This window comes from Bacillus songklensis, from assembly GCF_042649685.1.
GTDB lineage: Bacteria > Bacillota > Bacilli > Bacillales > Bacillaceae_H > Bacillus_BA > Bacillus_BA songklensis.
In genome coordinates this window covers 50,413-106,997 of the sequence record NZ_JBHRZT010000072.1, presented here as the reverse complement: position 1 = coordinate 106,997, position 56,585 = coordinate 50,413, and the positions used below count along the sequence as shown (strand labels likewise).

Sequence of the window (56,585 nt, the reverse complement as noted above, 5' to 3'; positions counted from 1 at the left end):
CACCTTGGCAGAGGAATACAGACATGCGCGCGATGGACTTTAATGGATATTCTTCTTTTACAAACGATGGTATATAGCCATTCATTGGGACGATTCCTTTGATTGTATCACCCAATATCAACGCAAGAGTCATGCTTAGAATGGCTCCTTGACTAAAACCAATCAAATATTTCCTTTCAGGATCAATAGGATATTGATTGGATACGTAATCGATAAAATTTTTCAATTTTTCTACACTGTCATCGAACAATTCACGTTCCGGGTTGCCATATCCTTTTAAATAGTAATAAGCATAACCGTTTTCATGGGTGAGATGGCCGCGAATGCCGATTAAGATAAAGTCTTCTTTTAAATCTTCTACTAAAGCAAGCATATGCTGTTCGTTATACCCTATGCCGTGCAGCGCAAACACAACTGGATATTTCTTTCCTGAACCTATATTAGACGGGAGATGAATATCATATACAAAGGGACTAGTCATGAAGAAAAACCTCCTTTTAAAAGTAAAATTCCATTAATAAACGGCTATTCTAACTCTATTCTTTTACCGTTAACGAGACATCTCCCAGCTGATCTAGCTGTCCGCTGACTGTATCTCCTACTGAAAGCATAATCGCTTCAGTGATCCCTCCGGTTAAAATGATGTCTCCTGCTTTTAACTTTTCTCCTTTGCGGGCCAACATATTGGCTAAGACAGCGACAGAATTCGCCGGATGATCCAACACCGCTGCCCCGGCTCCGCAAGCCTTTACCTCACCATTTATATATAATGTTGCTCCTACTAAATCTAAATCGATATTTAACGAGTTGAGCGAAGTCAGTGTATTACCGATTACAACCCTTGACGAAGAAGCGTTATCCGCAATAACATCGGGCAAAGTGAACTTGAAATCTTTATAACGGCTATCAATGATTTCGAGAGCTGGCGTGACATACTTTGTTGCCGATAATACTTGCGTTCTTGTTACCTCGGGCCCCTCTAGGTCTTCACCTAAAATAAAAGCGATTTCCACTTCTACCTTCGGATGAATTAATTCGCTCATATGGATTTCTCCGCCGCTTGGGACCACCATATAGTCAAAAATATATCCATAAAGTGGTTCTTCAACATTCATTTGTTTCATTTTCGCATGACTTGTCAGCCCCATTTTCGACCCAATGATGCGATGTCCACTATTTACTTTCATGTTGATTAATTCCTCTTGTATTTTGTATGACTCCTCAACAGAAAGATCAGGATAATCTTCCGTGATGCGAATCACTTCCCTTTTTTCCTGTTCCGCTTCGTTCAAAAACTCTGCTACCGCTAAATAGGAATGATCTTTCAATGCTCAGCGCCTCCTTATTAAACTAGTGATTTTACTTTCTTCTTTGCGATTTCCGCTTCCACTTTTGGTTGAAGAACCTTTTTATAAGAAAGATGTCCTCCATTTTCTACTATCATGTCATCTAATAAATGACCATAATCCGGCTCATTGACTCCTAACAAATTTTGCATCGCCAATGATGTTAACCCTATTTTTTTTCCTGCAATTCGCTGTCCTAAATCGATCTTTCGTTGAATATTTACTAATTGAATCTGATAGGCAGTCTCTACTGTCATCTCTTGATCAATGGATGTTAGCGGCTCAACACCCTTATGGTTCTCTTCGGCTTTTTTTAAATGGTTTGCCCAATAAACCATTCTCTCATCGGTAACTTGCATGATATACACCTCGTTTATGATTTATTACAACCATTCAGATTTCACCATCTTCCATACCTGCGAGTGATATATATGGAATCTTCAATCAGCAGAGGGGAGACTGCCCGTTAGAGCGGGTTACAAACTATGTATTGATCGAAGCAACCGCTGCTTCAATCTGTACCCCTTTCCTTTTCATCTAAATCCAGATCGATATCTACATCGATATCCAATTGTCCCCAATAAATCAAAAACTGGAGAGATAAATACATTTGGTAGCCGACACTAGGAAGGTTGATGTCGGTTTGTAAAATCTCATTTAACTTCTGCAGTCGATACCTTAGCCCACTAATGGAAAAGTTCATGGCCCGAGCTGTTTTATGGACATTGCAGCCATGACTCAAATAATAATAAAGCGTTTTGGTCAATTCCATATCCCTGCTTTTATCTTCTTCAATTAAATTGCCTAATTTTTTTTGAATAAATTTTTGGATAGGGCTTACATTTTTCATTTGGAACATGACTCCTTCAATACCTAAGGAGTCAAAAAAGACGATCTTTTGATGCCGATTCGCAATCCTTAATGCCGAAAAACTCTCATCGGATAATTGAGGAGCCTCTTCAATTGAATCGGAACTTGAACTAATTCCTAACTTGAATAAATATTGAGGATATTTATTGGAACAATAATCAAACAATGCTTTACAAAAACTTTGCTTATTCATGTGGCTTTTTAGCAACAGGCATTCAGATAAAAGAATAACGATGTTTCCTGATTTTTGACCTAATAAAGCATTTATTTTTCTATCTTTTAGGAATATAGAGAGTTCATTAATCAAATCATCGTTGAATTCTAGTTCCTCCTTAACTGATGGCTTTTGAAGCGATCCGCAGATTCCAATCATAAAATAAGGAGCATTCAATTGAAAGCCAATGTAGTAAGCTCTCTTAGCCATTTCCTCGGAAGTAATACGATTAGATAAAATATCATCTAAGAAATTACCCTGGATCCGTTGTTCCGTATTAATGCGTGTACGTTCGTTTAATAAATAAAGCGAACAAGCCACCGCTCCTTGTTCTAAAATCAATTTATCCACTTCCTGCGGCCGTGTTTCTCGGTAAAGAAAAGAACAATATCCGATGATTTTTCTATGCAGATAAATTGGAGTAATAAGCTTTTTACAATCAGCCGAAAACTCAAAGAATACTGTTTGTTTTAAATTCTTTAAATTTCCGGAGCGCTTTAGAACCATTTGATTGACTGCCTTTTCTGATTTTTCGGAATAAAAATAGGACTCTGGTTGGGACAGACCCGCCACAGCCAAAGGATACAAGTTTACATCCTCTATAAAAACAGGCAGCTCCGTAATTTGATGTAGAGCACTCGCGATTGAGGATAAGTCATTTTCTTTAAGCACCTCTTCTGTGAGCTTTTGATGAACTTCATACGCTTTACTGAGATTGTCTCTTTCGATTTTTAGTTTTTCAAACGTTTGGTCAAGTTCATCAATAATATTATCCATCTTATAATATTTCAGCTCTTGATCTACTTCCCCGTTCCATTCTTTCACAGTGTGACAGACAGCCCGGCAGTGTTCATGTCCCATTGCTTTACATTGAATCTCTTTGGCAATGACTTTTTTTCCAAGAATCGAAGACAAGTACCCGCTCGCATAGCCAACTAACGTGTGACAAACAGGCTGGTCACTAAGACCAAACCTTTTAAGATGTTCTTCAGCCTCATAGGAATTTTTCCATATTCCTTCATGGTGTATCGTTCCTTTCGAAAAATCGGCTTCGGCGACCACAACCTCCACTTTCAGGTGGCCATGCAGCGTATGCATTTTCGGACCTGCTAATAAAAGTTCCCTTTTGTTCTCCCAAGGTAGCTCTTTTACTTTTCGCGCATCACTGACTCCGCAGTGCCATCCATGTCGCAGAAGGAAACCTTTCGTCCGCTCCAATCCTATTGTTTCAATGAGTTCCCGGCGAAGCATTCCCATGGCAGCCGTTGGTATCGTGATCATTCGTTCTTGTGGATCGTCTTGGTTGTGTTGAGTAGAAATTTTATATAACATTGATAAATCCAGCTCGTTAGCCTTCACGTTTCCACCACCTAAGAAGAATGAATGAATTTAGACATATCAATAAGAATCTTCATATCGCTTTTTGGGTAAGTTTTACATGCTAACGTATAATTCATCGTCCTTTCGGCATCAGGAAGCACCTCTTTTGAGCTGGGCCCTCTTTCAAAGTCTCCTTCCTCAACTTTAATTTTGCACATCCCGCATCCTCCACCCTTACAAGCATAAGGAATTTTTATCCCCCTCTTATTTGCTGCATCAAGCAAGCTTTCACTATCATGGCATGACAATTCGGGGTTACCCTCGTTATAATCCATTACTTTTACTGTAAACATGATTCTTCCCCCCTTAATGATCCCTATTACCTGAATCCTGCTTCCAAACGTTTTCTCCTCGGCTTTCAGCATAGTTTCATCATATATAGTTCGTGCCATCCGACGATGAATGATCAATAGTGACCCAGAGCGTTTAACTAAATTTTCGCTTTGTTAAAGTACGGGCGTGACATCAGAATGAAGAAAACTGAGTCCTGTACGACGGGGAATTGGAGATATGTCCTCATATACTCACGATCCAACTTTTTAAATGAGTACAGCCTTATAATTGGTTGCGCTTTCAAAAATTCCTTTTTCAATTTTATTTTTGCAGTTTCTGCACACTCCTCTTCCCTTACAAGCATTTGAAACTACCTTTGCAAATGAATGGTCAATATTGATAAAAAAGGCTTGAATAAACTATTTATTATACTAAAATATGTGCATAGCATTGTAAGAATGGACAATAGGAGGAGGAGGAGGAAAGAGTTACTAAACGTTGGGTAAGTTCATATCTTCATGCTCTTGTGACTCAGCTAAATCTCCCTGTCATGCCTTCACCATCTACGCTTATGATTCTTGTATGTTTGAATAGACTTATATTTATCATCCACCTCTTCAATGAAGAGATAATACACTAATTAATTACTTATTATGAATATACTATTTATTTTGACAATTCTCTTTATTTTTCGACCATCTTCTTAACTAGAATATTAAACCAGTAAAGAACATAGGGATGGATAGTTGAATAGTATACTAATTTGCTTTCATTTTTACTTTTTTACTCTCTGACAAACGATTAAGCCATTTGATTTTAATCGTCCAATCCCGAATATTCTTGCGAAGATAAAATAGCTCAATCTCCATCGTGATGGAACCCCCCCTCTTCGAACGAACATGTGAGACTCCGTGATAGACATGATTTTCAACATGGGCTTCAATTTCATAGAATCCATCCGCTGGTAATGTGTAGTAGGGATAAGTTGATATTTCAGCCTTTAAACTTCCCCTTTTTTGACTCCTACTGTATAGGAGAACCTCTCCTCTTGTCTCATAAAAGTCCCCTAAATATGGGGCGATATCTCCCACATCACCTTTAGATAGCAATTCTCTAATTAAGGTAGAACTAATTTTCCGGCCACCATGTTCAAGTTTAGAAACAGTAGTCACCTGAAAACATCCATTACCGTCAGCGCTGATTGTTTCCATATTCCCTTGTCCCCTGTATCCATACGTAAAGTCAAAACCTGCCACTACATGGACAGCCCCTAGGCCAACAACATATTTATTGATGAATTCCTTTGGTGAAAGCTCTGCAAAGTTCATATCAAACTTGATCACATACAACTTATCAACACCTAGTCTAGCAAAATTTTCCCCTTTTGTTTCTATCGGTGTTAGATAAGCCATCCTGGCTTTCCCATGGCTAAGCACCTCTTTAGGGTGGGGGAAAAACGTCATCACCGCTAGCTTTACCTTTCTTTTCTCGGCGATTTTTTTGGCAGTAGCAATCACCTGTTGATGGCCGATGTGGACCCCATCAAAAAAGCCCATTGCAATTACACAAGGCTCTGGCTGCGGCAAGGAAAAGTCTGGACAATGGGTAAGGTACACTGTTTCCAAATCATTCAGCCCCTTCTTTTAAACGGAATAGTTAATTAGGAATACTTTCTTTTAAAGCTGTCAATTCACGGTATTTACCCTGGTAAAATACTAATGGTTCCACTTCTTCCTTCAGACGAATATCCGTTACCTCCCCAATAAACAGGGTGTGATCTCCCGCTTCGTGCTCCCCAACCACGTTACATGTTAAGACACCTAACGCATCCTTGATAACAGGCATGTCATTCAGCCAGTCAAATTCAAATTCACGCTCTTCTTTGATTTGGCCTGCAAATTGCATGGAGACTTCTTTCTGGTTCTCTGCCAAAAAGCTAACCGCATACGTTTTAGATTGCCTAATTCGATCACGCATTTTTGCCTTTTCGCCTATTGAAATAAGCACTAGTTTCGGATTTAACGAAACAGACATAAACGCATTGGCCGTCATGCCGTGCACCTGATCCTCCACTTCTGTCGTAATGACTGTAACACCTGTCGCAAATTTCCCCATTGCGTTTCGAAACATACGATCATCCATTTCATTCGGTCTCCTTTATCATTCGTTTTTTTGCTGTTAGTCCTCGCAAACTAGAATCAAATTAAATCCCAAAATGTTTTACATTTCTTTCTCCTTCCATGTGTCAGGAAATGAAAGATCGTCATCCAATGAGTATCATAATTTCTCAAAAAATCTATGGAGCCTTTACAAAAAGACTCTCAAAACCTGACACTCAAGAAGGGGAAAGAGGGAACTGTTTTCAGCTATTTACAACTATTTACCCGATCGTATAAATACCGACATATGGCTTACTGTCTTACCAGACTGGATCACCTGGCAGACCAAATAGCGTTCTGCCATACGCAGCCATAGCGTCCTCCCACAAGCTGTTAGGGTGTGCGCCTACCGCCAACAGATCCCTCGTGAACAGTTCGACGGGGTCTCCTTTAAAGATCGAGGTGCCCCCGAGAGTCAACATAACTCTTGTAGCGATATCCGCTGCTGTTCTCACCACATGGCCCCGTATAGCGAACAGTTCTTCCCGCTCCTCATCGCTCACGACAGTTTTTCCCTCATCCTGCCAAGTCTCAAGTTGGCGAACATAACGGTCCAAGAGGCCCTCCGCCGCCTTTAACTGCATTGTCAATTCAGCGAGTAACCGCTGGCTACCGGAGGAATCCTTCTCATTGCTCCCCCCTTTGAAGACGCGGACCCGCTTTTCGGTGCGTTCCTGGAAGAGCGATAGCAATCGTTCTGCGCCGCCTAAGGCCACCACTGGAAAGCCTAACAGGAACAGAGGCATAAACGGCATGCGATAGACGGCATCATTCTTGTCAAAGTCTCCTCCCGCAGGCTTCCCTATAGCTAACAAATATCGGGCAGGCAGGATACGGTGTAATGGTATATAGGCGCCTTCAACAAGTACTCCATTGCTTCCCGAACTGCGCAGACCTACGGTATCCCAGTTTTCTACGATTTTAGTATCAGACTTAGGTACCACCACCAAGCAGTACTCGGGCCCCTCGCCATCAGGCATCTCGACCATAGCCCCGAGCCCAATCCAGTCACTCCATAAAACGCCACTGCAGAAGTTCCATTGTCCGTAGAGACGGTACCCGTCCCCATCCTTCTCGGCACGTCCAATAGGAGCGACTACGTCGGCCACCAAACCGTCTTGTCCAAGAATCTCATCCCTTCCTTTTGGAGGCAGATAGGCAGGCCAGATCTCATGCGCGGCGTAAAAGTACGTCAACCAACCCGCAGCAACACTATGCCGAGCCACCGTACGGATAATCTCTACATAGGTCCGTACATCCACTTGAAGCCCTCCATATTTCTTAGGCCGAAAAAGCTTGGGGATTCCGGCTTCCCTAATTGCATTAGATACCTTATCGGAAAAGCGAGCATTCCGGTCAGCTTCTATAGCCTCACTTGCGGCAATCCTTCCTATAGCCTCCGCACTGGCAAGCAATGCTGCCGTGTCCGGTTTCTCTTGTGTCAAAAGTTTACTTTGTACCATTTTCTTTTCCTCCTCTATTGTGATATGAAGAAGGAGCATGATCCTCCCTCGTTATATACATCTCTAAGTGCAGGAAGGCCAAACCACTTGTCTGTTTGCCTCCCTCTAATAAGAAGCAGGATGAAAGGTTAATTGCGATATAAGAATTGGTAACGCTTACAGATAGCGCTTTCAAAATCGGCACAGTAAATCTCTTTCTACAGATCTGTGTCCACTGGATATAGCTATTTCTCAAAAGTATCGCCTAACCATTGAAAGGTGCGTTAGTCTCGACTATTTACTTGAAACCTGACTAAGTTTCTTTTTGGCTGATTCCCCGGCAATTCCCCAGTTCTCTGTGGGAATTTCTTGAATCAACACACGAACGGTACTTAAGGGAGTATTCAAGACATTGGCCACTGTATCCGAGGTCTCTTTTATTAACTGTTCCTTTTGCTCAGCTGGAAGGCCTTCAAATAACTGCACTTGACTAATCGGCATGTTTCTTCACCTCGCTTAAGAGTATTTTTTATCTTTTATTAAGTCAGTGCCTTTGCGAATGATTCCGACAATTCTCTTCTATGATAAAAGATTCCCTGGCCGATTTTATCTTCCGTCCATGTAATGGTAGGGAAGTCAGCATAGGTGATATAACCACTTGTAAAAGCTTCATTGCGGTTACCGGAAGGATCAAAGAAATAGGTAGTTTCCCCGCGTGTAATCCCATGGCGAGTAGGAGTAACATCAATTGCGATGTTATTTCTCGTTAAGATATCCGCCGCCTTTAACACGTCATACCAATTATCAACATAGAATGCGGCATGATGCAGCTTCTTATCTGGCCCTTTAATAAAGGCAATATCGTGAGCTTTACCATTTCTGGCATACATAAAGCTTCCTACCATCTCTTCGCCGTCTATCGTTGTAATTTTTTCACTTATAAACATATCCATAACTTCCGTAAAAAATCTCGTCACCGTTCCTACATCATCTCCTGTTAATGCTAAGTGATCCAAACGATGCGGTGCAATGCCCCGCAGCCCGTCCGGCCATGGGTGGGGATTGAAAGTTCCTGTCCTTGTCCCTACACGCAAGATGTCATGGTACAATTCAACTTGATGCCCGGTTGGAAGCTCGAAACGAATGGCTTCCCCTTCTGCCAATCTTGTTCCTTTGGAAACTCTTTTCAAGGTGCATCCAAACTGCTCAATTTTTTTCTCATACATCGCTAAGTCGTCTTCATGTTCTACTTTAAAAGCAAAGTGATCCAGACCTGGAGAATCAGCTTCTTGAAGAATGAAACTATGATGATCATATTCATCCCATGCTTTTAAATAAACTTTCCCTTCACTTCTCCCTACTTCATCCAGTCCAATCACATTTGTGTAATACTTAACAGATTCTTCGAGATTCAACACTCTTAATTCAGCTCTACCAATCCGCATAATCGTCATTCCATTCACTCCTTATATTTAAAATGATGTTGTGGATTTATTGTAATAGTTATTATTTTTTGAATATACAGTTAATTATGCTGTTTTAACGTTAAATTTTTCTGTTATTTTCGTAGGAATAGTACTAATCACAATGTCCAGTGTATGATCTACTCGGAGACAGAATATAAAAAGCAACATGTATACCAATCATGTAAAGGAGGTATTCCATTGAAGATTAATAGATTTTATGTTCTAATGATATCTTCGTGTTCGATTGGGTAAAAAATGCAAAAATAGGGAGAATAGCCGAATTGTTTTATAAGAAACAAAAAGCCTGTAACCATTGATTTAACAACGATTACAGGCTTGCTTCTGTGTAAATATGATTCCGACTGGGTTCGAACCAGCGACCTCTACCCTGTCAACGTAGAGGTTAGAGATTTACCATCTATGTCCCAAACTTATTAGTCTTCAACATCCCTTATTCCACCCACTATATTAGGTTACAATCACATCTGTTTCAATTAATCGCGGATGAATCTTTTTCGCTTTCTCATATATTTTGGCTGAGTTTACGGAGTATACATGCAGTTTTAGCTTTGCATGGCTAATTTTTTTGGCCGTTTCTTCATCTACATTGTGAAGAGAGGTTGTATAAATGGCGTTTTTGTATTTCTCTAACTCTTTACATCGATATCATTCCACAAATTGTTTATCATTCATTTTGGGGTCAGACCCCCGCCCTTCCTGTTAATTTATATACTAAGTCCCATTTCCAATGCATAAAATTTATGAAATACTATCGTTGATCGCAGGGAGACGTTTTAATTTTTACCGCTTCTGTTCGAATCCACTTAAGGGGGAAGTTTATGTTTAAGTATTTTTCTTTTAAAAAGAAACAGAAAGAAAAAGAAAATAATGTAAACTCTCTGATTGTGACAAAATTAGATCGAATTATTGAGTTATTAGAACAGAAGCAAAAGGAAGGTGCAGTAAAAACTATTCATTTTGATCATGTACAAATTGATCATTTAGAAAACATCGTCTTCCGGTTAGACAATATTGAAATTGACGAGTTGAGCGGGAAATTGGTCATAGGAAATAACATTAGCAGTACAGAGGACTTGCCCGAATCACTTGTTCTAAAGATTGACAAGGAAATGGCGAAAAAAGAAGCCATGTCAGAAACTTCTCCCCCTCAAGAACAAATGGTAAAAACTTCAAAAGGTTATCGCTTCCGTAATGAGTTTTAGATCATCATTGTCAACTTTAATGATAGTCCCCAAAGTTCAGTCCCGTTCTATGTTTGTAATTTTGATGTCCTGGTCTTCAATAATTCCATCCACCCCATCTTGGTCATTAACTATATTTACATTATTTTTGAGGTGATTTTTACTCCCGAATAAGTTGCCCAGCGAATAATTCACTTTGTCATTCGAATCCATTCCATTTATATATCCTTTTCCAAGATTTATTGAATTACTGTGTGACATTGCATTTACATTTACACTTTCAAGAGTGAGATTTGTTGTATGATCATCATCTGGATGTTCAAGATGCAGGTTCATGTCACGGTCATCAATTGGAGTATCTACTATATCAGGATCATTTAAAATTAACATATTGTGGAGGAGAAGATTGGATTGTCCGCTAATACTTCCAATCACCCGATTTTCCTTTCCGTGGGCACTCCAGCCGATCGCAGTGTTTCGCTCTCCAATAAATATGCCGGATTGTCTTTGCATCGTTTGCACATGAATATCACCTGTAAAGTGAATATGTGAAGATTTTAACATCTACGGTTCACCACGTTTGGTCTATTTTTCTAAATTAGCTTATTGTACTTTATGTCAATGGAATCCGGATGGTTACACGGTTTGAAAAAGGCTGTGTCATTCGCCCATTGATTTGAATATCCTACATTAGAAAAGCTGAACGTTATGAGAGAGGATTCCCTTTCCAAAAAGGCTGCCGCATTCGGTACCTCGCAGTTTTCCAGTTCTTAAAGTACATGTCGATAAAAGGAGAAATGGATTTAATGATCAAATTAACGTTGGGGAACATTACGATGACGAGTATCGGTCATTCTTCAGGTTTTTTCATGGGTGAACAAAATACACATAAAAATTTCCGCTCTGAAAAAGTGGTTTACGAGATGGTTGGGGACTTGTCCGGCAATGAAAATACGGCAATTGACAACTATTGGGTTAAAAATATTTTAAAATGGGAGGATGAATAATTCATGGCTTCCGCTATTTTATCTCCAACTTTTCATATCGGGACGATCAAAATCGGGATGATCGAAAGTGCTTCATGCTTTAGCATCGGCAACAATTTCTTTGAAGACTTTAAAAATAGTAAACAACATAACCAAGGTTTAGGCAATATTCATGGCGATAAGAACAACCTTGCTCATATGACCGCTTCGTTATCCAAACACGAGCAGGACTCAACAGCAAAAAACGAACAAGAACAAAGGGTAGATCGAAACTTTCATAAAAGTACAGAAAAACAATAAACCCTTGTTTGATAAGAGGGTTTATTGTTTTTTGTATTAGCAATGTCCATACATAAACAAGAATTTAATAAAGGTTTTTTTAATTTTCACGATGCTTCCCTCTTTATATATTCCCTCCAACATTTGGTTTAATATCTTGATCAAAGATTACTCCATCAATCGCTTCAAAGCTATCTGAGATATTATTCAAATTCCCGGTAACAACATTGCCAAAACCATACATCCCTCCAAGGTTTAAGTTATATTTTCTGTTGGCATCCATCCCATTAACCACCAATTCACCTACTTGAACGACTGAGTTTGGTTGGGGAGAATTGACATTAAAAGCTCCTAAATTTATGACCGAGGGCACACTTTTCTCCTCCCATTCTTTCCTTCCTGTAACCTATTTTATGTAACGATAAATGTCTCGTGACGAAATTTACTTTTACCATCTAATTTCATTTATATATTCGCTTATTTATAGGTCCATGCTTGAAACTTCGTACCGTAATTATTGTTAGTCCATCATTCCCCTCCCTTATATTTAAATTTCTTATCTTTTCCTTAGTGATCGATCATGATTTAATTGACACTCCTATACTAAATCATGCTGTTACTTTCGCGGATGGAAGACAAAGCCCTCTGCCTCCAGGGCGAACAGTGCAGTAACAGAGGTTTGATATGAAGATACCTGATTTTAGAATCCCAAAGCAAATAGGTCCGGCCCCTTGCTGTGTTCATACTCCAGCTCATTAGAGGCATGGACCCCATTTTCTTTTTATTTTTTTCTTACATAATCTAGTTAAACAAGCTAATGGTTACGTCATCAGAGATTGCCTTTTTCACCTTTTGTAAATCCTCTTTTGTCATTGTTCTATTTTCAGCTTTTTCTTGGACATTTAATAGTGTTCGTTCTCTTTCTTTTAGGTTTTGATCAGCCAGCTCCTTCACCTTTTTTCCTAAAAAGGGTGTATCTGTCTCTTTAAAATCATCGACAACCATCATGATGCGGTCTATTTGATTATCGATTAGTTCCTGATCATCTGAGGATAAGGATTGTTTTCCTTCCAGTTGAGCAATTGTATTCAGTGTGCTATTAAACTCAGTCTCAATCGCTTCCGCCTTCGAGACAAGCTCCTCGGATTTGGCAGAAAGCCCTGTCTCAGAATCAATTTGAATCGAGCATCCGGTTAACATAAAGGCCATTAAAATCATTGATAAACCAATTATCTTTTTCACTTAGCTTCCTTCTTTCATTTTACGTTTTCGTGTAAAACCTTAATTAACATCCATGTTTTCAATTTTTCTAAACGACAAGTAAGCAATGAATACTCCAACTGCGGCAAAAGCAAGGGGGACCGCTATGATGTTGTTAAATAATGAAAATCCATCTACGTCTGAGTTAATAAAAGTGACAAGCAGTACGGCCGATATAACGGTAGCAGGGGTCGATTTTTTTCTCATCCCGAAATAAAGGGGAATCAGCCCTATTCCAGTTGAAGAGACAGCACTTAAAAACAGCGTAATCAGCTGGCTTTTTACTAGCCCTAACGTTAAATTTCCCGGAATCACATTCGCATAGGAATCAACGATGTAGAACAGACTTCCGATGAACAAATTCGAAAGGATGATGGTGGTGAATATAAAGCCTGCGACGATCATCAGTTTCGAGATCATGAGTTTTTTTCTAGAAATGGGGTACGTAAATAAGAGTGTAATCGTGTTGCTTCTATACTCTTCTATAATCAGTCTTGACATAATGACAGATGCAAGAATGACAAAAGTCACTCTGATCATACTGCCGGAAATGCTAATATTCACAATGCAATTCTAAATTTTCCTTTGCTGTGAGTCTGTCATAAAAAACAGGATATTCAATAATGCTGCCCATTCTTTTTAAAATCTCATACGAGGTGTTTGTTAATTTCTCGCCGAAAATTTCAATTTCTCCTTGAGTGGGTTTTATAAGATTTGTCAGCATCTTCATCATCGTCGTTTTACCGGCACCGTTTGGACCAAGGAACCCGTATATCTCCCCTTTTTTTATCGTCATATTTACATCCGACACCACTTCTTTTCCATTGAAAATTTTCGTTAAATGATGGGTACGAACAATATGGTTCATTTTTTCAACTCCCTTTCGTTTGCTTCTAATCACTATTGTAGACACTGTTTTTCTCTTTTTTATTAATCAATTCTTACAAAAATCTTAAGTGTTTTTAGCCGGCAATTTGTAAGAAGACAGGACAAAGCAGCCTGGGGCCGGTAGAATACAGGTCTCAAGCTGCAGATGTTTTCCAATATAAAAAACCGCCGGAGATGCTAAGTCCCCCTCGAGTCTCAATCAATATATGAGCTTTAATAACTTGATTGTAAAAGTCGTTTTTTCATAAGGTATACTGTTAAGAAGAATCTCTCCGCCTATTTTCTCAACAAGTCTTTTCGTGATCGTCAGACCAAGGCCGCTGCCCTGATATAATTTGTTCCGCGAATCTTCGAGGGTGTACATTCTTTCAAATACCAAGTCTTTGTGGAGCTCGCTAATCCCTTTTCCTTTATCCCAAACATCAATATAGGCATACTTTTCGTCTTCTCTTACTGTTAAACCGACCACTTTTCCTTCGCTGCCGTATTGGGTGGCATTTGAAATTAAATTGTTCAGGATCCGGTCAAGGCACTCTTCATTTCCCATCGAGTAAATGCTTTTATCAGGAATCTCAATCACCGCTTCAAACCCCCGGGAGGTTAAAAGTTCATAAAAGGATAAAATATTTCTTTTGCAAGCCTCATTAAGATCTACTCTGCTTAAAGGGATTTCATGGTCTCCTGATTCCAGCTTGGCTAAATCAAAGAATTTTTTCATCAGCCCTAAAATTTCCATTGTTTTACCCTGTACTTTTTCCAGCAGCCGTTCCCTCTCTTCCTTTGACAGGTCCGGGTCATGGAGCATCATTTCAACATAGCCGAGAACAACGGTAAGCGGTGTCTTTAAATCATGTGTAATATTAGAAAGCATTTTTCTGACCGATGTTTCTGTCTTGTTATAAGAGGCTGCCGCTTTTTGATGATGATCAAGCAGGCGGTTCAAGGCGGTCAGTAAAGACTTTAATTCATCATTTTCTGTTTGAAGGAGAAGCCTCTCATCCGTACCTTTGTCCATGATGCTGTTCAGCTTTTGGCTTATGTATTCGAGGCTGGCTTTTCTCTCCCTTTTAGATCGGCTTTGCAGATAAATGATGCCAAGGAGGAACAGAATAATAAAGGACAAAAAGTAAATCATGTTAAAACTCTCCCAGCTTATAACCGATGCCCCATAATGTTTTGATATAGACAGGGGAAGATGGATCGTCTTCAATTTTCTCCCTCAATCTTCTCATATGTACATTAATCACATTTTCGTCCCCATAATAATCGTCATTCCAAATGGCTGCATAGATTTGGGCTTTTGTAAAGACACGTTTAGGATTTGTAATAAAGAGCTTTAAAATATGAAATTCTTTCGAAGTAAGTTTTAAATCTTTCTCTTTCTTTTGTACGAAAAAATTATCCAAATCAATTTTAAGATCGCCAATTGCCATGATATTGTTTTTTTCCTTGTCGGCACTCGAATAATACGTTGCCCTCCTTATGGCCGCCCGTACTCTGGCAACAAGCTCGATCATTGAAAACGGTTTGGCGATATAATCGTCTGCCCCAAAACCAAGTCCCAACGCTTTATCTACATCCCCGTCCTTTGCCGACATGATCAAGATTGGAATGAGGCTTTTTTCTCTTACTACCTTTAAAAAGTCCATACCGTTCAAATTTGGCAGCATTAAATCAAGAAGAATTAAATCAAATGATTCCTGAACAAAAACCCTTAAGGCTTCTTCCCCATCAAATGCCGGCACAACCGTAAACCCCTCTTTTTCAAACTGGCTTTTCACCATTTCGCTTATCGATCTATCATCTTCCACAAGAAGTATTTTCTCTCCCATTCCCTTTCCCCTTTTCCTTAGAATCTCTCTAAAAAATTCAGGCCGCACTGGCAGGCAGCCATCTTATCCCTGGATAAAGTTTCACTTTATTGTAGCAAGTGCCGGTAAAAGATAACATACATTTTAAATATTTTTCCAAATTAGTAAAAAAGTATATCCGGAGAGACTGTCCCTCCTTTGGCAGAATTTCAGGTTTCCCTCGTTCGTTAAATTACTATAATGCCTGCAGTACAAAATAAAAAACAGGCTGGCATTTTTAACATGCTAACCTGTTTTTCCTTTTAAATTCTTGTAATCTCGTTAAAGCAAGATCATCTATTGAACGATCTTCAAATCCGGTACGATTAAACTTTTACGGTCCAGATCGAATACGGTATTCTTCTTTCCATTAAGGGTTTTGTCAAGGAATGACAGGATGACGGTGTTGTTTAGCCCATAAATGTGTTCGGGTTTTACTGCCGGAGGCTGTGGTTCGGCATAAGGTGATCCGGCAAGGTATGGCTGCAGCAAAGGCATATCTGTGAAGCTCATGTGATTTGCCCCGGCTATTGTAATATCGTATGCAGGCCCGTCAACTGCCTGTTTGTGTTAGGTAAAAATCCGTTTTTTCGTCTGATAGTTTAAATTCAGAGTTGACACTGGATTGCCTTACTGTGCTTTTCTTATGATCAACCTTACAACCTTCTTTCTCTCGATTTCTTGTAAAACACTCCGGAGTTCTCTCGCTCTCCCAAATACACCTTTTATGAGCTTCGTAACGTTATAGCAAGCTTCCACATCCAAAAACTCGTTTTCCGTGTGTTCATTTCCGTAACCTGCCGACAGATTGACGCTTTGGATGCCGTGCGATGCCCAAATTCTTGTGTCGCTGCTTCCGCCGTTCGTGCAATGCCATCCGCTCAAGCCTTCTGCTTTGGCCGTATCCTCAATAAACTTGCCATACGCTTCATGGCAAAATGGGATATAGCCTCCGCACGATACGACGATATCTCCCGCACCGCGGCGGTCGACGACGATTGCGGCATCCGTTCCCCAAAGAAAGTAATCATCCACATGGCGTGCGCCTATAAGACCGCATTCTTCCTCCACCGTAAAAATGAATTTCACTTTGCCGCTGAAGGAAGAAGAGTGCATAAGGTGCTCGGCTATGTGAAGGAGGACGGCCACGCCGGCTCTGTCATCTGCTCCTAGAATTCCGTTGCTGCTTGACCAAACAGCACCCTCTTTTTTAATCACACGATTCGATTCCAGTTCTTGTACTGTATCCAGGTGGGCATTCAAAAGAATCGTCGGGCCGTGACCCGCTCTGTATGTTTTCTCGGCCAACAGGTTGCCGTTTCGATCCACGGTGATGCAGTCTACAAAAGGAGTGAGCTTTTCCTTGACGAACTCCCGCACCTTGCCTTCCTTGCCGCTTTCCCCAGGGATGGAAAGAAGCTGTTCAAGCAAATGGTAAAACATTCTCTCTTTTATATAATCGTGCCCTTTTTCGAGCCAGCTTTCCTCGACCAGGCTCATCTTTTCGGCTATGTCCAGCAGTTCATTGCGCTTTAGCGGAAACGAAACATGATAGCTTTCACTCCCCTCGCGACAGTATACACGTCTCATCCCTAAAGCAAGAAGCATTTGTACGAGCTGCTCAATATCTTTGCCTTTCTTTATTGATACATGGGCATCTCTTCTTTCATGTCCGTCACATGATCCCATTGTATAAAATCCTAGGCGATTTAACTGACGTACGATACCGCTTATATACGTATCAAGTTCGCGTAACTTTGGCTCCTCTTCCCCCGGACGGAACCATAGTCCTTCTCCTCTGCCGCGATGTTTGAAATCAACGACTTCAATCCATTTCTTCTCCGGAACAGGCACGCTGTGAAGCATCAGCATATCATCGCCGTATGAATAGGAGGCGCCGGCCTTATCCAAGCTCTCCAACAAAAAATCCATGTTCTCTACTGTTTCCGTTTTGCAGACAAATACGCTCTCCTCTTTTTTCTCCAGCTCCCAGCCGTGACGAACGAATAATTGATTCCAGGTTTTCATATCATCATCTCCCTTTGCGATTTGTAAGAACATTATCTCAAAAGGGCGATGACACCCCTGTCATCGGTTCAAAATGAACGTGTCATCACTGCGATGCATGATGAGAAAAGGAATGCTGCGATTGAAATAATAGGCTGTTTGTCCGTTAAATGTTTTATTTTCGATAAGGGAAGACGGCGCTCCAGACTGAACAAGTTTTCGTCTCAACCGACCAACTGCCTGAATAAATGTATTTTTTGGTACTTCTCCATCCTGGCTGCCGCTTTGAAACAAGTCGTAAAATTGATCTTTTGTAACCGGAGTTTCTTCTGTGCTGTAAAGCAAGAAATAACGAAGCATCTCCGCATGATTTACGCTAAGCACTTCCTCCCTGCCATCATAAAATAATGAATGTTGGCGATCCGAGAAATAAAGAACAATGGTGTCCGGCAAACACGAAACGGCCATCTCCTCACATTCCTCCCTGGTACACATCTTTATGCCATTTGGGGTGATAGCCGTAAATGCATGGCGCTGCAAATATCCTTCATTTTGTCTGATGACCTCATACAATGGCGACATTTCGAGATTGGGAACTCCGGCTCTGTCTACATCCACTTACAGTCTCTCCAATGATTCCTGCGCCTTTTGTGCAATATACAGAGCACTATTGCTTAGATACAAATGGGCATTGTAGTTTTGTTGATTATTCAACCTGTATTCTTTGTTGCTGCAAGCTTGTTGATATTGTACCGCATGTTGAAAATGAGTCACTGCCAGTAAGTAGCTTCTCTGTTTATAAGCGAGAAAACCTAAGCGGTAATGGGCTATAGGATTCTTTCGATCATACTGGATGGCCTTCTTTAACGTTCTCTCCGCTGCACGGTCATCCTTTCGATATTCTGTCTTTAAATATGTACCGTAGCGAACTAAGTACAAAATGAGTTTCCTTTTAATGCTCTCTAAGCTCGAAGCGTACTCACTGTTTTCATCAGATGCAATCCTCCTATATAGTTCTTCATAAACTGATATTAATTGATGCAAGGAACCATCCTTCTCTTCTTCCCTGGACAAATGGAGCTCCTGTTGCATATTCAAAAGTTCCTCTATTGTTTTATTTCTTATCGACATATTAAAACCTCCTTCCATTCTCTTGCAGCCCTAGAAATATATAAATCCAATTTAATTTTTCAACCTCTGTCACCGATCCTTCTTCTATTTACGCCTTTCTGTTTTTTCATCTTAGATGAGCTTACAAAGGTCTTCGTATAAGCGGCTGGCAAGAGCCCGTAAGGGAGATTGGCAGCCGCTTATGCGTAAAGAATTTGACATGGGCGTTTTTTGCTCATGTCAAATTCTTTATGTGGATTTATATAGGAAACCTGCATATAAATCATAAATAGACATTCCATAAATAAAGGTCTTTACAAAAAAGAAGGTATAGAATATTTCCTACACCTTCTTCAACTTTTCAATTACGTTATAAGACTCAAAGTCTGAGACCTTACATAATCAAAATCTTTCTTTTTAATAGCCTCCAATACCCTTTCGATCGATACGGGTTTTACACATAGACATCCGCCATGGGGAGTACCAGGCAACAGGTCAATGATTTCTTCACTTGATTCCTCCCCGGAATATTTAGGATAAATGATGAAGGCCTTAAAGCCCTTTTCTGATTTCGTTAGAAACTGGGCATAAAACGCCAGTTGATATATATCACTGTTTGATACCTTGTACTTGCCGTACGGTTTATATTTTGTATCTAGTACGATTGGATCGGCGTCCGGCGATTCAATGACTATATCCGGTTTGATGTTGTGGTAGCTTCCTCCATTTTTCATGATCGCCTTTTTGAATACCCGCTGTTCGGTCACTTTTATTGGATCCGGTAAATATCTGACCAACATTTTTGCAATGAATTTTTCGAAAAGGTCGTTCATATCAATCAAGAAGGAAAAATGGCTCTCCTGCCTGAATTCGTAAAGGTTATGGACATAGATCTGTCTCCAAAGGTAGTACGCCAATTTGTGTGCGGCAAGGTAATGTTGGTTCAGGCGATTGTATGTGAAAGAAGGCCAGTCTTCTCCTTGATAGATATCCGTCAGTACCGTAAATTCATTCAATAGACGATTTACTTGTCTCATCGTTTGCTTTGTTAATGAAAAGTTCCTTGTCATCTCAAGGGCTGTGCGGATCACCTGGTTTTCCGCTATATTGGTTGTCAGTTCGTCATACCGGCAGTAGATTCTTGCCGGTGTAAAGAGGTTGGTCTTCAAGTGCCGGCGGATATCCACTCGTCCTCTTAAGACTGAAAGGTTCTCTTCTTCCATCATGTATTCCTTCATGACTCCCTTTTGGAGAAGGGCTTCGACTTCTTTTACAAATAACCTTACGAGCGTTTCCATTAGGGAATTTTCATCATAAGCGGCTTTAGTGCTATGCTCCAGCGCAACTGGTAAATCCTCCGAAAACAGCAGCATATCCACTACATCATGAAAGCCATTATTGAATTTCGGTTTGATCACAATCCGAGCCGCTTCTAGCTCAAGAACCCCTATGAAGCTTGAAAACTCGAAACGCAATCCATTTTTCAATTCGTACCAACTGAACGGGGGAGTCTTGGATGACAAACTCAACCGAGATAAATAATCTCTATCTCTCTCTGTTAAGGAGTATTCCTGTATAACAAGCGAACTATATTCTGTAACGACATATGTTTCCATACTATTATCCTTTTAAAATATTATTAATGGCGTTAATGAAGGCATCATCCTGTCCTGTGAACATATCGGTGTTAATGGACATTTCATCGACATTGACAAATTCATCTCCAAGGATATTGGCCAGTTCCTCATAATTGTCGAAGCAATACTCCTGCAATAACGGGATGATTTCGAATTCAACCACTTCTTTCAATTGTTCAATCGTCGTGATTTGTTCTCCACTTTGCATGAAATACGATTGACCGATTTGTCTGTCACGCCCGCCTTTTTCTATCAGTTTTTGATTAATTTTTGTTAAGATATCTGCCGGACTATAGGCTAACTCGTCAATCACTTCGTCAATCACATCATAATTCGGTAAACACTCGATGAATGCGAATCTTCTCTTTAAAGCTGCGTCCATCAATTTGATGCTCCGGTCTGAAGTATTCATAGTCGCAATAATGTAGACATTTTCCGGAATGGAGAACGATTCCTTGCTTTGCGGCAAGAGGATTTCCACATTGCGTTTGTCTTTTTCGAGCATCGTGATCAGTTCCCCGAATATCTTCGGGATGTTCCCTCTATTCAATTCGTCGATAATGAAATAATGAGGTACTTGTCTATTTTCCCCGGCTTGTTCGCAGAAACGCTTAAAAATCCCATTTTCCAATTGGAAAGAAACTTGGCCTTGCTTGGTCGAAATCGGTTTGAAACCCTCCATAAAGTCTTCATAAGTATAAGATGGGTGGAACGTACAGATTTCGGAATACTCTTTTGACTGCCCTAATCCCAGCTGTGAAAAGCTCCATTCGATGAAGCGTCTGGCTGAATATGTTTTCCCTGTTCCCGGAGGGCCATACAGGATACATTGGCCTTTTCGTTCCAATACCTTATTCATCCTCTTAAAGAAAGCTTCTTCCTTTTCAGTAAAACTCACACCGGGTAAATCTTCATCTGTTCCTTCTTGTGGCGCTGCAGGTTCAAAGCTTCCCAGCCATTTTTTTACATCTTTTTCAGACAGCTCATATACGGTTTTGAAGGCCCAATATTTTTGTTCCGGGATGGATACTGGTGTAAACCCCTCGTCCCATTTCACATGGACAGCATGCCTATGTTTAGGAAGGTGATCAAGATACTCATAGCCTTCACTCGTGACGGTTCCAACTGCCAGTATTTGTGAAGTCCCTTTGTTGACTACAATCCGGTCACCCGGCTCCAAAGAATAAAATAACCAAATCTCATTCGCTTTTTCACTGGCTTTTTTGAGGTTGTCTTTGTAATAAAGTTTTTGGAAAGCGGCCTTAAATTCGTGGTAATCCGGATATTTTGACAAATCACCAAGTTCATCCCAGCCGATTGAGATATAATTGCCGGCATCGCATTCCGGCCAAAACTCGGCATTTTTTCCGGGAGCGATTTTAACATAACGGTGCTGCCCTCTTTTCAATGTATAATAGAGGAAGTACATAATTTTTACAGGATGCCAACCGGCAAATTGATTTATTTGGTCAATGGTTTCTTTCAATAATCGATTCAACGCAATACTATCATCTTTTTGATTGATCCATCGGTCTTTCCCCACACCCAATGCCTCTAAAAACAGCTTCATGTCCGCCACACTGTAAACAGGCAATAGCTTTTTAGGATAAAATAAATAGAGAGTTTTTGTCTTCAGCATGTTTGCCCGGAATAATAAGTTTGTGCTGTCAATGTTGTCGCCGTTTCCAAAACGTTCAACCAATTCCACAAAATCATTCCGGAGCTTTTCCCATGCTGCACTTTCATTTTCAAATTGAGAGGTTGGATAAATCCATTCTTCATTATTTTTACTGTAATAAATAATGTGTTTGCCGGCGTTGCCGCCTCTTATGCTGCCAAGAGCATCCGAATGATATTCAATCCACCAGCTGTAGGTTTCTCCGCCTCTTCCAAGGGCATACTCACCAAGAGTCATTTGCTTGAAGTGGTCCAGAGGATATTTGTTTTTAAATTCTTCAAGCAGTTCCTCCGCCTTGCTCACTTGCCCACTAACGTCTACTTCAGAATTATATTTTTCTATGTAATAATCCAGTTCCTGCAAAAGGTTCCCCATGTCCATTCCCCTTTTCTTTTTCTATTTTTCTATAAAATTGAGCGTTTCTTTTCATTATACTACAAAAATGTAAAATAATAGAATCAACCTGAACCACTAAGCTCTTTTTGATGATTGGTAATTTAATCAAAATATAGGTATACACACCATGGAATGAAGGAAAGATAAACTCTTTTTTATTCTTCTTAACGATAATGGCCAATCTTGAAAAAGCATATGTAATACCTTTCAGAATCACCCGCTTACATATTATCGTTCAAATGCTTATAATACCTTAATCCTACATTAAGGTTGCTCTTTCAACATATCAACACCAGTTTGGATAATAGGCATTACCCGTTCAACTGTTACTCCTATAAAAAATAATCCTCTTAAAATCTCGATATAAGGCATTTTGGAGGGGATTTTATTATGGGGGAAATCAGAAAAACATACACAGTAGAATTTAAACACAAACTTCTACAAATGTACGTAAATGAAGAAATCGGAGGATATAAAACAATAGCTAATCAACTGAATATCAAAGAGCCTTACGTGATTTCAGATAATCCCCTAACCCGAGAATTCCAGACAAGCCGTCTGAACGAGAAATGGGCAACGGATATTATAATGTGCCTTTATTGTTTCCAAACAAAAGAACATGTCATCCAAGCCGTGGAAAAATATATTCGTTTTTACAATCAGAAAAGATTTCAATCCAAATTAAATAACCTGAGTCCGATTGAGTATCGGACTCAGGTTTGTGCTTAATTCTATAAGGCTCTTTTTACCACTGTCTACTTGACAGGGATAAGTTCAGACTGAGAAAGGCTTTTTTTGTATTTAGTTTAAAGTAAACCACAGCTCATCTATATATCCTTGGCGCCATACAATTGTAGGTTTGTCATCTTGTTTCACCAAGAAAACTACCCAACCTGTGTTTTCTCCACTAGTGTATAAACTTGCTTCAAAAGATGGGCTCGGGACAACTCCATAAAAGACATCCTGATAAATAACCCCGGACTGACTTACAGCTTGAAACTCTACAGGATGCACATCAAAGGATCCTTGTTGAACTTGAAGAGCTTTAAGTCTGAACTTTGCCATTACATATTTCATTCCAGTTGGAGCTGGTTCATTAAACATATTTTCAGCTTGAATCATTTGCCACGCCTTGTTTCCATCTAAAACAACATCTACTAATTGCAACTCATACTTAAGTTGACCATTTAGAGCATCATCACTTGCTTGACCAATAACTGTCTTACCTTTAGGCGCAGGGTTCAAACGAGCGTTCACGGCATATGATTTATTCATAGATCGAGCAAAGAATACAGAAATAAACGTCCTATTGTAATTTACACAATCAACTTTTGTGATAAGAATATGTTGGAGGAAATGAAGTAATAGATACTGACAATCACGGAGGTGGAAACTAAAGATGGGAGCGAAAAGGAAATTTAACCCTAAAATGACAAAAATATATTAAACATACATTCTGACAATCTGTTAATTTGTTACTAAATCCACGTTATCATTACAAAGTTGTTACAAAATTTACAGGGAGTGTACGCATTGAAAAAATTTTATTTTCTTTTCTTAGCTACAATGTTACTTTTAGGCTTAACTGCCTGTGGCAGCGAAGAATCAGCAAGCAGTGACAAATCCGAAGAAAAAGTTGAGGAGCAAACTGAAGAAACAACTTCGACTCAATCCGAAGAAGCAGCTAAACCAGAGGTTAACGAAAATGCCAAGTATGCTGAGATGTTTAAAATAACCTTACCTGCTGTAACAGAAAAAACTCTTGAGTTATCTCAAGAATCTTACGACTTTATTGTTTCTAACCATACTTTGTTCCCTGCTAAAACAGACGCTGATATTAATAAAGCAAAACAAATAGCTGATGCCTCCATCACAGCTAAGCACCTTAATAAAAATGCTCAGCCTTATTTCACAAAAATGGCTACGTTTCAGGGGACTGTTGTTACAGTAGAAGAAGTTCCTTTAGACGGTGGTGAAACTGTATCAGTAACCCATGTTATCGATAACGAGATGAATTCTTATCAAGTAATCATGTATAAAGGTACTGGTGACATTTTAGAAGATGACACTGTTCGTTTTTGGGGTGCTCCTGTAGGACCATATTCCTTCGAAAACGTATCTGGCGGTTCAACAAATGTACAAGTGTTCTTTGGATCGCATATGCAAAAAATGTAATAATAAGGGTCAACATTTTTTAGAACTCCTCTCAATCTGAACTTATCAAGTCAAGTTGACAGCTACAAAAGAACCTATATAATTTAAGCACAAACCTTAGTCCAATACACTACCGGGCTAAGGTTATTTATTTTGCCTAGAAATCTTTCCCGCTTATAAAAAATGTATAATTGCTTAATATCTTGAATCACCTCTTTTTCTGTTATATTTGTGTATGCTCCGCTTCCGTTCAAATACATTTAAAGAGCTTTACACTTGAATTCTTTGGTATGATTATTGCTCAGTCCTTCCATAAAACGTCACTTCTGAGCCAACAGTAAGATTCTTTCATTTTACCGTTGGCTCAGGAGGGATCATTTCAACCTTACTTACTACCTATTATTTAACAAAAACGAAAAACGGGGTCAGTCCCCCGCCATGTCAATCATTTAACTCAGTGGGGGACTGACCTCAGCTTATAGCAGTGAGTGAGGAAACAAAAAAGAGATGGTGGGAATTTTGGAAATGAAATAAGGAAATTTAAATACATATATAATAAGTTTTAAAAAAAAGACCACTCTTTGACGATCCTTTTAAACTACATCCTCCGTTGCTAACATAGAACGTTTTTGAAGGCTATCGGAACGCAGACGATACGCGACTACTTTCTTCTTGTACTGTTTGACTACATCAACGCGATCGTTGTAACTGTACACAAAAAACCTAACATTGTTTTTTCCCTTCTTAGTGTCAATGACCAATGGAGTCCCGCTGTTCTCTGGATGTATATCATATTTCTCTAAAAACATCGCTTCGTTAAAATCATTAATAACTTGAATTTTCTCTTCACCTTCTAAGCGTTTTCCGTCGATGGTTACGGTGACAGTCGCGTCACTAATTGTTGGGTGCAATTCAAATTTGCTGATAAACCATTCCACAACAGAGGTTGGAAGACACGTCAATACTACTTTAGCAAGAGCCGCAAGAATCAACAAAAGCACAAAAGGCCATGTCATATTTTATCATCTCCATTACGTTCTAAATTAATATTATTACATCACTCATATTCTCATAGGACGGACAGTTAATTTTTATACATTAAATTTAGGTTCTGCTAATTCTACTTCTTCAATTTTAAATCCTTGTCCATGTGTAATAGCTGCCTTGATTTTTATACAAATCTAACCTCCTGCAAGTCATTTTCACATCTTGTGTTTCATCATGCTGTTAATTTGGATCTAATTTAGGATTACTATTTATGATAATGGTTGTAACTGAGTATAGGTTCAAATTAAGCATTCCTTTCCATAATAAAGAGGTTTTTTAAAAAATTAACCATCCACTTTTACAATATTTTAACCATCCACTTTTCTAAAAGAAGTCTACATATAAAACCTAGATAGAATCCGGTTAGTGTGATAATGGGAGATGAATGGTGAAAATGTGATCCTGTTTCTGCATTTTCTCATATAATTCTTCAGGTAAAATCTTTTTTAGTGTCAATTCAACTCCTCCTTCGTTTTAAGTATCCCTTTTAAAAAAGCAATCCTCCTTACCCTCTGGCTTTATACAATAAGGCAGTGATTGCTTTTTTAGTAGATATTTTAAGTTTATTCTTACGGATGCCGGAATCTGAAAAATCGGCCTCAAACCTTCGGCAAATGAATATCAAGCAGATGTGCGTTTCCTCTTGAAAAGCCTTTCGCCCGTACATGCGGACCACATTTAACAGCCCGATGCTGCGAAGAGCTAAAAATTCCTTTGTTTTCTCATCATGTGTACCGAGAAGTGTTTGCGGGCTAAGCTTCTTTAGGACGACGATATCATCAGCCACCAGCCTGTGTCCCCGGCCAATTAACGTGTGCGCCGTCTCGCTTTTCCCTACTCCTGAATTACCGCGAAGTAAGATACCAATACCAAATACATTAAGACAAACTCCATGCACGGCAATTTCTGGTGCTAATTCCTTCACCATATACGCATCCAATTTTGTAATGAATTCTGAAGTCGTCTCAGGCCTCTTTGTGATTAATAAGGGTATTCCCTCTTCTATACAATGATGAGTTAAATATGTAAGTCCCTCTTCCTCAGCTGTAACGATAAAACATGGCGGGTGATAATGAACAATATTCCCGATTCGGGTTTTACGTTCCTCTTTACTTAGCTTATGCAAATAAGTAATTTCTTTTTTCCCTAAAATTTGAACTCGTTCTGTCGGGAAAAAATCAAAATGACCAACAAATTCCAAACCTGGACGATGCACCCGTGGCTGCGTGATCGTTTTCTGCAGCTGATCCTCCCCAGCCAATACTTTCAATGAAAACTTTCGAACCAAGTCTTCAACTGTTATTTTTTTCACTTTCATACTCACCGTCCTAATAACCATCTAAATTTGAATTATACTTAAAAATCATGAAATCGTCATCCTCTCAAGTTTATCATCATTAAATCTTTGGCTATGATTCACCATCCTATACTTTAAATGAAAAAGCGCAGCACACATCTTGGTGTGTGCTGCGCTTTTTACTTTTTATCTGCCTTCCACGACTTCTTTCAAAATTTCATAAGAACGTACTTGTTTGTCAGGATCATAAATATAAGATACGGCCATGATTTCATCCACGTTATATCGTTCTTGAAACCTTGTCAACTGTTCACGTATTGAATCTTTACTGCCTAACAAAGTCACACTGGACATGGATGTAGCCATTTGCTTCTCGGCCGGACTCCAAAGGTGGTCCATGTTTTCGACAGGAGGTTTTAGCGGCCATTGAGTGCCGCGAACAACATTTAGGAAAAATTGCTGCATCGTTGTCATTTCAGTGCGGGCCTCTTCATCGCTTTCCGTTGCGATCACATTTAAACATACAATCATATATGGGGAATCCAGATACTCGGATGGCTCGAACCGGTCACGGTAAATCGAAATCGCTTCTTCCATATATCTTGGGGCAAAGTGTGAAGCAAATACATACGGCAAGCCCAGTTTAGCCGCTAAATAAGCGGAATCGGTTGAAGAACCGAGAATATAAATCGGAATATTCGCGCCAACACCTGGAAAAGCTTTTACCTGACCTTGACGCTCTTCAGGTCCAAAATATCTTAGCAATTCCATTACATCCTCAGGAAATGTGTAAACAGAATCATTTTGTGAGCGTCTTAATGCGCTTGCGGTAATCATGTCTGTACCAGGCGCCCGGCCAAGACCCAAATCGAGACGGTCAGGATAGATGGCTGCCATCGTTCCGAATTGTTCCGCCACTACAAGCGGGGAATGATTAGGCAGCATCACTCCGCCAGACCCGACACGGATGTGATCCGTATGTTCCAGCGTATGTTTAATTAAGATGGACGTAGCTGAACTCACAAGTGTCGGTGTATTATGGTGCTCGGCAATCCAATATCGTTTATAACCCAATTTTTCAGTAGCTTGCGCCAACTTCACCATTGCCTCAATGGCTTCTTTTGTCCCCTGCCCTTCGCGAACAGGCGCAAGGTTTAAGACAGATACGGGGATTTGTATATTTGCCATTTACATTTATCCTTTCTTAATGAAGATTCTATACTATGGTAACAATTTAAACACGGGAAACAAAACTAAATGCTCGTGATGGAGCAAGTGCAAAAATTAAGGCCATCGGTACAGACAAGTTCTCAGGTTTACTGATTCTCTTCTAAATGATTGGCTCTACTATACGTGTATTCCAATGCGAATGTGGGTTTGTAGCAGACAGGGATTGGAATGCTTCGATCAACATCAAAAACGAAGGATTGCGACTATTACATCATCCTATATAGAGCATGGAACAGGCTCGATAGCTAAGTCCATTTCGTATCATTAGGTACGATTACCTTAGAAGCCCTCACCTCTAAGCGAAGCGTAGGTGGTGGGTAGTTCACCAGGACGATAGAGACATTCGCCTTGGAGACCGGCGTTTTGAGATGCTAATTTGTATTTGAATGAAAGGCCCCGTCACGCTTTTCATGAAGGGGCCTTTCGTAATCCAACCTATTTCGATGCTGGAGCCAGATTGGCTTCAGGTGATGTTACCTTGTCATAGAAATCTACGAATTTGTCACGATCGGCGCTGTCGCGGTAAGCCATGGCGACACGCGGATGTTCATTAAGTACACCAGAGATCATGTAAGGAATGATATAGCCCCACTCCCACTTTTGACGCATTTCCAGCATGTGCTTTTCAATTAGACCAAGAACGGGCTTAATCTCATAGCTTGGTTTTTGGATGTGGCTAACGAGAAGCTCTGTGTGACAGTTACCAGCGGCACGACCCATGCCATAAACAGACGAGTCAAGGAAAGTAACCCCATTTCGCATCGCAGTTAATGTATTGGCGAATGCTAACTGCATGTTGTTATGCGTATGGATTCCAAGCTGTTTGTTAGGGATCATCGCTTGGAACTTTTTCACTTGATGCTCAATATCCGCAGGATCTAAGCTTCCAAAGGAGTCAACGATATAGACGACATCTACGGGACTTTCCTTCACCATTTCAAACGCTTCAATAAGCTGATGTTCAGGTACACTAGATAAAGCCATAATGTTAAGTGAAGTCTCATAGCCCAAATCATGAAACATTTGTACAAGCTCCAAGCCTTTATCCACTTCGCGGATATAGCACGCCACTCGAATCATATCTAACACACTTTGCTCACGCGGCAGAATGTCATTTGGATCTACACGCCCAATATCGACTAGAGCAGACAGCTTCGTGAACTTTTTCTCAGGGATAATTTCTTTCAGGAAGTTATCGTCAAGAAATCTCCATGCATTGGGCTCAGTCGCATTAAGAAGCTTAGGAGAATTTTTGTAGCCAATCTCCATGTACTCAACACCAGCTGCACTTAGGCCATTATACAAGTCTTGAACAAATTCAACGCTGAAATCCCAATTGTTAACCAAACCTCCATCACGAATGGTACAGTCTAAAATTTTGCTGCGATGTTCCATAGTAGTAACTTCCTCCTGTTTATCCTGCTTTTTAGTAATTTTATTTTTTACCTTTTATACTTTCATACTTTTACGCTTTTATGTACTAAAATATATTATTATGTTTATATCACGAGTCGTTCGAAGGTGTCAATAACTATTTCTTTTTGATATCAATATACTTCCTTATGGATTGCCGCATACTCTGCTTGTGGATGGGCAATTAAGCACACCTTCCCGCGACTGGCTGTACTCGTTTTGTCATTATTTTTCTTCCTCCTTCGTTTTTTATATGCAAAGAAGGCTTACTCCTCTTCCAATTGCAAGTAGAAATAAGCCTTCTAAGTTTATCTGGCGTATTTGTCAATAAAGAAATTCATTGTCATTCTTGCTATCTAAAAATAATTTACTGTTGTATTGGTATTGGCTATAGAAGATTAGAAAAAGAAATTAAATTATCTTTAATTTTAACAACATCTGTACCCACTCTTCATCATGAGAATCAGGTATAATGTCCATATATTTTTTGCCGAAGACATCATTTAATAAAAAATCATCAAAATTACCAAAAGACTCCATATTGTCAGTTTCAAAACCTTGAAAAAAGCGATATACCTTTCCATCTAATTTACAGATTACTAAGGGCTCATAAAGTATTTGGCCTATTTCAAGCCATTTGTCTCCCCCCCTGGTAAACCTTCCACACGGTATTGATGACTAGGCAGTTCGTCAAAAGACCAAAAATCAATTGCTCCAAAGCGCGCTCCATTACACTCACTCAAAAAATCCATATACTCATTTAGCGCTGGGTTATCTTTCTTCATAGCTGGGGCACCATCATTAAAATCCCCATATAAAATACTTTGTGGGGCTTCTTTTATCTGTTCTTTTACTTTCCCTAAAATCAATTTTAATTTAGAATTCATTAATCATTCATCTTCCTCTATCTTTATTTTTACTTTTTTACCAGTCGGTAAATTTTTGATTTGAGGTCTTATTTGCTGAGTACCAATATGCCAATTTGTATAAGAATCTAAGAATTTAAGGTTTGAGACTTCATCTGGCCCTCCCAATTGTAACTCCCACACATGGTCAGGCTGCATTCTTTTAGTAACTCTATCTATTAATTGTTTAGCGAATTCTTCGCCTTCTCTTCTCTCTTGCTTTCCTTTCCTCAACCCATTCCCGACATTATCCCCAATTTCCGCATCTATTCCAGCAATAGGCATTACCTATCCTATAGTGAGGTAGATGTGAATGATCTTTTGGGGCGTACGGAGGTTCCAGAGAAAAAGCAGTATTATGATTTGCTGGATGAGGATTTGGTTGGGATTTTGGAGAAGTTGAAGGAGATTTGTGTGGAGCAGCAGGAGTGGCTAAGAAAGGCTAGGGAGATTGTTAAGAGAGAAGGCAGAAATAAAAAAAGTCTGTTGAGTGATCAATTCTCAACAGACTTTCTCAAATTTTTAGTAGGCCATATCTACCCCTTCTTATTATTCGCCTTTTCATATCCAAAACCGGCCTGTTTTCTAGAGTAATGAATCCGTGTGTGAATGATACGGCGCATGTGCTTGAATAAAATATTCATACATCGGAAATTTTTTTAAGCTTACCTTATCACGTTTCCACACCCATTTATCGATTTCCGATTGTGTTTTATGAGCGCGAAAGGCTTGCAATTTGTAAGAATTATATGGCTTTACCTCAATTTTCGTGATTTGCTCCGGTAAAAGTCCGTATTGGCGGGCATGCTGTGCTGCCTCCGGCCAGCAAACATAAAACAATTTGGCTTTTGCATAATCTTCAGTTCGCTCTTGGTACATTTGAAACGCGGTCGTTGTTGCGAGACCGATTGTGCAATGATCGGGGTGGCCTCCCAATGTTTCATGAAATGTAATGACCGCAGCGGGCTTTACATCTATCATATGGTCGAGAACCGACTGTGTAAGTTTATCAAATGGCTGAATTTCCAATAGCTTGTCACGGATTCCTAAAAATCGCAAATCATTAATCCGCAGTGCTTCGCACGCTTTTTTTAGCTCTTGTTCACGAATCACGGGAAGGCTTTCACGTGTTGCCGCGGGCGGGATTCCCATGCGTCGCCCCATTTCTCCCTTTGTTGCACAAACCAATACAACGCGATGACCCTCATAGGCGTACTTCGCCAAGGTACCTCCGCAAATAAATGTCTCGTCATCCGGATGGGCAAACACTGCCAACATTGTTGCCATTTGTCATATCCCTTCTTTTCCTATATAAATGTGTTACCACGATCCTGCATAAATCATCATCCATGGGTTGTTAGATCGGAAACGGCCGAGAACTGATTTCCAATGTCCGGGCTAACCGATCATATGTATCGTATCCGGTCACTATCACTAGTTCATCAGCAATGCTCATATGGGTCAAGTCATCGACATGAATGATCGACTGGTGCTGGTCCAATTCTAAAAATACGCGAAATGACCCATGTCCTTTAATATGCACTCTATCCAATAAAGCCTTACCATTTCGGAAATAACCGCCCGGATTTATCTCGATATGTATATATATGTTCTTCCCAATCCATTGTTGAAGTTTTGTTAACAGCAACTCCGAGGAAATCGGTTCCATGCTCTAAACACCTTTCGTTTTAGATTTAAGGGGATCATTCTCACTATTAGAGTATATGCCTATTTAGGATTTAAGACATATTGAAAGACAAATAATAAAAGAAAAAAGATAAAACGAAGCGGCATCCAGCTTTGAAACAAGGTCATGCTGCCTCTTAGGCCAAAAAACGCGGAGGCCCTTCTCTTGTCCCATAACAAGAAAAAAGCCGCCGCTTCCATTGACTCTGTTATAAAAAATCATGATTGCACTACAGCTGTGTGTTCTGGAAAAAATGATTGTTTCATTGTCTCTTATACGTCTAGTTCCATCTCAAGCAAAGCATAGCTTAAGCTTTTCCCATGAGTATCCGTGCTTAAGGAAGTCGTTACTCCTCCAAGTAATGCCCGATGACAGACAAACTGAAGGGCCGCTATATTTGGGACCCCATAGCGGACTACATGGCCTTCAACCACTTCCTTTAAATATTCTTTCACTTTTTCACACAGCATCGGGTAATCCTGTTCATGATACGGGATAAGGGATAATATCAGCGTATTTCCTTTGTCACCGGCACGGCTGTGAGCCAGATCATATAATTTTTTCTTCATTCTTCACACTCTCCCTTATCATGACAGACGTATTTATTCTGTTTCGTGGAATCAAAATAGACACGATACCGATCACCTCATTCGTATACTTGCGGGCTCCTCCTCCCCCTGCCGGTCCGTTCGTATAAAGTGCTTCTACCTCTTCTCCGATTTTGGCCGCCACTTTTTCCGTCGGGGCCCTTCCAGCCACGCGAAGCCGGATTTCATATGCTTCATGCTGTTCAAACGCAGGAAGAAGACTTGAAGCAGTATAAAAAATTTGAAGGAAATGAACAATAAAAAAGGAACTCATCTTTTCATTATGGTCGGTTTGACAAAAGTAATAGGCCTAATTCGATTAAATAGTCTTAGAAACAACAACTAAAAAAATGAAATTCTGAGGTGATTCTTGTGGATTGGGAACAACAGGTTGAGAAGGTTTGTGAAGATATGGGTTTGAAAGTTATCGGAATTGAAAATGGTTATGTCATTGTCGAAGAAGATGGGGTAACTTTTCCTCTTGCAGAAGAAGTCGTAGCGGCATGGTTCGTATAACAATTACTGCTTTTACAATTAACCGCATTGTTTTAAAAAATAGGATCTGTTAAATAAACTTGGAGTTGAGCCTAAATAAAATGAATTGGTTATACCAAAAAGAAGAACACTACATTCGATTATGTAAAACGAAATAGAAATATATATAATATTCACTTTTTAATGATGTGATTATATTTAGAGGATAAGGTTAAACAAAAAAGGCGGTTCGTAATGGGTCATCTTAATCACTAACTGAGACGTGATTCAATTCACTCAATGTTCCCAACCATTCCTGATCAACTAGGATTTCCGACAACGAACTTGGGACTGGTTGATCAAATACCTTAGCCAGCACATTGAAGTCCGTTACACCAAACCTATCAAGCTTGTATTGGTTCTTAATTTCTTTTAAGTTTCGCTGCCATAGATGTTTTCCAGCCTTAAAGTCCTCGTTTATTGTGAAATCTCTTAGGGAATTGCGTCCTTCGAATTTCTGCCATAATCTATTCACCTTGGGAGCTAGCTGTATTAGCTTTGTTTGTATATCGGTGCAAGCTGCAATGTTATGGTCTATAGCCTGACGCTGAAGCGGATGGAACTCCAACGCCTTCTTTTGGTTGATATCATCTGAGGATATCCTTCTAGTCTTCAGAAAAAATTGAGCCGCCTGTGCCCTTTCCATAGACACAAGTAAATCTTGATAGACCCTAGCAAGATGCAATAGTTCTATGACAAACTCTTGCGTTGTTGCCTGTAACTCATTGTCCGATTTTTGTAAGGATAATTCGATTCGTTTAAAACGGGAAACTTTATCAAAATCCATGCGAGGTGGATCATTGGCAAGTTCACCGGCATAAATGCTTAGAGCACCAAATGTTCCAGCCCCAACAAGTGCAGGAACGCCAGCTACCCACCCAGCTCCCGGGAGTAGAGCTAGTCCCCCTCCAAAAGAATGAAGGATGAGCTATTATATATAGGGAAGAAAATCATCGAAAATAAAGGCGAATTAGCTGAAAAACTTACAGAAGTCCAAGGGATGGAATATAACCTAGAACTACAATCCCTGGGCCTATCAGAACTCCAGGTATCTTAATCATTCACCATAATTTCCTTTCAACCTCAAAAGTAAAACACAATTTTTATTATTGAAGTATCATACTTGTTATGAAGAAATAATTTAAAATCATAAAAAGAGAAGTAGTATAAACATCTGCCACTTCTGTCATATTTGTTATTATTTTAAATAATCAGCTTCACGTTTTTCTAGAAATGCAGAAATCCCTTCTTTTCCCTCGCTACTACTTGCTCTCTCAGCAATAAATACAGACTCTATACTCATTTGGGACTCAAGTGTTTCTTGAAGAGAATGATAAAGTAATTTTTTGGTTACTCCAAATGCATTCATTGGTCCATTTACTAGTGTTTGGGCTAAATCAAGGACAACGGACATTAATTTGTCTTTAGGAACTACATGATTGATGATTCCCCACTCTTTTGCCTCTTTCGCATCCAATGGTCGATTTGTATACAATAACTCTAAAGCTCGTTTCATCCCGACAAGACGCGGAAAAAAATAACTTCCTGCTCCATCTGGTGTTAAACCTATATTGTTATAAGCCGTTACAAATTTTGAATCCTCTGAAGCATAGACAAGATCGCAAGCACATGCAAGACTCATTCCTCCACCAGCTGCTACACCATTAACAGCTCCAATCAACGGTTTATTCATCCTAGCGAAATGTGAAATTGCTTGATGGAAATAAGCTGTTACAATTTTTAGATGAGAGCCAATTTCATCACCTTCATTAGCAAAACTTTTTAAATCTCCACCAACTGAAAATTTATTTCCAGCCCCAGTAATGACTACTGCTCGTATCTTTTCACTTTCTGAACAAAAGATAGCTACCTCCATTAATTCCCTTGCCGTTTGCAAATCAATTGCATTCCCTACTTCCGGTCGGTTTAATGTTATAATTCCAACATGATTTTCGATTGATAGGTGTACACATTTATTTTCCAATTGTATTCCCCCTTTTAGTTTCAAATAATTTAATTAAATAAAATCTACTTATTATATTCGTTAGTCTTATTCAACTATCCTCCCGTTTGTTTGTTGAATAAGAAAAAGAGATGCCTCAGCACCTCCTGTTCTTCCACTCAAGCCCCGTAGTGAAACAAAAAAGTTCCCAATTGTACAGGTGTGATATGTTATGATAAATAATATGTGTTAACTAATAATCCCTTTTAGTTAACGCTTAAATTTAATTGAATCTGTAAGCTGGGGGGAGAAATATGTATAAGCTGCGAGGTCATCATCTTTTTTGCCTTCTGGGCTATCGGGGAATGGGCTATTCCGAAGAATATGTAGAAAATATGACACGTTTACATCAAACCTTGAGAGATAACCCCAAGACGTTAATTCAGCTTGTAAAGGGACCTGATCAATTGTGTGAAAAATACCCTAACTCAGGTAAATACCACTGCCAAGATGACAATATTTATGAAAGAGATGCCACTATTTTAGAGAAAATGGGGCTTAAAATCGGACAAATTCTGAGTTGGAAGGACATTGAGTCGTGCATCCGAAAGTTTGTCGTCCCCTCCGATATTCAAATTGTGTGTGAAACTTGTTCCTGGCGTTCATATGGAGTTTGTGAGGAAGGTATTCAAGAGATTCATGAAGGGAAGGGCTTAAGGAAACTTAAATAACCCCCCCTTTTATTAATAATTCCGTTTTGGGGTGCAATTTTTAAACAGTGCCCAAGTCGTACACCTACGTCTCGGAACTTACCCAACAAGGAATTTTGATACCTTGAAAACGGGTCGATATAACAGCTTTTTTCGGAGTTACAGAAGTTTATTTTCAGGATAGTTGAATAAAAAACACAATAACAATTGTCACATTTCAAAAAAGTTATGTCTCTCTACTTTACAAACTCTGAGAGAAAATTTTTTATACCATTCCGTTTTCCCTTTATCTTGTGCTACTTTATGGACTGAATTTTCCTTCCAATCTTTTATGGATTCTAAAGAATCCCAATACGAAACTGTAATTCCTAATCCTTTATCCCGTGCACTTTCGACACCTAAGAATCCCTTCTGCTGAGAAGCTAATTCCACCATTTTATCCGCCATTATCCCGTAACCCCTGTCTCCTTCAGTTCTTTGTGAAGAAAAAATCACTGCGTAATAAGGTGGTTCAGGAGTTTTTGCAATTCCACTCATATGTAAGTCCCCCTAAAAAATTTACTTTTGTAATAATATTAGAAATTTTAGCATAATTTTAGGTCTCCTTGTTCAACTAACCTCGTTCAAGAAGAAAATTAACAAAATTCTATAACAGCTATTAACTACGTTAATGTTGTAGTGCTTGTAGAAGTAAATATAAGCGACATGGCCGACCCCTTGTTCCACGCACCAGTCCACAAATGCACGTGTCGTCTTGTGCAAGACATCCCCGAGCTGCCGTTCGCTTCTCGCAAGGATGTACTTCTTGGAACGGTTGTATTGGCGCCATTTCCGGGAACCTTTTTTACACCGACTCATGAGAATTTGCAGTTCCTTCACTTTTTTGTTGCGCAATCGGTGAATACTGCGCATCTTCCTTCCCGAAATCACGAGAGCTTGTCCGTTTGTACATACAGCGGCAATCGTATGGATCTCACCGGGATCGATCGCTGCCGTATGGCCGTCCTGCACCGGTACGGGCTGTACCCCGTCTTCATACGACAAATACGGAGAATTCTATCCATACAAAAAGAGCTGTTCGGCTGCCCCGAACTGACATTCATCCCTACCCTACTCACTGGGCTACGCCCTTTACATTCCTTGAGGATGGGGTATTCTTGCCTATTTTCCATAAAAAAACTGTACCTCCAATTGTTAGTCGAGTCTAACAATTGGGGTGCAGTTCAATCGCAGATAAAAGGATTTCTTCCTTATGCTGCTTTGTGGATATCTATTTTTTTTCCTTTTTTACGCCACTCTTTAAATTCAGCTGCTGCTGTGAAAAGTACGTCTGTGGATGAGTTAAGTGCCGTTTCAAAAGAGTCTTGTAAAACACCGATGATAAAGCCTACTCCAACTACCTGCATAGCAACATCAGCCGGGATTCCAAATAAGCTGCATGCTAGAGGAATCAGTAATAAGGATCCACCGGCAACCCCTGAAGCACCACAAGCACATATAGCTGACAGTACGCTGAGGATGATTGCTGTAGGAAGGTCCACTTGAATGCCAAGTGTATGAACCGCTGCAAGTGTCAAAACAGAAATAGTAACAGCGGCACCAGCCATATTGATGGTTGCACCTAATGGAATGGATACTGAATAACTATCCTTATCCAAACCTAGATTTTCACATAATCTCATATTTACAGGAATATTTGAAGCCGAGCTGCGTGTAAAGAATGCTGTAATACCGCTTTCCTTTAAGCACTTAAAAACAAGCGGGAAAGGGTTTTGACGTATAACTGCGAACACAATGATTGGATTGATAACCAGCGCCACAAAGACCATACAACCAATCAAAACGGCAAGTAATTTCCCATAGCTTAGTAACGAATCAATTCCATTTGCAGTAATAGACTCAAATACTAGACCCATGATTCCTAATGGCGCGAACTTAATAACCCATGTAACCATTTTGGATACAGCATCTGAAAAATTAGAAATCATCGTTTTGGTCGTATCGGGGACATTTCTTAAAGCCAAGCCAAGGAGTATCGCCCAAGCTAAAATACCGATATAGTTCGCATTATAAATGGCTTTAACTGGGTTATCAACAACGTTCAGCAGTAATGTTTTGAGAACCTCTACAACACCGCCAGGGGCCGTCACACCCTCAGCGCCCTTTGCTAGTGTTAAGCTTACAGGAAAAATAAAACTTACAATAACGGCGGTTAATCCAGCTAAAAAGGTTCCTAAAAGGTATAGGAAGATAATGGATTTCATATTCGTTTGGTGACCGCTCTTGTGTTGAGCGATGGCCGACATAACCAGGAAGAGTACCAACACAGGTGCAATTGCTTTCAAAGCACCTACAAATAAAGAGCCTAAAATTACAACAGGTTTTGCTGCTTCGGGGATCGTTACAGCCAGGATAATACCAATAATCAAACCTACAATTATTTGTTTTACCAGACTTAATCGACTCCACTTTTTCAGTATACTTTTCATAGATGTTCCCCCACTAGTTTAAGATAAAATTGTAACATGGCTAATATCGAGCTATTCATTTCTCATAACCCTAAGATAGAATGAAGTCTATTACAAATAGATACGTTCGAATAATAGATGACTTTTATTAGATATGTGTACCAACCCCAGTCCTAGAGTTTGGCTTTTGATTTTCTCCTTCGGTGCTCTTTCAGAGTCTCTCCAAAGGTTCATCTAATAGAGGTCATTACTAATTAAATAGATTTCTAGATGATTAATTTTTTCGATGGATGGCCATTTTCATCACATTCCACTCGACGAAGACAACTGTCTTCCTGATAAATAGTATTATAATGTTTTTTTTGATACATTACAATATTATTATCTTTATTCAAAATAGTTGCAATTATTAAAATATTCATATAAATAAAAATACAAAACGCGAGCGATTACTATTTCAAAAGAATTTATAGCTCCCAGGAACATAGGAGCTTTATGAATTCATGTACATCTCCATGAATCATGCTTTCATAACTAAAAGAAAAAGCAGTGCAAATGAATCCTGCTAACCTTCGGAGAACGTACGAACGTTTAACGGAAGCATCAAATGTTCCTAAAATCGGCTTTCATGATTTACTCCATACTCATGCCACCCTATTCTTATCACAGGGGGTACATGCCAAAGTAATATCTGAACGGCTTGGTCACACGTTTCATTAAGAAAAGAGTGCGTTCTATTAGTGCATTTCTTTGTTTTTATTCGATTTTCTTATTCCGCTCTCTTTTTATTTAGGGAAACAGTAAAGTTTTCCATCTCCTTAGGAGAATGACTTAAGGTGTCCGCTTGCTGTTCCAATTTAACCTTGCTCATACGAGTAAAGTATGCACCTAAGAGGAGAACCCCACCGCTGACCAAAAAAATCGATGAAACACCAGCCATTCGACCTACTGCCCCAAAGAAAAAAGGAGAAATAAATTGTGAGAAACGGTTAAAGGTCAAGCGCATTCCCAAAACCTCACCCTGTCTTTCCAATGGACTCATATTCATAGCATAAACCAGGCTAAGCGGCTGCCCCAGTCCTAAACCTGCACCAAGAAAAATGGCGATGATGCCGAATATAATAGGCCATGAACTCAATTGCATGCACATAAAGGAAATTCCACTAATCACCAAGGTCGTAGTCAAAACCCGGCCTCGCCCGAAGGCTTGCACCAAGCGAAACTGAATAATCCGTACGATAATAGATGCAGACGCCATAAGGGACAAAATCATCCCAATGCTGCTGGCTGTCATCCCAACTTCAGTCCCTAAAATCGGAAAATAAGCTACAAATAGATCTTTGGAATATAACACTAACCCGCTGATAATGAGAGCTTTACGCAAATTCGAGTGTTTCAACATCGTCCATGAAGAGGATTTGTCTTCCATTTTATTCACTGCTGTAGCCGCACCGCTCTTCCAAGATTCCTCCGAAACCAGAAGGCCAATCAACAATGCAATGCCGACAACAATACCTGCTGCCGCAAACGTAAAGCGAAAGCCAAAGTGTTCATAGCTAAATCCCGTTGTCATTGGTCCAATTAATTCCCCTATGGATCCCGTAAGGCTAAATAGGGCAATCAGTTTATCCCGATTCCCTGGCAGGTTTCCAACGGTTTTTTGCAGAGAGACTAGAACACAGATTTGACAAAACCCCATCAATAATTGAGAGAAAAAGAGAGTGGTCAAGCAGGGGAATAAGATGGGAACTAAAATTGACAGTAACATCCCCGTACTCCCTAACAAGCATATACTCCGTGCTCCATAGATATCCAGCCATTTTCCAGCTTTGACCGCTAAAAGCATTGGAAAAAACGCATAAGTGGAAACTAAAAATCCAACAATCGTAACTGATGCTCCTTGCGAATCTGCAAATAAAGACACAATCGGCCGTGTTCCCTGTATGGCAATTGAATAAAGAGTTTGAATAGTTAAAAAATAGTAGAGAATCAAGGAACCCCCTCCCTTCCACCTCATTCAAAAAGGGTAAAGGGCTTCCATAACATGTATGTTGAAGCCCTTTACCCCCGTTACAATGTATATTTCTTCCAGAGATGATATTAAAAAAGATTTTACCCTTCCAACAGCCCTTCTCCATCAGAAAAACGTACGGCTATTTCTAGCGTTTTCCGGTTTTTCTCTAAACTCCAAAAGGCTAGAAATCATCACCTGCAAGAACAATAAATATCCATAACTTTTGAGCCTAACATCGGATAAAAATTGAATCCCCGTAGACGGTAAGAATTTCGCCACAGCACTGATTCATAACAAGAACACTATTAAAAATAAGTTGTCTATAATAGTAGTTTAAACCTGTAACAAATAGGATTTAATAAACTAGCTAAAATTCGCTTTAGTTTAATCTGTCTTCTACTCAATAATGCCAGGCTATATTTTGACAGGATAAAATATCCTACTTTATGTAAATACAACTTAAAGGAATTTAAAATGAGAATTTAATTTAAATCATGAAATTTAGATTATTGATTTAATTTGTTGGTTTTTGATACGCGTGCTTGATGAATAATGACGGCTTATTGGGATACCTTCCGGAATAAAGGATCTACCGCTACTTGATGAGACAAGTAGATTTCTTTTCGCTCATTGGCAGATTCCAAAACAGCCTGACACACTTCTAAATTGGCTTTCCCCCACCTTCCATCATGTACTGGAGGTCGGTTCTGAGCTACGGCATCATACAGTTCGGCAATCATCACATCGCGCCCGGTTTCTTGCTGCAGTTGAATCTCGTACTTTTCATCCTCCCCGTAAACAAACAATCCGTTGGGAGACTGACGGATATCCCCTCGTTCACAGCTGACAACAGTCAACCCGAAAAACGGTTGATTATACTCTTCTTTCGCGTAATTTTTAGATTGGTTACCACCGTAGCCCTTTTGGCTTTTCAACCTTCTTTCTGCATCACTGTTATCCAATTGTTGAATGGTTTTTCGGGAACTAGCATATCCCGCAGGCTTTATCGAAGGACCTCCCTCACCGATTCCAAATGTAAGTTCAGTTGTATGGAAATGGTCATATCCATTATAAATGGCTGTAGCGACAGTTCCGTCTTCAAATTCCAGATAGGCAGCATGAGCCCCCTCCGTCGCACGGGACTCATCCCATTGGCCTGTCATGGCACGAACACTCCTGAGCATACCCCCGCCAATATATCGGATAATATCAAACTGATGGGAACCTTGCCGGTAAGTTACACCGCCGCCTAACGATGTATCCAGTTCTTCCGGCGTTCTCGGACGGTATATCCAATCATTAAAATACCAATTATGGATCATTCGCACGCGCCCTAGCTTGCCTTCTTCGATGATTTCCCTTATTTTACGGATAGGGGGTTCAAAGCTAAAAGAATGCCCGACGATCATATGGATGCCGGAACGTTCGGCTGCTTGAATTAGCATATCGGCTTCCTCAACGGAGACTGCCAACGGCTTTTCAACTATAATATGCTTCTTATAATGGGCGGCAATCTTAACGTGCTCTGCATGAAGCTCAGTAGGGCTGGCAATGTAAACCGCATCCACTTGCTCACTTCGACATAAGTCTTCTACACTAAAATAATACTCTGCTTGATAATCACTAGCAAATTTCTCCAACCGCTCTTTATTTCTCCCACTCGCTGCAGTCACCTTCACATATGGATGTTTAGCAATGCTAGGCAGCAACGCACTACCTGCAATACCTAAGCCAACAATCCCTATGCGAAGTTGAAGAGCTCTACTTTGCAAGTTCGCCATAGTCCCACTCCTTTATCTTTGAAAAACACATATATAATCATACGTCATTCGATCATTCTGCCATCGCTTGAACACCCTGAGACTTGCATTAACTTCTTCTCTTCTTCATCATTTTCAATCTTTTAAACTATTGGAACATAACTTGCCAAATTACCAGCCCATATTAGCACGATCTTCTCTTTATTATCCTCCTCGCCTTTTTCTTTTTCACTATACGGAACGCATTTCATTTAGTGGATTGATTAAAAAAAGTATACCATCACAATCATATATTTTCAATATTTTAATTAATATAAAATTTCAGAAAGACAGAAAAGAAAAAACGCACTGGTAATTCGTATACCAGTGCGTTTTAACAGGATAATTAGGGTATCATTATACAGTTACCATCGTTGGATATCTGCTTTTAGCCTCACTATCCCCCATGGCTTCAGATATTTTGTAAGCGGTATACATCACCTGCTGAATGAGGAAAGGAGTTCGCTCTTCCGACAATCGATGAATCGGACCTGCAGCTGTCACTCCACCTATCAGCTTTCCAGTATGATTGAAAATCGGCGAAGCGATTGCAAACGATCCTTTGACACGGTCGTCAATGGAGGTGACATACCCCTGGCTTCGAATAACATCCAGTTCTTTTTCCAAAACGCTTTTCTCAATCTGCAATTGATTAAGCTTTATGGCTTCATCTAGTATCCGGCGGCGCTCCGTTTCTTCAAGATTGGCTAGCAAAACTTTCCCCGAAGCCCCTACCCATAAAGCGTTCCGTTGCCCAACTCTGACAATATTGCGGATTTGCTCCGAACTTTCTACCATTTCGATACAAACCCGTTGGTCTTCTTCGATAATATTAAGGTCGATGGTTTCCGATAATTCATTACACAGCTTTTTCATAAACGGTAAGGACGTATCCCGTAACGACATGTTTCCGGCAACGACTGCTCCCAAATTGAACAGCTTAAATCCCAAACTGTATTTTTGGGTTACTTCATCCTGTTTAATGTAGCCGCATCTTGCCAATGTGGTCAACAGGCGATAAATAGTACTTTTAGAAAGCTTAGTTTGGACTGCTAATTCTCCAAGTGTCTGTTGAGGCTTTTCTAATGTAAAGCATTCCATAATCGACAAAGCTCTTTCTACGGATTGTACTGTTTGTCCCGACTCTTTCATCAATATCCCCTACTTCTCAACCATTATCTATTATCTTATCATGTTTATATGATTTTTCATAGTTCTGTCCGTAGCCCACCTCACCACGATTATGTACCTTGATGTGAAGATACATATAAAAAAACCCCATGCTTACCCATGATGGGGATTGCGTGGAGTCTCCATTAAAAAAGTAGAGGTGACGGGAGTAAATTGGACCGAAAGAGACGTCTCCTTCATGACCGCTTTAAGGGATGCAGCACTTCATGATGATCACTACAATACCCGTAGGCGGTCTTTAACTTCACCCAGATTCATCACATCCGCATATTTATGATGAAGGTCAAATAAACTCACTTTATGGGAAAGAAGACTCCGATCAAACGTACACTCTTCTACAACAACCGCATGGAATCCGTAAGAATACGCGTCAACCGCACTTGCACGTACACATCCGCTTGTACTTTCCCCACAAATAATCAAAGAATCAATACCCATTTTTGTTAAATAGGCGATTAATGGCGTCCCAAAAAAACAACTGGCGCGTTCTTTACGAATGATGATGTCCGCTGTATCCGGCCGGAATTCCTCCTTAATTTCGAAAGAGTTATCCAAAATGACATTTCTTTGACGATTTGTAGCCTGTATTTGATTTGTACTCTGCGTTGAATAAATCAAGGGAATATTATGAGATCGAGCCAAAGATATTAATTGCTTTGTCGGTTCGATTGCATTCCAAGCATGAACACCACAAGAACTAGGGTGATTTTTAACCAATTCCTTAACGGGAAGAGGCCCCCCTTCATACACCAGATTATAAAGATCGATCAACAACAGGGCGGGCCTTCTTCCAATGTAAGTATCCCGCTCATAAGATTGATAGATATCCAATGTTTCAGAATCGATAACATCACGCCAACAATGATTTTCAAAACCACTCATTTCTACCCCTCCATGTTCTGAAGCCACAGTAATATATGATAAAAACCACAATGATACGCTCACCAGTGATCGATAATATTCACAACATCCCCAATAGATTTCAAAGGTCATGAGATACTAAAAAATAGTAAAATTAATGCACAAAATTCCTTTTCCGATTAAAGAAAAGAGGCATGCCTCCAGTGGATTTTCTAAACTGGAGACAGCCCTTTTCTCCTAAAATATCAAATTAAACCACTTACGCTTCAATTATAGGATCTGCTTCTTTAGCTTTGATTACATAATCAGCTTCTTTTTTAGTCTTGATCATATTCAAGCTTATGATCATTATCGTAATAACCAATCCGATGATGTCGCTAACCAAACCTGGAATAATCATCATGATACCCTTACACAAGATTTGACTCCACTTTAATAATTTAAAGCATTACGTAACGTAAGGGACAATAAATAATGGAAACTTATTTAATAATTAAGTAGTAAATAAAGAAGGGGGCGATAATGTTAACCTTATGACGTTCATCCGTATCTCTTATTCCCTTCTACCCCGTTTTTCATCTCTAATACTTGTTCATTTAAGTCTTTTAAGCTCTAATGATTTCGTTTAACGCCTTAACAGGATCCTGGCAATTCTTACATTACTGTTACATTAGTCAAGTTTGCATTATTACCTTTCAAAAAAGCATAAGTTATCTTATCCATTTTAGCACCGTCAAAAATAGCTTTTTTTACATCAGTCCCTTTAAAAGAAACATTTTTAAAAACGGCATTTTTAAAGGATGTCCCTGATAACGATGTTTTGTTAAAGATAGCCTCATTAAACGTTTGATTATCAGAACAAATACCAGATAAATCTGAATAAGTAAAATTCGTATTATGGATTCGATGGTCATACGATAAGCAGCTTCGTCATCATATCCTTGACCGTATGCGAATCCTCATAGGGTGAGAATACTTCATCTAAATATTTCATTAATTTCTCATTCATTGCTGGTAACTATAACCCATGATGTTTACTTACCTCTCATGATTTAATTAATTAACATATCACTCGTTATTAGTAGTGAACCGTACCTCAAAATCTTATAGGACAAAATTGGGAATTACTTCACACACAATAAGTATAAATAAGAGAGGAAGAAGGGCCAGAGACTGTTCTGACTCTCTAAATTTCCGATTAAGAAGTTGCTTCATGAATAGATATATAAATAAAAAATAACCCAGCGTGATTGTAACTGCATGAAAAGGGTATCCCCAAATTAAACAAAATGTACTGATGGTTACTATAAGAATGATTGAACACTCCGTCTCATTCAAATGTTCACCCATTTATCAGAAGCTTCCCCCAAACATTTCTAATTTAAATAAATCCTTTTACTTTTAGGATAAAATAAACAGTCACGATCCATGATATAAGTGGGATGATCGATCATAATAAATTAGCTTAACCATTCAAGCAAAATTATGTGATCTGTACATCTGAACTGTATTTAGCAAAACCCTCTTAAAGAAAAGTCATAAAAAAAGCATGTAAGTCAAAGTTATTTCTTACATGCTTTTTTTATGACTATTTTAATATCACATCATTGTGTTGTATATTTGGTTTGTTTCTTGCTTTTTGGGTGGAGGTTGGCCGGGGGTGTGAGGGATGACCCTCACCTATAGCGTCACTATTTTAGAAAGAACACGTTACCTCGAACGGATGTACCAGCGTGTCGGCTCGAACACGAATAGCCCGAAAGACGTCTCTTTCAGGCTAAGGCTGATCTTTCTTTGCCCCCTTGGGATTACATAGCATAGAAAAATTGACCCTATATAATGGCGATCGTTCGCTTTATATAATTCGTGGTGTATGTAGTAGATTTTCCGGAAAACCAACACGCATTATCATATTAGACAATTTTCAAAAAATTTATACTTATGTCACAGTTCGATGAAAAAGTGCAACCTCCATCCATGTTTCCGCCCGCCAACTTCAATAACAAATTTTTATCTGTCTCAACTCTAATGTTTTCATCCCCTTTCCCGATCATTTCATCTCAATTTTTTACTATTATTTAATTTTCATAATCATTTTAATTGTTTTTAAATTATAAAATACGTCATAATAGGTAAAGTAAATCAAATTTAATTAGGACCGTACAAATTCTAGTTAATATCTCATCATTGATTTCGTATAACACATCTAAAAAGGAGAGAGTTTGACAGAATGACTACTTCACAACAGGTTAAACAAGATGAAATGCAGGTTGTAAAAGATTATGTAAACGAAGTATATGAAACGGTAAAAAAGCGTAACCCCAATGAAAGTGAGTTTCATCAGGCCGTTAAAGAAATTTTTGATTCTCTTGTACCGGTATTTGCAAAGCATCCCAAATACATGGACAATGGCATACTTGAAAGAATTTCGGAGCCGGAAAGAATCATTACATTTAGAGTTCCCTGGGTAGATGATCAGGGAAAGGTAAGAGTGAACCGCGGATTCCGAGTACAGTTTAATAGTAGTATTGGACCTTACAAGGGCGGCATAAGATTCCATCCTTCCGTAAACGCCAGTATCATTAAATTTTTGGGTTTTGAACAAATCTTTAAGAACTCTCTGACTGGCCAACCGATCGGAGGAGGTAAAGGAGGATCCGATTTTGATCCTAAGGGGAAGTCCGACGGGGAAATCATGAGATTCACTCAAAGTTTTATGACGGAACTCTGCAAATACATAGGGCCTGATATTGACGTACCAGCCGGTGATATCGGGGTTGGGGCAAGAGAAATCGGATTCATGTTTGGACAATATAAAAGAATTCGTGGAGGCTATGAAGCTGGAGTATTAACAGGAAAAGGACTTGAATACGGCGGAAGTTTGACTCGAACAGAGGCTACAGGATATGGTACAGTCTACTTTGTAGAGGAAATGTTAAAAGACAAGGGGCTCAGCTTTGAAGGAAGTACCGTTGTTATATCCGGTTCTGGTAATGTTGCGATCTACGCCATCGAAAAAGCGACCCAATTGGGTGCCAAAGTTGTAGCTTGCAGCGATTCCAATGGCTATATTTATGACAAAGATGGTATCAACCTTGAAACGGTGAAAAAACTAAAAGAAGTCGAAAGAAAAAGAATACAGGAATATGTAAAAGAACATCCACAGGCAGAATATTATGAAGGATGTTCCGGAATCTGGTCCATCCCTTGCGATATCGCTCTGCCATGCGCTACCCAGAATGAAATTGATGACGTATCAGCACAGATCTTGGTTACCAATGGTGTAAAAGCAGTTGGTGAAGGTGCAAATATGCCATCCACACTGGAAGCAATTGATGTGTTTCTGAACAATCATATTCTCTTCGGTCCAGCAAAAGCCGCCAATGCGGGTGGTGTAGCAGTTTCCGCGTTAGAAATGGCTCAAAACAGTATGAGACTGTCCTGGACATTTGAAGAAGTTGATGCAAAGTTACACGAAATCATGACAAATATTTATCGAAACAGTGTTAAAGCCGCAGAGGAGTATGGCCATCCGGGAAATCTGGTGGTAGGTGCCAATATCGCAGGATTTATTAAGGTTGCCGATGCCATGATGGCACAAGGAATCATTTAATAAAGAATCAGCAAATCGAGCTGAATGATGCGATAAATCTTCACCCACTTCAAAGGTGATTACTTTAGGAATTCTTAAAGTCATCACCTTTTTTTGTGCACACTATGTTTCAATTACTATTTTCATTATTTTATCTATTAAAAAGATGGTTAAAAATCGAAATGATAAAAAGGCTTCACACTCTCCTGAAGCCTTTTTGCTTTTATTATAAAGCTGTTGCCTATCCGGGCTTAGAACTTCGGGAAAGTTTATGTTTTTTAGATGTCCCAAACTACTTACTTTATGCGTTACTTACATAAAATCCGTTACAGAAAGCTAGCTCCTTGGTATATGATTCTATAATGTTTTGTTAACAGTCCCTTGTTATGGCATCTCTATTAAAGGTTTAAGATACTACTATGCTTTGCTGCCAACAGTGAATGTTGTTGAGGCTACGGCGTCATATCCACTGCCATAGAAATAAACGAATTTATAAGTTGCACCTTCTTTGTATCTACCTGAATTTACATTATTCTTTGGATTATAAGTAAATTTGCATGTACCATCTGTTACTTGAGTATACATCCACCATATCGAATCAATTTCACCCGGCTTTTCATTCAGTTCATATAAGCCAATCCAGTCGCTTTTAGGAATTCTTGCATTTTCCACTGTAACTTCTGCTGTATCTTCTACCCCATTTAGTTCATTTTTCGATAAGGTAATCGTTACATCTTTCACTACACCATCTAGCGTTTTGCCTAACACTTTTAGGGAGTTGGCACTTACATTGCTATATGCATCAAGCGCATGTACTTCAATCTCATACAATGTATTGGGCTGCAATCCGTCGATTGGTAATGTTAATGGATTTGGTACAGGATCTTTATAGAATTCTGAGAAGGCAAGGAATTGGTTTGCTACTTCCCCTGTGTCCGCTTTTTTTACGACTACTTTATAGTCATGTACAAGAAGGTTATCTCTCGCTTGAGTAAACATTATGGCTAAACTGGTAGCTGTCGTTTTTTCATGAACGATGGAAAGCATTGAGTTCGGATTAAAGAAAGGTGCCTCTTTGTCTCGATCTTCTGTATATTTGAATTTCTGTTTATTAGCAGGATAGCTGATTTCAAATGGCTCCCCCGTCCAATCATTCTTATGTATATCACGACGATGAAACAATACTTTGTTGTCATAAACCTCTACAATCAGAGCTTGATTAAGGATATCGGCACCTTCAGGCACTTCCCCTTGAATTCTTCCGCTATCGAGCCATAAATAAGCACCTGTAGATGTCCCAATCGAAGTGAAATCTTTTTGATGAATAATTCTAGGATCATCTAATGGATAATGAGTATGACCGGAAAACGAGATGACTTGCGGATATTCTTTCAACGTATTGTAGAAAAGATCTCTATTCTCGGAGAAGCCCCATTCACTTCCGTAGATGGTGCCTGTAATCGGCTGATGATGGAAGACGAAAATCGGTTTGTTCGGATCATCAGCGCTTGCTTTCCTTAACTGTTCACCTAACCATTCAATTTGCTTTACTGAATACGTTCCTTCTGTTTTACCGTCTTCCGTTCCAAGAACAATCAAATGATAGCCTTTAATTACTTTGTGATAATAAATAGATTGCATACCCGTTTTCTCAAGGAAACGTTTTTGTGCATCTGTTACTGATAATCCATTCCAATAGTCGTGATTTCCGATCGCCATCAAAGAAACCGCTTTTGGTTGTTTTCTTGGATTGTACGCAGACATAAACTTATCATATTCTGCTGTAAATCCATTATCTGTTAAATCTCCAACAACCACAAAAGCATCTTGCTTTGGAACTACTTGATTTAATTGTTCTAAAGTAGCGATAAACTTTTCCAAGGTTTTATTACTATCTGACTTAATATGAACATCGCTTATAACCGGAAAAATTAAATTCGGTTTCACTCCTTTTGGATTTATAGCGGAAGGACTGGAAGAGCTGGACGCTGCACTGACAGATAAGCCGGTTAACGAGCTTGCTAATGTTAATCCAAAAGTAATGCCGGTAAACTTGGTTGTCTTTTCTATAAATGTACGTCGATCCATTCCTTTTTTTAAAATATCCTTATTTAACATTTCTTCCTTTTCATCTTGTGGTCGGTTGTCTTTCATCGGTTTACTCCTCTCAGGTCATCTAATTGTTCGATGGCAAGAAACGGTTCTTTTATGATGTAAATGTCAGATTCATTCTGAACCCAGTTCCATCCATTATTTTTCAATCAAAACAATCTTCGCTTTAAAACAAAAATAAGCCTTGTATGTATATATATTCCACTTAATAACTCGACACATCTTCATTCAATCAAGAGGCATCACAATCGGTGATCCAGACAACTTGAATTCGCCCTCAAGGGTTCACCTATGCGGTTGGCGCCAACCCCGCAAGGGGGGGGCCAGCCGCTTAGGTCTAGAAAATTTGGCATGGCCGTTCTTTGGTCAGGTCGAATTTTCTAAATCGATCTATATAGTATGTACTGCTTCTATCAATCTATTTAATAAGGCATGTTCAATCGTCCTACTAAATAGTAGTAAATCAAAGTAAATCAAGTATTAAGTTAGTCTTAATGATTTATTAAGAATTGTAAATATTACATTTTTAAAGATTTATTGGTAATTTAATTAATATTCCTCAAAATAGTTGTTAATTTTTTTACGACCATGTTAGGTATGTATAGTTTGTATATGATTTCAGTAAGTAACTAAATCCTCGCACTTGATGCAAAGACTGGGAGAGAAAAAAGGAAGTTAAGAGCGACTATCGATGGTCATGGTGGTGCTGATCGTCAGGGAGCACCATTGGTCAGTAATGGCATTGTTTATTTCACAGGAGACGGACGATATGTTGTTGCCTTTTCAATTGAAACCGGTCAGGAATTATGGAAATATTTCCTAAAAGTACCTTCTCGTTTCAGAACAGGTCCGACTGCTTCAGATGGACGTCTCTATTTACGCGGTGAAGCAGGACAAGTAGAAGTTATTGATGCAAAAACAGGTACACCTTTATGGTATTATCAAAAACCATTTTATAATGATGGAAAAGCATCTATCGCTGTTGGAGATGGCTCTGTGATTTATCCTGCCGGTCCTTATGTTGTAAGTGTGGACACAAATACCGGGCAAGAACAATGGTCATTCCAAACTGGAGGGGGAATTGAATCATCTGCTGCCATTAGTGATGATACAGTATATACAGGATCAAACGATGGAAACTTCTATGGGTTTGTTGAAATGAAATAATGAATAAAGGAATACCAGGGGTTGATCCAAAAGGGGTATTTCCATATTGAGTCTGGCTCCGCCCCCCAAAAGGTAGCCCACAGCGCTAATCCTTTTGGGACACCCCTCATAGCCATCAACTTAAGGTTCAAAAGCTTTCAGCTTTTGAACCTTTTAGTATGCGTGTATTTCTAATCTTTATTTTTTTCCATACCAAATAAGCCCCCCGGCCTCTCTATTTTTTTCATTGAATATAACCTAACTATCCACTAAAGTGACAAGGATTTCAAAATGTCAAATGGACTTGAATTGTTGGTGTGGTCCAATGATTCCAGTCAAGGCATATTCTAATTGGTCTTTTTTCTCTTTTAACCGACCTTCAGCAAGTTTGTCTAATTTTTCCAGGTCCATTTCTCCCTTAATCATCGCCTCAATCATCAAACGGCCTGATACACCAACTACCGAACTAGCAACGGAACCTAGCTTAATATTGGCCCCCTGTTAATTTCTATCTTCAACAACCGGGGCGATTTCATTGAAGGGTTGAAAAACTGAAACCATCATATAGAGGTGGTTTTAAAATGTAAATAAAAGTAAAATAGGCTTTACTTAAAGTAAAGTTTATTTTACAATAAGTAAAGAAAACTTTACTTCAGAAAGGAGATGAGGAAGTAAATGGGAAAACAAGATGGGCATTTAAGCAATCGAATTGCGATTTTAAGGGCTGAACGTAAAATGACACAAAAGGAATTAGCTGAAAAGGCGGGAGTAAGCAGACAAACAATCATTTCGATTGAGAATAGAAAATATACCCCGTCTTTAACACTGGCTTTTGAAATTGCAAATGCACTTGGAGCAGAATTAACGGACGTGTTTCAATATGAAAACCTTGAAGGAGGAAATTAAATGATGGAGACGATCATAACAGTTACTAACGGTTTAACTGCCATTGCTTTCTTTATATTTGTAGGGCTTGTTATTTTGGTTGCTAAAGAAGGAAGGGATGAACGTGCTACACTTTTAGGGTATAAATTATTCAACTTCTTATTTATTTTCTTATTTGGTGGTTTGTCCCTAATAGTATTCTATACAGGTTGGAACACGTTAGATTACACTACATTAAGAGTTTGCATTACAACGTTAATGTCTTTAACGATTTTTGCTGCTTTATTTTATTGGTTAATCATCCGTAATAAATATTAAAACTGACTTTTCTTCTAAGTAAGAATGGGACACATGAGGTGATAATAAATGAACTTTCCTTCGAAAAAGGATGGGTGGTTGACAATTATTGTTTGGGGACCAATGTTATTGTTAATCATACAAGGTATTCTAGAATTACTTGCAGGAGATTTAGATCTTATTGGTATGCTTCCGTTACTTCTTGTGTCCGTGATTTTTCCTATCTTTCTTTTATGGATATGGTTAACTACTTACTACGTACTTGATGAGAAAAGCTTAATCATCAAATATGGACCATGAATCCAACTATTCTATCATAATGCTTTTTGGGAAATTGAACATTGAGAAACCAAAAGATTAATCCAACAAAAAAGCTATGAGGACACAGGTCATTACAATTGTCCAAAAGTCACTCACTAAATCCCCTCCTTATATGGGGAATTACACTATCCAGAAGTAAATTCCTATGTTTTTTAGTTGTGTGAGTAAGAAAAACGCTGAAGTATATAGTAGTATTCGCGATACATGATTTGCATTCCATATCCTCTTTGTTCCTTTCCACAATATTTAACCAATCAACTGCGGTGATCTTTTACTGCAAAATAAAGAGCTATAAATATTGAAAGTGCTCCTAAGCTATATCCAACAAGTGGGCTATACGTGAAGAGTCGTTTGGCTCCTATCCCTCCCGCAATGAAAGCTGAACTAAATAAACAAAAGGCTGCTGCTAATCTCCTATTCTTTGTCATCATTGCGGCTGTCTCCTTGATTCACGCGTTCTTTTATTCCTTTTCTCCATTTACGTGGGTTAAAATACCCTCTAAACTTCATTGCTACTTCCTTTCCCACAATAGCAACACCGATCCAAAAGATGATTTCAGCAAGAATAAGGGAGCTTGTCACTACTACCACCTTTCTACTCGAATCTAACGACATAAACGGTACGATTACAGGAATAGCCCAAATTAAAAAAGAAAAAATAATAAGACTAATTCCTATCCGATAAAGTATCGGTTTCTTTTCCTTTGTATTTAAATGCAGATCCATTGTAACCTCCACTTTTTTCAAATTAATAATAAGTCATAAGGATTAAACAGGTCACGCCCAACAAAAAAACTCCATTTTATGCACTTCAAGATGAGTCGACATAAAAATCAATACTCAAATATTAATTAGAAAGAGCAATCCATATGGAACCATTCCTTTTGCTATTTATTATCTTTTTTTAAAATTTTATATACTTTCTTTATTAAGTGATAAAGTGCGTCGGGAACAGCTGCCATAAAAGCTAGAATGACTCTTAGGATTACAGCAAGAATATCGGCCATTATGGATCCCTACTTATATATCATATACGTATCTAGCTTCCATAAAGTTTCTTATTAGCTCAAAAAAGGGGTTGGATCTAAAAGGTACCCAACCCCTTTTTTGTTAACATAAGTGGCATTATTGGTAATTAAGTCTTTACTAAATGTCTTGCTTCTTGATCTCTTCCCTCAAGCATCGTAATTTGAATAATCGGCATACTTTGTCCTCCCTTTATACAACCTGCAAAAAAGAAAGCATTACCCCTAAAATTGAAGTAATGCCTAATAAAATAATGGTTTTTCAATAGAATTAATTTACAGATGTTGTGTTTTCCGTCTTTTGTCCTTTAAAAATGAATTGATTAAGTGCATAAGCCTTAGAACCAGTGATGGCAATAGATGTTGCCATCGCTAAGAAGGCCAAATCCAATTCGTAGCCGGCCATTTGACCATTCCCTAAAAAACCTGCGGCTAATTTCACTTTTATGATTGCTCCGGCCATTAGTAAGACAAAGAAGGCAGAAACCAATCCGGTAAATAAGCCAAGTACTAATGCAAGTCCGCCCACAACTTCTATTAAAGCAACACCATAAGCAAGAAACCCTGGCAACCCGATACTTCCAAACCATCCAACCGTGTTTTCAATCCCACCCTGGAATTTTACTAATCCGTGAATAAAGAAACTAATTCCTAATACTAGCCGTAAAATTAAAGCACTTACTTCGTATTTATTCTCCATTTTTCTTACCTCCATGTTTAGTCATTCATGTGATTCAACTTGATCAATGATCATCTACTTTGACTCTCCAAATTGCTCCTCAGGTGTAAGTTGAGGATTTACAGACATTGAAATGACCGGAATATCCGCATTAGGATACAGCATCTTAAGAACTACCCAAGCTCCATGATCCAAACCGCGTGTTTTATCAACTTCAAAGGGCACTCCCTGTTTAGCAAACAACTCCGTAACTTCCTTATGTTCATAAGAACTCCAATGAAGAAATTTCAAAAGAGGATTATGATGACTTTGTGATTATAATACAAGAAAAACTGCATCAATTAGAAATTGAAAAAGCAGATATAAAGAAATTGATGGCAGAAAATCACTCAACAAGCAAAATTTCCGCCATCAAAAAACAATTAGATAAGTTTTTTCACTTCGATACCTTAACAACAGAAATGTTACTGCGCTTTGTTGATAAGATTGAGGTGAACGAAAACAAGGATATTAAGATTTATTATAGATTTGCACAGATTGAGGGACTCTAGTTCTCTTAATCATTTTTTAAAACTAACTGTGAAACGCACTCCCCGTGTGTCGTATGCGGGGTCTAAGCGTTGGTGTATGGATTAACTAAAATTACATTAAGGCCTGTATGCCGCCATAATAGGTTTCAACCTTTTTTAATTGAAGCATATCTTGTCCCCCTATCCTGCCTGAATAGCTCCCGATCCCAGGTATGCTTCGATAACCTTTGGACTGCTTCTAATGTCTTCAGGCTTTCCTTCTGCAATTTTTTCACCATGATCCAATACAACGATATGTTCAGAAATCTCCATAACAAGCTTCATATCATGTTCAATTAAGATAACGGTTAGATTGAATTCATCTCTCATTCTTTGAATAAGCTGAGTAAGATCGTTTGTTTCTTTTGGATTCATGCCTGCCGCTGGCTCATCTAGTAATATAACCTTTGGATTCGCTGCAAGAGCTCTCGCGATTTCTAGCCTTCTTTGCGCTCCGTAGCTTAGATTGCATGCTTTTTCATTTAAAAGGTGAGCCAGTGAACGGCCTATTTTTGAATGTTCAAAACGCCGAACTGTAAAAATAATAAATAATAATATTACAAGTACAATGTAATAAAATTGGCTTGGATAAAGAAAGTCAATTCCAAACAAGCGGGGTGGGGTTACAGAAGGAATTCCCATTGCACCGTTTGTAATATTAATGGGGCGATCTAGATTATTAAAAACAATTCTAATAATCTCGCCAAAACCTAACGTAACAATCGCCAAATAATCTCCTTTAACCCGAAGAACCGGTATTCCAAGTAAAATTCCAAACAATGCAGCTGCTAAGCAGCCAACTACGATAAAGATCCAAAAGCTTTCTCCCGAAAGAGGGAAAGTTCCAAATGGCATAAAATTTGATGCTTGGGCTGTAGCAAAAATGCCATATGAGTACGCCCCAACCGCGAAGAATGCTATAAATCCCAAATCAAGAAGACCTGCCATACCCACTACAATATTTAATCCTAGAGCCATCGAAATATAGATTCCAACAAGTGTCGCAACTTCCATATAAGATTGATAAGCATCTCCATTACTTGCAGCGAATGGGAGTAAAAACACAAGAACAATTCCCGCAATCAACCATTTCATGAGATTCTTTAAATTTGTAAAATATAATAGTAACAGTGAAGACAATAATAGCAGGAACGCGGTAACCGACCTTTGTGCCATAAATAAACTCAGTGATGTGACTCCGATGTAAATTAGTGGTAAATTGGCGGATGCAAACATTTCCAATAATCTAAGCAGTAAACCGCCCAGCATTGCACCACGGATATTTCCTATGCCTCCTAAAACCGCTGCCGTAAATGCCTTTAATCCAAGAATAAACCCAATGTAAGGATCAATCGTTCCGTATTGTACAGCAAATAGTATCCCCGTTGCTCCGCCGAGAGCCGATCCTATAAAAAAGGTCATTGAAATCACTTTGTTCACATTTACCGTCATTTAGGAAGCTGTCTCCCGATCTTGCGCAACAGCCCTCATCGCCATTCCCCATTTTGTTCGATTGACAAATAGATCAAGACCAATCATCATAACGACCGCCATGACTAGAACAATAACAAATGATGTTTTAATAGAAGCATCGTTAAAGATGGAGCTAATTGTTGGGTGTAAAGGGGAACTTTCATCAGCGGGAGTCTTATCGCTCTTTAATGCAGGATAAAGAAT

General features: G+C 39.1%; 64 protein-coding genes and 5 pseudogenes (1 of these 69 running past the window's edge). 16 read left to right on the top strand and 53 right to left on the bottom strand.

The window, feature by feature from the left end:
• The 10 genes and pseudogenes from ACFOU2_RS19345 to ACFOU2_RS19300 form a co-directional block, all read right to left on the bottom strand.
• A protein-coding gene (locus ACFOU2_RS19345) for an alpha/beta hydrolase (RefSeq protein ID WP_377917960.1) crosses the window boundary here: on the bottom strand, nt 1–481 show its 5' portion. The gene continues 209 nt to the left of window position 1, outside the view; 481 of the gene's 690 nt are visible here — the first part of the coding sequence; it begins with the start codon at nt 479–481; its stop codon lies off the left edge, out of view.
• 55 nt (nt 482–536) lie between these two features.
• The gene (locus ACFOU2_RS19340) at nt 537–1,328 is read right to left on the bottom strand and encodes a 2-keto-4-pentenoate hydratase (RefSeq protein WP_377917959.1); all 792 of its coding nucleotides are present in this window, start codon (nt 1,326–1,328) and stop codon (nt 537–539) included.
• Between the two features lie 29 nt (nt 1,329–1,357).
• Nucleotides 1,358–1,684, bottom strand: a pseudogene (locus tag ACFOU2_RS19335) (2-keto-4-pentenoate hydratase); the annotation flags it as partial.
• Between the two features lie 173 nt (nt 1,685–1,857).
• Entirely contained in the window at nt 1,858–3,789 is a 1,932-nt protein-coding gene (locus ACFOU2_RS19330) for a XylR N-terminal domain-containing protein (protein WP_377917957.1), read from the bottom strand.
• 11 nt (nt 3,790–3,800) lie between these two features.
• A complete protein-coding gene (locus tag ACFOU2_RS19325) occupies nt 3,801–4,103 on the bottom strand; it encodes a 2Fe-2S iron-sulfur cluster binding domain-containing protein (protein ID WP_377917956.1) in 303 nt (100 codons plus the stop codon).
• A gap of 738 nt (nt 4,104–4,841) precedes the next feature.
• Nucleotides 4,842–5,699 (bottom strand): cytidyltransferase, encoded by an 858-nt coding sequence (locus tag ACFOU2_RS19320; RefSeq protein ID WP_377918663.1) that lies wholly within the window; start codon nt 5,697–5,699, stop codon nt 4,842–4,844.
• 40 nt (nt 5,700–5,739) lie between these two features.
• Entirely contained in the window at nt 5,740–6,225 is a 486-nt protein-coding gene (locus ACFOU2_RS19315; RefSeq protein WP_377917955.1) for a flavin reductase family protein, read from the bottom strand.
• Nucleotides 6,226–6,502: 277 nt separating this feature from the next.
• Nucleotides 6,503–7,744 carry a flavin-dependent monooxygenase gene (locus ACFOU2_RS19310; protein ID WP_377917954.1) on the bottom strand — a complete coding sequence of 414 codons (1,242 nt, stop codon included), beginning with the start codon at nt 7,742–7,744 and terminating at the stop codon, nt 6,503–6,505.
• A 234-nt stretch (nt 7,745–7,978) separates the two neighbouring features.
• Nucleotides 7,979–8,185 carry a tautomerase family protein gene (locus ACFOU2_RS19305; protein WP_377917953.1) on the bottom strand — a complete coding sequence of 69 codons (207 nt, stop codon included), beginning with the start codon at nt 8,183–8,185 and terminating at the stop codon, nt 7,979–7,981.
• 38 nt (nt 8,186–8,223) lie between these two features.
• Nucleotides 8,224–9,138 (bottom strand): catechol 2,3-dioxygenase, encoded by a 915-nt coding sequence (locus ACFOU2_RS19300; protein WP_377917952.1) that lies wholly within the window; start codon nt 9,136–9,138, stop codon nt 8,224–8,226.
• A gap of 851 nt (nt 9,139–9,989) precedes the next feature.
• Between ACFOU2_RS19300 and ACFOU2_RS19295 the strand changes: the two genes are divergently transcribed.
• Nucleotides 9,990–10,373, top strand: a complete 384-nt coding sequence (locus ACFOU2_RS19295; RefSeq protein WP_377917951.1) for a hypothetical protein — start codon at nt 9,990–9,992, stop codon at nt 10,371–10,373.
• Nucleotides 10,374–10,409: 36 nt separating this feature from the next.
• On the opposite strand, the gene ACFOU2_RS19290 is transcribed toward ACFOU2_RS19295, so the two are convergent.
• Nucleotides 10,410–10,916: a hypothetical protein gene (locus ACFOU2_RS19290; RefSeq protein WP_377917950.1), complete on the bottom strand. Its 507-nt coding sequence runs from the start codon at nt 10,914–10,916 to the stop codon at nt 10,410–10,412.
• 242 nt (nt 10,917–11,158) lie between these two features.
• Here ACFOU2_RS19290 and ACFOU2_RS19285 point away from each other — a divergent pair, with 242 nt between their 5' ends.
• The gene (locus ACFOU2_RS19285) at nt 11,159–11,359 is read left to right on the top strand and encodes a hypothetical protein (protein ID WP_377917949.1); all 201 of its coding nucleotides are present in this window, start codon (nt 11,159–11,161) and stop codon (nt 11,357–11,359) included.
• A gap of 3 nt (nt 11,360–11,362) precedes the next feature.
• Nucleotides 11,363–11,638: a hypothetical protein gene (locus ACFOU2_RS19280; protein ID WP_377917948.1), complete on the top strand. Its 276-nt coding sequence runs from the start codon at nt 11,363–11,365 to the stop codon at nt 11,636–11,638.
• Nucleotides 11,639–11,741: 103 nt separating this feature from the next.
• Here the strand turns inward: ACFOU2_RS19280 and ACFOU2_RS19275 are convergent, their stop codons facing one another.
• The 12 genes and pseudogenes from ACFOU2_RS19275 to ACFOU2_RS19220 form a co-directional block, all read right to left on the bottom strand.
• A complete protein-coding gene (locus tag ACFOU2_RS19275) occupies nt 11,742–11,990 on the bottom strand; it encodes a hypothetical protein (RefSeq protein ID WP_377917947.1) in 249 nt (82 codons plus the stop codon).
• Nucleotides 11,991–12,418: 428 nt separating this feature from the next.
• Nucleotides 12,419–12,859, bottom strand: coding sequence for a hypothetical protein (locus ACFOU2_RS19270; RefSeq protein ID WP_377917946.1), 441 nt, complete (start codon nt 12,857–12,859; stop codon nt 12,419–12,421).
• Nucleotides 12,860–12,898: 39 nt separating this feature from the next.
• Nucleotides 12,899–13,408, bottom strand: coding sequence for an ABC transporter permease (locus tag ACFOU2_RS19265; protein WP_377917945.1), 510 nt, complete (start codon nt 13,406–13,408; stop codon nt 12,899–12,901).
• A 25-nt stretch (nt 13,409–13,433) separates the two neighbouring features.
• A pseudogene (locus ACFOU2_RS19260) lies at nt 13,434–13,745 on the bottom strand (ATP-binding cassette domain-containing protein); the annotation flags it as partial.
• A 219-nt stretch (nt 13,746–13,964) separates the two neighbouring features.
• Nucleotides 13,965–14,900 (bottom strand): sensor histidine kinase, encoded by a 936-nt coding sequence (locus ACFOU2_RS19255; protein ID WP_377917944.1) that lies wholly within the window; start codon nt 14,898–14,900, stop codon nt 13,965–13,967.
• 1 nt (nt 14,901) lies between these two features.
• Nucleotides 14,902–15,597 (bottom strand): response regulator transcription factor, encoded by a 696-nt coding sequence (locus ACFOU2_RS19250; protein ID WP_377917943.1) that lies wholly within the window; start codon nt 15,595–15,597, stop codon nt 14,902–14,904.
• Nucleotides 15,598–15,912: 315 nt separating this feature from the next.
• Nucleotides 15,913–16,128 (bottom strand): hypothetical protein, encoded by a 216-nt coding sequence (locus ACFOU2_RS19245; protein ID WP_377917942.1) that lies wholly within the window; start codon nt 16,126–16,128, stop codon nt 15,913–15,915.
• A 117-nt stretch (nt 16,129–16,245) separates the two neighbouring features.
• Nucleotides 16,246–17,643: a M20/M25/M40 family metallo-hydrolase gene (locus ACFOU2_RS19240; RefSeq protein WP_377917941.1), complete on the bottom strand. Its 1,398-nt coding sequence runs from the start codon at nt 17,641–17,643 to the stop codon at nt 16,246–16,248.
• A gap of 60 nt (nt 17,644–17,703) precedes the next feature.
• Entirely contained in the window at nt 17,704–18,240 is a 537-nt protein-coding gene (locus ACFOU2_RS19235; RefSeq protein ID WP_377917940.1) for a hypothetical protein, read from the bottom strand.
• The gene (locus ACFOU2_RS19230) at nt 18,241–18,753 is read right to left on the bottom strand and encodes a hypothetical protein (protein WP_377917939.1); all 513 of its coding nucleotides are present in this window, start codon (nt 18,751–18,753) and stop codon (nt 18,241–18,243) included.
• A gap of 344 nt (nt 18,754–19,097) precedes the next feature.
• Nucleotides 19,098–20,348, bottom strand: coding sequence for an McrC family protein (locus ACFOU2_RS19225; protein ID WP_377917938.1), 1,251 nt, complete (start codon nt 20,346–20,348; stop codon nt 19,098–19,100).
• A gap of 4 nt (nt 20,349–20,352) precedes the next feature.
• The gene (locus tag ACFOU2_RS19220) at nt 20,353–22,422 is read right to left on the bottom strand and encodes an AAA family ATPase (protein WP_377917937.1); all 2,070 of its coding nucleotides are present in this window, start codon (nt 22,420–22,422) and stop codon (nt 20,353–20,355) included.
• Between the two features lie 411 nt (nt 22,423–22,833).
• On the opposite strand from ACFOU2_RS19220, the gene ACFOU2_RS19215 reads away from it, so the two are divergent.
• On the top strand, nt 22,834–23,172 hold the full coding sequence (locus ACFOU2_RS19215; protein ID WP_377917936.1) for an IS3 family transposase: 339 nt from the start codon (nt 22,834–22,836) through the stop codon (nt 23,170–23,172).
• A gap of 72 nt (nt 23,173–23,244) precedes the next feature.
• Here the strand turns inward: ACFOU2_RS19215 and ACFOU2_RS19210 are convergent, their stop codons facing one another.
• Nucleotides 23,245–23,700 carry a hypothetical protein gene (locus ACFOU2_RS19210; protein ID WP_377917935.1) on the bottom strand — a complete coding sequence of 152 codons (456 nt, stop codon included), beginning with the start codon at nt 23,698–23,700 and terminating at the stop codon, nt 23,245–23,247.
• Between the two features lie 276 nt (nt 23,701–23,976).
• Between ACFOU2_RS19210 and ACFOU2_RS19205 the strand changes: the two genes are divergently transcribed.
• Nucleotides 23,977–24,618: a hypothetical protein gene (locus ACFOU2_RS19205; RefSeq protein WP_377917934.1), complete on the top strand. Its 642-nt coding sequence runs from the start codon at nt 23,977–23,979 to the stop codon at nt 24,616–24,618.
• A gap of 572 nt (nt 24,619–25,190) precedes the next feature.
• On the opposite strand, the gene ACFOU2_RS19200 is transcribed toward ACFOU2_RS19205, so the two are convergent.
• The 3 genes from ACFOU2_RS19200 to ACFOU2_RS19190 all read right to left on the bottom strand — a co-directional run bounded on the left by ACFOU2_RS19200 (nt 25,191) and on the right by ACFOU2_RS19190 (nt 28,129).
• A complete protein-coding gene (locus ACFOU2_RS19200; protein WP_377917933.1) occupies nt 25,191–25,613 on the bottom strand; it encodes a YfmQ family protein in 423 nt (140 codons plus the stop codon).
• Between the two features lie 536 nt (nt 25,614–26,149).
• Nucleotides 26,150–26,956: an HPr(Ser) kinase/phosphatase gene (gene hprK, locus ACFOU2_RS19195; protein WP_377918662.1), complete on the bottom strand. Its 807-nt coding sequence runs from the start codon at nt 26,954–26,956 to the stop codon at nt 26,150–26,152.
• A gap of 171 nt (nt 26,957–27,127) precedes the next feature.
• Nucleotides 27,128–28,129 carry an LLM class flavin-dependent oxidoreductase gene (locus ACFOU2_RS19190; protein ID WP_377917932.1) on the bottom strand — a complete coding sequence of 334 codons (1,002 nt, stop codon included), beginning with the start codon at nt 28,127–28,129 and terminating at the stop codon, nt 27,128–27,130.
• Nucleotides 28,130–28,293: 164 nt separating this feature from the next.
• Here ACFOU2_RS19190 and ACFOU2_RS19185 point away from each other — a divergent pair.
• Nucleotides 28,294–28,395, top strand: a pseudogene (locus ACFOU2_RS19185) (zinc ribbon domain-containing protein); the annotation flags it as partial.
• A 211-nt stretch (nt 28,396–28,606) separates the two neighbouring features.
• Here the strand turns inward: ACFOU2_RS19185 and ACFOU2_RS19180 are convergent.
• The 3 genes from ACFOU2_RS19180 to ACFOU2_RS19170 all read right to left on the bottom strand — a co-directional run bounded on the left by ACFOU2_RS19180 (nt 28,607) and on the right by ACFOU2_RS19170 (nt 30,774).
• A complete protein-coding gene (locus ACFOU2_RS19180) occupies nt 28,607–29,566 on the bottom strand; it encodes an aldolase catalytic domain-containing protein (protein WP_377917931.1) in 960 nt (319 codons plus the stop codon).
• Between the two features lie 641 nt (nt 29,567–30,207).
• A complete protein-coding gene (locus ACFOU2_RS19175; protein ID WP_377917930.1) occupies nt 30,208–30,471 on the bottom strand; it encodes a hypothetical protein in 264 nt (87 codons plus the stop codon).
• A 3-nt stretch (nt 30,472–30,474) separates the two neighbouring features.
• On the bottom strand, nt 30,475–30,774 hold the full coding sequence (locus ACFOU2_RS19170) for a hypothetical protein (RefSeq protein ID WP_377917929.1): 300 nt from the start codon (nt 30,772–30,774) through the stop codon (nt 30,475–30,477).
• Nucleotides 30,775–30,798: 24 nt separating this feature from the next.
• Here ACFOU2_RS19170 and ACFOU2_RS19165 point away from each other — a divergent pair, with 24 nt between their 5' ends.
• Nucleotides 30,799–31,083, top strand: coding sequence for a hypothetical protein (locus ACFOU2_RS19165; protein ID WP_377917928.1), 285 nt, complete (start codon nt 30,799–30,801; stop codon nt 31,081–31,083).
• Here ACFOU2_RS19165 and ACFOU2_RS19160 read toward each other — a convergent pair.
• The 4 genes from ACFOU2_RS19160 to ACFOU2_RS19145 form a co-directional block, all read right to left on the bottom strand.
• A complete protein-coding gene (locus ACFOU2_RS19160) occupies nt 31,075–31,776 on the bottom strand; it encodes a PIG-L family deacetylase (protein ID WP_377917927.1) in 702 nt (233 codons plus the stop codon). The genes ACFOU2_RS19165 and ACFOU2_RS19160 overlap by 9 nt on opposite strands.
• A 70-nt stretch (nt 31,777–31,846) precedes the next feature.
• Nucleotides 31,847–32,158 carry a DUF1806 family protein gene (locus ACFOU2_RS19155; RefSeq protein WP_377917926.1) on the bottom strand — a complete coding sequence of 104 codons (312 nt, stop codon included), beginning with the start codon at nt 32,156–32,158 and terminating at the stop codon, nt 31,847–31,849.
• A 290-nt stretch (nt 32,159–32,448) separates the two neighbouring features.
• On the bottom strand, nt 32,449–32,745 hold the full coding sequence (locus ACFOU2_RS19150; RefSeq protein ID WP_377917925.1) for an AtuA-related protein: 297 nt from the start codon (nt 32,743–32,745) through the stop codon (nt 32,449–32,451).
• On the bottom strand, nt 32,726–33,037 hold the full coding sequence (locus tag ACFOU2_RS19145; protein WP_377917924.1) for an acyclic terpene utilization AtuA family protein: 312 nt from the start codon (nt 33,035–33,037) through the stop codon (nt 32,726–32,728). The genes ACFOU2_RS19150 and ACFOU2_RS19145 overlap by 20 nt, the downstream gene beginning before the upstream one ends.
• Nucleotides 33,038–33,135: 98 nt before the next feature.
• Here ACFOU2_RS19145 and ACFOU2_RS19140 point away from each other — a divergent pair, with 98 nt between their 5' ends.
• Nucleotides 33,136–33,279 carry a hypothetical protein gene (locus ACFOU2_RS19140; protein WP_377917923.1) on the top strand — a complete coding sequence of 48 codons (144 nt, stop codon included), beginning with the start codon at nt 33,136–33,138 and terminating at the stop codon, nt 33,277–33,279.
• A 223-nt stretch (nt 33,280–33,502) separates the two neighbouring features.
• On the opposite strand, the gene ACFOU2_RS19135 is transcribed toward ACFOU2_RS19140, so the two are convergent.
• The gene (locus ACFOU2_RS19135) at nt 33,503–34,084 is read right to left on the bottom strand and encodes a hypothetical protein (protein WP_377917922.1); all 582 of its coding nucleotides are present in this window, start codon (nt 34,082–34,084) and stop codon (nt 33,503–33,505) included.
• Between the two features lie 411 nt (nt 34,085–34,495).
• A complete protein-coding gene (locus ACFOU2_RS19130; RefSeq protein ID WP_377917921.1) occupies nt 34,496–35,281 on the bottom strand; it encodes an enoyl-CoA hydratase/isomerase family protein in 786 nt (261 codons plus the stop codon).
• A gap of 272 nt (nt 35,282–35,553) precedes the next feature.
• Here ACFOU2_RS19130 and ACFOU2_RS19125 point away from each other — a divergent pair, with 272 nt between their 5' ends.
• Complete coding sequence (locus ACFOU2_RS19125; RefSeq protein WP_377917920.1) at nt 35,554–35,970, top strand: DUF1284 domain-containing protein; 417 nt, start codon at nt 35,554–35,556, stop codon at nt 35,968–35,970.
• Nucleotides 35,971–36,159: 189 nt separating this feature from the next.
• On the opposite strand, the gene ACFOU2_RS19120 is transcribed toward ACFOU2_RS19125, so the two are convergent.
• The 3 genes from ACFOU2_RS19120 to sstT all read right to left on the bottom strand — a co-directional run bounded on the left by ACFOU2_RS19120 (nt 36,160) and on the right by sstT (nt 38,438).
• Nucleotides 36,160–36,486, bottom strand: coding sequence for an antibiotic biosynthesis monooxygenase family protein (locus tag ACFOU2_RS19120; protein ID WP_377917919.1), 327 nt, complete (start codon nt 36,484–36,486; stop codon nt 36,160–36,162).
• A 72-nt stretch (nt 36,487–36,558) separates the two neighbouring features.
• A complete protein-coding gene (locus ACFOU2_RS19115) occupies nt 36,559–36,993 on the bottom strand; it encodes a transposase (protein ID WP_377917918.1) in 435 nt (144 codons plus the stop codon).
• Between the two features lie 206 nt (nt 36,994–37,199).
• Nucleotides 37,200–38,438 carry a serine/threonine transporter SstT gene (gene sstT, locus ACFOU2_RS19110; protein ID WP_377917917.1) on the bottom strand — a complete coding sequence of 413 codons (1,239 nt, stop codon included), beginning with the start codon at nt 38,436–38,438 and terminating at the stop codon, nt 37,200–37,202.
• A gap of 528 nt (nt 38,439–38,966) precedes the next feature.
• Between sstT and ACFOU2_RS19105 the strand changes: the two are divergent.
• Nucleotides 38,967–39,128 (top strand): annotated as a pseudogene (locus tag ACFOU2_RS19105) (site-specific integrase); the annotation flags it as partial.
• Between the two features lie 58 nt (nt 39,129–39,186).
• Here ACFOU2_RS19105 and ACFOU2_RS19100 read toward each other — a convergent pair.
• The 6 genes from ACFOU2_RS19100 to ACFOU2_RS19075 form a co-directional block, all read right to left on the bottom strand.
• Complete coding sequence (locus ACFOU2_RS19100; protein ID WP_377917915.1) at nt 39,187–40,410, bottom strand: MFS transporter; 1,224 nt, start codon at nt 40,408–40,410, stop codon at nt 39,187–39,189.
• Nucleotides 40,411–40,991: 581 nt separating this feature from the next.
• On the bottom strand, nt 40,992–42,212 hold the full coding sequence (locus ACFOU2_RS19095) for a Gfo/Idh/MocA family protein (protein WP_377917914.1): 1,221 nt from the start codon (nt 42,210–42,212) through the stop codon (nt 40,992–40,994).
• A gap of 375 nt (nt 42,213–42,587) precedes the next feature.
• Nucleotides 42,588–43,382 carry an IclR family transcriptional regulator gene (locus ACFOU2_RS19090; RefSeq protein ID WP_377917913.1) on the bottom strand — a complete coding sequence of 265 codons (795 nt, stop codon included), beginning with the start codon at nt 43,380–43,382 and terminating at the stop codon, nt 42,588–42,590.
• A gap of 255 nt (nt 43,383–43,637) precedes the next feature.
• Nucleotides 43,638–44,303: a cysteine hydrolase family protein gene (locus ACFOU2_RS19085; RefSeq protein ID WP_377917912.1), complete on the bottom strand. Its 666-nt coding sequence runs from the start codon at nt 44,301–44,303 to the stop codon at nt 43,638–43,640.
• A gap of 238 nt (nt 44,304–44,541) precedes the next feature.
• Nucleotides 44,542–44,700 carry a hypothetical protein gene (locus ACFOU2_RS19080; protein ID WP_377917911.1) on the bottom strand — a complete coding sequence of 53 codons (159 nt, stop codon included), beginning with the start codon at nt 44,698–44,700 and terminating at the stop codon, nt 44,542–44,544.
• 236 nt (nt 44,701–44,936) lie between these two features.
• Nucleotides 44,937–45,113 carry a pentapeptide repeat-containing protein gene (locus ACFOU2_RS19075; RefSeq protein ID WP_449237056.1) on the bottom strand — a complete coding sequence of 59 codons (177 nt, stop codon included), beginning with the start codon at nt 45,111–45,113 and terminating at the stop codon, nt 44,937–44,939.
• 1,399 nt (nt 45,114–46,512) lie between these two features.
• On the opposite strand from ACFOU2_RS19075, the gene gdhA reads away from it, so the two are divergent.
• Nucleotides 46,513–47,895: an NADP-specific glutamate dehydrogenase gene (gene gdhA / locus ACFOU2_RS19070; RefSeq protein ID WP_377917910.1), complete on the top strand. Its 1,383-nt coding sequence runs from the start codon at nt 46,513–46,515 to the stop codon at nt 47,893–47,895.
• Nucleotides 47,896–48,291: 396 nt separating this feature from the next.
• Here gdhA and ACFOU2_RS19065 read toward each other — a convergent pair whose 3' ends face one another.
• Nucleotides 48,292–50,028 carry a metallophosphoesterase family protein gene (locus ACFOU2_RS19065; protein ID WP_377917909.1) on the bottom strand — a complete coding sequence of 579 codons (1,737 nt, stop codon included), beginning with the start codon at nt 50,026–50,028 and terminating at the stop codon, nt 48,292–48,294.
• 591 nt (nt 50,029–50,619) lie between these two features.
• On the opposite strand from ACFOU2_RS19065, the gene ACFOU2_RS19060 reads away from it, so the two are divergent.
• Nucleotides 50,620–51,153, top strand: coding sequence for a PQQ-binding-like beta-propeller repeat protein (locus tag ACFOU2_RS19060; protein ID WP_377918660.1), 534 nt, complete (start codon nt 50,620–50,622; stop codon nt 51,151–51,153).
• Nucleotides 51,154–51,426: 273 nt separating this feature from the next.
• On the opposite strand, the gene ACFOU2_RS19055 is transcribed toward ACFOU2_RS19060, so the two are convergent.
• A complete protein-coding gene (locus tag ACFOU2_RS19055; protein WP_377917908.1) occupies nt 51,427–51,570 on the bottom strand; it encodes a hypothetical protein in 144 nt (47 codons plus the stop codon).
• Between the two features lie 237 nt (nt 51,571–51,807).
• Here ACFOU2_RS19055 and ACFOU2_RS19050 point away from each other — a divergent pair, with 237 nt between their 5' ends.
• Genes ACFOU2_RS19050 through ACFOU2_RS19040 form a run of 3 tightly spaced genes read left to right on the top strand, consistent with a single transcriptional unit; the run spans nt 51,808 to nt 52,614 of the window.
• On the top strand, nt 51,808–52,038 hold the full coding sequence (locus ACFOU2_RS19050) for a helix-turn-helix transcriptional regulator (RefSeq protein ID WP_377917907.1): 231 nt from the start codon (nt 51,808–51,810) through the stop codon (nt 52,036–52,038).
• Nucleotides 52,039–52,335 (top strand): hypothetical protein, encoded by a 297-nt coding sequence (locus ACFOU2_RS19045; RefSeq protein WP_377917906.1) that lies wholly within the window; start codon nt 52,039–52,041, stop codon nt 52,333–52,335.
• Between the two features lie 48 nt (nt 52,336–52,383).
• Nucleotides 52,384–52,614, top strand: a complete 231-nt coding sequence (locus ACFOU2_RS19040; RefSeq protein ID WP_377917905.1) for a hypothetical protein — start codon at nt 52,384–52,386, stop codon at nt 52,612–52,614.
• Between the two features lie 275 nt (nt 52,615–52,889).
• On the opposite strand, the gene ACFOU2_RS19035 is transcribed toward ACFOU2_RS19040, so the two are convergent.
• The 4 genes from ACFOU2_RS19035 to ACFOU2_RS19020 all read right to left on the bottom strand — a co-directional run bounded on the left by ACFOU2_RS19035 (nt 52,890) and on the right by ACFOU2_RS19020 (nt 54,582).
• The gene (locus tag ACFOU2_RS19035) at nt 52,890–53,066 is read right to left on the bottom strand and encodes a hypothetical protein (protein WP_377917904.1); all 177 of its coding nucleotides are present in this window, start codon (nt 53,064–53,066) and stop codon (nt 52,890–52,892) included.
• The gene (locus ACFOU2_RS19030) at nt 53,050–53,361 is read right to left on the bottom strand and encodes a transporter suffix domain-containing protein (protein WP_377917903.1); all 312 of its coding nucleotides are present in this window, start codon (nt 53,359–53,361) and stop codon (nt 53,050–53,052) included. The genes ACFOU2_RS19035 and ACFOU2_RS19030 overlap by 17 nt, the downstream gene beginning before the upstream one ends.
• A 570-nt stretch (nt 53,362–53,931) precedes the next feature.
• Complete coding sequence (locus ACFOU2_RS19025) at nt 53,932–54,360, bottom strand: DoxX family protein (RefSeq protein WP_377917902.1); 429 nt, start codon at nt 54,358–54,360, stop codon at nt 53,932–53,934.
• Nucleotides 54,361–54,414: 54 nt separating this feature from the next.
• Complete coding sequence (locus ACFOU2_RS19020) at nt 54,415–54,582, bottom strand: DODA-type extradiol aromatic ring-opening family dioxygenase (protein ID WP_377917901.1); 168 nt, start codon at nt 54,580–54,582, stop codon at nt 54,415–54,417.
• Nucleotides 54,583–54,650: 68 nt separating this feature from the next.
• Between ACFOU2_RS19020 and ACFOU2_RS19015 the strand changes: the two genes are divergently transcribed.
• Nucleotides 54,651–54,890 carry a DUF4368 domain-containing protein gene (locus tag ACFOU2_RS19015; RefSeq protein WP_377917900.1) on the top strand — a complete coding sequence of 80 codons (240 nt, stop codon included), beginning with the start codon at nt 54,651–54,653 and terminating at the stop codon, nt 54,888–54,890.
• Nucleotides 54,891–55,049: 159 nt separating this feature from the next.
• Here ACFOU2_RS19015 and ACFOU2_RS19010 read toward each other — a convergent pair whose 3' ends face one another.
• The gene (locus tag ACFOU2_RS19010; RefSeq protein ID WP_377918659.1) at nt 55,050–56,144 is read right to left on the bottom strand and encodes a branched-chain amino acid ABC transporter ATP-binding protein/permease; all 1,095 of its coding nucleotides are present in this window, start codon (nt 56,142–56,144) and stop codon (nt 55,050–55,052) included.
• Nucleotides 56,145–56,189: 45 nt separating this feature from the next.
• Nucleotides 56,190–56,474, bottom strand: a pseudogene (locus ACFOU2_RS19005) (ABC transporter permease subunit); the annotation flags it as partial.
• Nucleotides 56,475–56,585 lie beyond the last annotated feature (111 nt).

Bases quoted from the DNA above. Each gene is read 5' to 3' on its own strand.
- ACFOU2_RS19325 (WP_377917956.1), bottom strand. From the start codon at position 4,103: ATGTTTACAGTAAAAGTAATGGATTATAACGAGGGTAACCCCGAATTG.
- ACFOU2_RS19315 (WP_377917955.1), bottom strand. From the start codon at position 6,225: ATGGATGATCGTATGTTTCGAAACGCAATGGGGAAATTTGCGACAGGT.
- ACFOU2_RS19310 (WP_377917954.1), bottom strand. From the start codon at position 7,744: ATGCTCCTTCTTCATATCACAATAGAGGAGGAAAAGAAAATGGTACAA.
- ACFOU2_RS19305 (WP_377917953.1), bottom strand. From the start codon at position 8,185: ATGCCGATTAGTCAAGTGCAGTTATTTGAAGGCCTTCCAGCTGAGCAA.
- ACFOU2_RS19300 (WP_377917952.1), bottom strand. From the start codon at position 9,138: ATGACGATTATGCGGATTGGTAGAGCTGAATTAAGAGTGTTGAATCTC.
- ACFOU2_RS19295 (WP_377917951.1), top strand. From the start codon at position 9,990: ATGTTTAAGTATTTTTCTTTTAAAAAGAAACAGAAAGAAAAAGAAAAT.
- ACFOU2_RS19290 (WP_377917950.1), bottom strand. From the start codon at position 10,916: ATGTTAAAATCTTCACATATTCACTTTACAGGTGATATTCATGTGCAA.
- ACFOU2_RS19285 (WP_377917949.1), top strand. From the start codon at position 11,159: ATGATCAAATTAACGTTGGGGAACATTACGATGACGAGTATCGGTCAT.
- ACFOU2_RS19280 (WP_377917948.1), top strand. From the start codon at position 11,363: ATGGCTTCCGCTATTTTATCTCCAACTTTTCATATCGGGACGATCAAA.
- ACFOU2_RS19255 (WP_377917944.1), bottom strand. From the start codon at position 14,900: ATGATTTACTTTTTGTCCTTTATTATTCTGTTCCTCCTTGGCATCATT.
- ACFOU2_RS19250 (WP_377917943.1), bottom strand. From the start codon at position 15,597: ATGGGAGAGAAAATACTTCTTGTGGAAGATGATAGATCGATAAGCGAA.
- ACFOU2_RS19245 (WP_377917942.1), bottom strand. From the start codon at position 16,128: ATGAGCTTCACAGATATGCCTTTGCTGCAGCCATACCTTGCCGGATCA.
- ACFOU2_RS19240 (WP_377917941.1), bottom strand. From the start codon at position 17,643: ATGAAAACCTGGAATCAATTATTCGTTCGTCACGGCTGGGAGCTGGAG.
- ACFOU2_RS19230 (WP_377917939.1), bottom strand. From the start codon at position 18,753: ATGTCGATAAGAAATAAAACAATAGAGGAACTTTTGAATATGCAACAG.
- ACFOU2_RS19225 (WP_377917938.1), bottom strand. From the start codon at position 20,348: ATGGAAACATATGTCGTTACAGAATATAGTTCGCTTGTTATACAGGAA.
- ACFOU2_RS19220 (WP_377917937.1), bottom strand. From the start codon at position 22,422: ATGGGGAACCTTTTGCAGGAACTGGATTATTACATAGAAAAATATAAT.
- ACFOU2_RS19215 (WP_377917936.1), top strand. From the start codon at position 22,834: ATGGGGGAAATCAGAAAAACATACACAGTAGAATTTAAACACAAACTT.
- ACFOU2_RS19200 (WP_377917933.1), bottom strand. From the start codon at position 25,613: ATGACATGGCCTTTTGTGCTTTTGTTGATTCTTGCGGCTCTTGCTAAA.
- ACFOU2_RS19190 (WP_377917932.1), bottom strand. From the start codon at position 28,129: ATGGCAAATATACAAATCCCCGTATCTGTCTTAAACCTTGCGCCTGTT.
- ACFOU2_RS19180 (WP_377917931.1), bottom strand. From the start codon at position 29,566: ATGGAACATCGCAGCAAAATTTTAGACTGTACCATTCGTGATGGAGGT.
- ACFOU2_RS19175 (WP_377917930.1), bottom strand. From the start codon at position 30,471: ATGAATTCTAAATTAAAATTGATTTTAGGGAAAGTAAAAGAACAGATA.
- ACFOU2_RS19170 (WP_377917929.1), bottom strand. From the start codon at position 30,774: ATGCCTATTGCTGGAATAGATGCGGAAATTGGGGATAATGTCGGGAAT.
- ACFOU2_RS19160 (WP_377917927.1), bottom strand. From the start codon at position 31,776: ATGGCAACAATGTTGGCAGTGTTTGCCCATCCGGATGACGAGACATTT.
- ACFOU2_RS19155 (WP_377917926.1), bottom strand. From the start codon at position 32,158: ATGGAACCGATTTCCTCGGAGTTGCTGTTAACAAAACTTCAACAATGG.
- ACFOU2_RS19150 (WP_377917925.1), bottom strand. From the start codon at position 32,745: ATGAAGAAAAAATTATATGATCTGGCTCACAGCCGTGCCGGTGACAAA.
- ACFOU2_RS19145 (WP_377917924.1), bottom strand. From the start codon at position 33,037: ATGAGTTCCTTTTTTATTGTTCATTTCCTTCAAATTTTTTATACTGCT.
- ACFOU2_RS19135 (WP_377917922.1), bottom strand. From the start codon at position 34,084: ATGGATTTTGATAAAGTTTCCCGTTTTAAACGAATCGAATTATCCTTA.
- ACFOU2_RS19125 (WP_377917920.1), top strand. From the start codon at position 35,554: ATGTATAAGCTGCGAGGTCATCATCTTTTTTGCCTTCTGGGCTATCGG.
- ACFOU2_RS19120 (WP_377917919.1), bottom strand. From the start codon at position 36,486: ATGAGTGGAATTGCAAAAACTCCTGAACCACCTTATTACGCAGTGATT.
- sstT (WP_377917917.1), bottom strand. From the start codon at position 38,438: ATGAAAAGTATACTGAAAAAGTGGAGTCGATTAAGTCTGGTAAAACAA.
- ACFOU2_RS19095 (WP_377917914.1), bottom strand. From the start codon at position 42,212: ATGGCGAACTTGCAAAGTAGAGCTCTTCAACTTCGCATAGGGATTGTT.
- ACFOU2_RS19090 (WP_377917913.1), bottom strand. From the start codon at position 43,382: ATGAAAGAGTCGGGACAAACAGTACAATCCGTAGAAAGAGCTTTGTCG.
- ACFOU2_RS19085 (WP_377917912.1), bottom strand. From the start codon at position 44,303: ATGAGTGGTTTTGAAAATCATTGTTGGCGTGATGTTATCGATTCTGAA.
- gdhA (WP_377917910.1), top strand. From the start codon at position 46,513: ATGACTACTTCACAACAGGTTAAACAAGATGAAATGCAGGTTGTAAAA.
- ACFOU2_RS19065 (WP_377917909.1), bottom strand. From the start codon at position 50,028: ATGAAAGACAACCGACCACAAGATGAAAAGGAAGAAATGTTAAATAAG.
- ACFOU2_RS19055 (WP_377917908.1), bottom strand. From the start codon at position 51,570: ATGATTGAGGCGATGATTAAGGGAGAAATGGACCTGGAAAAATTAGAC.
- ACFOU2_RS19050 (WP_377917907.1), top strand. From the start codon at position 51,808: ATGGGAAAACAAGATGGGCATTTAAGCAATCGAATTGCGATTTTAAGG.
- ACFOU2_RS19045 (WP_377917906.1), top strand. From the start codon at position 52,039: ATGATGGAGACGATCATAACAGTTACTAACGGTTTAACTGCCATTGCT.
- ACFOU2_RS19040 (WP_377917905.1), top strand. From the start codon at position 52,384: ATGAACTTTCCTTCGAAAAAGGATGGGTGGTTGACAATTATTGTTTGG.
- ACFOU2_RS19035 (WP_377917904.1), bottom strand. From the start codon at position 53,066: ATGATGACAAAGAATAGGAGATTAGCAGCAGCCTTTTGTTTATTTAGT.
- ACFOU2_RS19030 (WP_377917903.1), bottom strand. From the start codon at position 53,361: ATGGATCTGCATTTAAATACAAAGGAAAAGAAACCGATACTTTATCGG.
- ACFOU2_RS19025 (WP_377917902.1), bottom strand. From the start codon at position 54,360: ATGGAGAATAAATACGAAGTAAGTGCTTTAATTTTACGGCTAGTATTA.
- ACFOU2_RS19010 (WP_377918659.1), bottom strand. From the start codon at position 56,144: ATGTTTGCATCCGCCAATTTACCACTAATTTACATCGGAGTCACATCA.